The following is a 57,671-nucleotide window of genomic DNA, read 5'->3' as shown; positions in this document are numbered from 1 at the left end:
CAATATTTGAAGCACTAAACCTTGATGGACAGTACAGCGCTGAAGATATGCTGACCAGTATCAAATCGCTGAAAGGAACGAGTAATTCGGATGCTGTCACGCGAGCGAAACTCAGGGAAGCCATAAGTTTCAAGGCTTATGAATTTGCTGCTTTGGGTGTGGAAACGAACATTCACTATCATTCGACGGCGATTAGTGGTAATGAAATCCAACAAACTAATCACGATTGCGACGAAGACCTATACTATTTCCCTTCATGTATTCCTGGCCACAAGTTGCCTCATGCCTGGCTAGTTCGCGAGGGTATCAAAGTTTCAACCTTGGATTTAGTAGGTAGCGGTCATTTTACTCTGCTTTGTTGGCTTCAAGGTAAAGATTGGGTCAACGCAGCTAGCAAGCTAGTAGCTGATACTGGTATCGAAATCAATGTTGTGCAGATTGGTCCAGGATTGAGCGTGCAGGACCCTTATGGCGACTTAGCACGGCTTTGGGGTGGCGACGAGCATGAATGTCTTTTGATTCGACCAGATGGATATATTGCTTGGACGGGTAATAACACGGCTCTTGCAGACGATGTTTTACGTGAGCACGTCCAGCGCGTTTTAAGTCTCGGTTCTGTTGTAAAGTCAGAAACAATATAGAGAGGTCTACAGATTGAACATAAGCTTTAAGCTATCGCTACTAATTGCTGTAATTTTTTGTACGCTGAAAAAACGACGTCTGATTCAAGAATTCGTCTCTATTTATATGATTCAAAGTATATATCGACCTCTATCAATTGCACGATAAAGATAGTACCAATCCCGGTTATTGAGTGAAGTTGAAGTACATATATTAAGAAATTTAAGATTAAAGGATTATTAGAGAACATTTACTTAATACCTTAATCAATCTTTTTTATAAATTAAACTCCACTCCAAAAACAAACCCATGCATTTTAATCACTATTTATTCAAAATGCATGGGTTTCTTCTCATTATTAATATTTGTATAGAAAGTTATCACTTCTACAGAAGTATGGCCAAGTGGGTCGCATAGCAATACTAGGTTCCTGCTTTCCTTATACTGATTGATAGAGTATGTATGTGGCAGTTTATGAAGATTACCTTTCCCGCCAAATGTACTTGTATATTTATCGATTAAATTCTATATAGCTCTAACGATTAGCTACGTATATTTTCCTTTACAATTTGTGACGAAAAGTAAGTCCACATCTTGAAGACAGTTATATTTTCTAGGACGAATATTTAAAACCTACACTTATATTCCTATTCTTGAGAATACTACGAAATTTAACTAATATACAACAGAATAATGCTATTTTATTATGAAAATTTTACTCAATAAAATAATTTTTTTTGATGATTATTTTCCGTGATTTTCATTACCTATTCTCCCCCTCATTTTAGTATATCCGCAAAGGAAGTACCCACATTATTCTTCCGTTTCATATGCTTCTCTAAATAGATTTTTGTTGTTTGAATATTCTCATGCCCCAGCGTTTGCATTAAATGATACAAATCAGCATTTCCCTGTTCAACTGCCATAATTGCAAAGGCATGTCGAAATGTATGCGCGGTTACTGGATTTTCACGGTATTGTAAAAACGCTAAGTTTGTCTTTTTTATCATATCCGTTACCTGGTTCGATAACGTTTTTGAATTATAAAAGTTTCCTCTTTGATTTACAAATACAGGACCTTCATCTCCTCGATCCAAAACAGTTTGGAATCCTCTTCTCCGTCTCATTTCACAAATACAGAGGATATTGAACGTTTAAAAAATAAAAATGAGGTTAAAGGCCTTAGCACGAAAGAAGTAGCTGAAATTCTTAATGTTGCACCATCTACTATCTTTACATACATCAAATCTGGAAAATTACCCGCAACAATGGTAGAAAAACGAGGAAAACAAGTATATATTATTGATGAGGAAGAGCTAGAGATTTTTATGCTTGATTATGAAAAAACTAAAACAAAAGAGTGAAAAACATTTATTACTAAGATTCAAGATGAAGATATATATTTATATCAATTGTTAACACATAAACATACCGGAAAAACAGCTAGGGTAATAGAGATTAATGGAGAAGACGGCAAGATTCTTACAGAGGACGAAGAAATTTTCCCTCTATCCACTTATAAGGAACATAATTACACCTTTGAACCTTTCATTAAAAAAGCGGTAATTACAAAGCGCGGGTATTTATCTTTTTCATTTAAAAAACCTCAACTATTTAATTCCATTACTTATAATCTAATAAACTTATTTTATAAGGAGCTAGGTGTCACAAATATGCGATTGAGTATTTCATTAGATACTATCAGCTTAGAAATTAAACCTTTCGTATTACAAGTAGATCCATTGCAGTTTCAAGAGGAGATTAAGTACTTACATTCTCATATGAAATCCGGTACAATACTCCCACATATAGAAGGAGTTTACTTTAAAAGTAATGTAGAGCCATTAACTTTTCATACAGATCATGAATTTAAGCAAAAAGTAGTGCAAATGGCAGCGGATGCGGGAATTGGCCAAGAAGAGTTCTTGTTACAAGCTGTAAGATTATATATAACGAATTTAGAAAAACAAAAAATATAGTTTTAAAGGGATACACATAGAGTCTTATCGTTTCCGTACCCCAATGGTGCATTCTTACTTATTAATTAGCATTTAAATCGGAATATAATTTACTATTTTTCGATGAATTTATAGTTGTAATGAAATATAATTTTCCAATTAATCTCAAACTAGAAAAGTGTACCTTTTGGGAGTGTACAAACTCACAACATGGGATAGAAAATTTTTAGTATAAAAATATCTAGAAAAAGAAAGGAGGTACTTATGGAGGAATATTCAAAATTTATTTTCCATGCAATTAAATCGTTGCTGCTTCTCATGTTAACTGTTGTACTGATTGGAGTGGTAAGATTAATAGATAATCATTTGAAGTGGGGAATTTTCGGGGTAGATGGATTTCAGGTATCATCGGTTGTTATGTTTTTGATAGCAGTTTTGATCGTGTTTAAATTGGTGAGGGATTATTTTTTTCAACATTTCGTTAAGATACGAAAGAAACACCTTGTTATGGCAATAGGTAGATCTATATTTCTTGATTCTAATCAATACTTTTCTCAACATATATATGTATTGACTATGTTAAACTTATAGCAAGACGCCTTAATTCCCCTGAAAGGATAGGTGATGAATTTGGACAAAAAATACTTATGGATAGCATTAATTTTAAGTTTTTTAGTTATTGCACCATTTAGTTGGTATTTCGGCACCACATCCTTATTAACAGTAGTTATTAGGATGATAACCGAATTTTCTCTTTACTTTATAGGGATACTAACAGCGCTTCATTTTATACAATATTTGAGGGGAAAATCAGAACACGACAAGCAAATAATTGAACTTTTAAAAGAGATTTCTGAGAAGCAAAAAAAAAATAATTTATAGTTCCAAACAAAAAAGAGAACATTTTAATGTTCTCTTTTTATACTAAATTATATTATAGATTTGAAGCTTCTTGAATCAGTTCACTTTTTACCCATTTATATTTGAATCTTCCCAAGCTCTATCATTTCCTACACGTATATATAACCACTGATGAGAATCTCCACCATTTTTATCGGTATATTTAAATGACAGTCCACCATACGCAGAATATTGTGCTGTTTCCCATTGTCTAAATACTCCCCAATCCTCTTTAGTATATCCACCAGAAGTTTGTATATCCCATCCATAAACTCTATCAAGTTTATCGTATGCTCCCTGATGATTACAATAATCCGCGTAATAATAAGCAGTAAATGAAGAGAAAGGCTTTCTATATACTTTAGCCCCTTGCACACAAGAATAACCTGATCCGTTTGTCCAAGTTCCACCAGTAATGCTATCTTGCGGTCCCTTTATTCCTTTTATTGGCTGTACTTTATTAGGTTGCACTTCATTTCCTTTTTCATCAAAAAACTTCGCTTCACTATAATCAATTCCCGCCTCTTCTTTTGAACCATCTGGAAAAGTTGTTAAAGTAGCTGTTTCACTTAATCTTTCTTTTTTTCCAAGCGATTTCTTTTCAGGATTAACATTATCTAAAGTTTCCCCGTTATTTACTTTTTCTATTAAATTTTTTTGAACCCTAGTATCGCCATAACTTTCTTTAATAGATTTGATTTGTTCTTCTTTATTTTCTTTTTTAACCTCTGTTGTACTCGCAAAAGATGAAGGTGCAAATGAACCAATAGCTAAAGACAACGTAAATAAACCTACTGTAATTTTATTCCCCAGTTTCATATTTCTTCCTCCCTAACTTTTTTAAAATCCAAATACTTCCATAAATATACAACTTTTATCCAAAAAATGGAACCTTTTCGAAATTGAGAAAATATTATCTTAATATTTTGACTTTATTCGAGAAATACGAATCCGAATATTTTTTATAAAAAGTTGTGTTATCGTTAAAGTGTTAAATGTATGAATTTTCCAGACGTTCAAAAACAGGTTCTGGTGCAAAAATAGAATAAAAGATAATAAAGCGCATAGATTCCTAACGGAATCGTATCTTATGCCGCAAGCCCAAACAATTGATGGATGAATTCTTTCTGATTTTGGACAGACAGGTTCCGTAAATCAATTTGTTCTTTTTTTATCATATGCATGACTTCTACTCCAGAAAGAATGGATGTAGCTGTGTCAAAATATTTGAACCCTAGCATAGAACGAATTCGCTTCTTTATAAAACGATGATCTTGTTCTACTATGTTATTCAAGTACTTTTGTTGTCTAAGTCGCATATCACGAGGTATGCTTTTTTCTTTTTTAACTGTTCAATTACTATAGGATAAGCTGGATTTTTATCGACTGTTATAACACGAGGTGTTGAAACATGAAAAGACTGCAAGGCCTTCTTGCAAAAACACTTTGCAGCTTTATGGTCTCTTGTTTTGCTTAGGTAAAAATCGATTGTATTTCCTTTTCCATACCAATCACGCACCTTCTTTACATTAGTAGTATCAGTATGTCTAAGATTTGTAGATTTATTGCAATTGTCCTGAAGTTTTTGCACCAGAATCAAAGATACAAAGTTAAATTATTTAGAATACATCGCAAATAACTATAATGAATTCAAAAATAAAATGCAGCAGCGTTATAGCACAAAATCAGCAAAGATTGAAATCCTTTATAAACAATCAATGGATGGCGCATTGCAAGATGTGAAAAAAGTAATCGGAGAAATCGGTTATCCGCAAGGAGCGAACCGTGTTTCTTATAAAGCTGAGCCGTATAATGCGAAAGAAGGGTATTCTTTAGTGACGATTACGTTTATGTAAAAAAATAACCTAGATCCTATGGGATCTAGGTTATTTTTTTATAACTTAATTTGACATATACAGTCTAACTATATAGCTAAACTATATAGTTATCGTTACATTGGAGGTCTTTATGAATAGAGATAAAAATTTACCATTAACGGAAACAACGTATTACGTTCTTTTAGCTTTATTAGAGCCAGCACATGGTTATTTAATTATGCAAAAGGTAGAGGAATTGAGTAATCATCAAGTGAAAATCGCAGCGGGTACATTGTATGGGGCGGTTGAAAATTTATTAAAACAAGGTTTAATAGAATCGGTAAAAAGTGAAGATAAACGAAGAAAAGTGTATGTCATTACGGAACGTGGGAAAGAAGTATTGCATTTAGACTTTATGAGAATGCAGCACATTATTACGGTTACAAAAAGTTTATTACACGTATAGTTAGGGGGAAACGATGATGTGGAAATTGAAATTCTTTTTAGACTTTGAGAAAGAGGAAAAATGGTTAGAAGAGATGGCTTGGAAAGGCTATCAACTAGAGAGCGATACATTTGGTTATACATTTAGATATACAGAACCAGAAGATGCGACGATTAAAATAGACCATAGAGTATTTAGTAGAAAAAGTGATTTTATTAATTACTGCACATTATTTGAAGATAGTGGCTGGGAGCATATAGCTGGTAATTGGTGGTCAGGTACGCACTATTTTAAAAAGGGAAATGAGGAAAGTGAAGATGACATTTTTTCAGATCAAATGTCACGAGCAGGGAAATATAAACGTCTATCTAAAACATTTTTAGAATTAGCTATATGTTCTATTCCGATATTAATTCTATTCATGTTTAATGACACGATTCATTTAGGAGCACTTGCAAATCCGAAAGAACTATATTTTACGCCAGGACTATGGGATAAGCAAGGTGTATCATTTCTATGGTCATTCTTATTTGAAACACCACTTGCATTGATGAGAGGCTTTGCATGGTTGTTTATCCCTGCTGCAATTGTTATGTATTTAGTTTGTTCGTATAAAGCAAATCGATTATATGAAGAGAGAAGATGATAGGATGGGTCCCCTTAAAGCTGATGCTTTGAGGGGATTTGTTGCATTTGAAAATGCAACATCTGGGTTTAATTGTAAAATATTTACTTTATAAGCGTTTGAATGCGATATAATTTTAATAATAATAGTCCTTAGGAGGATGATGGTCATTCATACACTTTTAGGTATTATTGGAGCAATTGTTTTACTCGCTTTTGTTATCCACCCCGGCGTCCCAGACAAAAGTGTCCCTCTAAAAAATATACTTGCAGTAATCCTTCCATTGATTGTTATATCCGGGTTAATTTCATTGTATATACAATTTGAAAATGTACGTAACTTAATTTAATAAAAACCTCATTAGAACTACGACTATGGCTACTTCTTCACGATAATTACGTGCTAATTCCTTTTTCTTCTGGTTCCTACGTCATATATAAGATATACAGTATAAATTTTATTGGTATGTTACATCCGCTTAGCATGTGGTTTTACCTTTAATTAATAGCTTATTCTCTTGTTAATCGCTGCAAGGATTACCAAAATATCTAATACAGAAGACCGGCATACATAAACTATTGTATTTCTCAATAAACAAAAACAACTTAACATGGTAAAATAATAGTTGGATGGGAGTCCAATACATATTATTAAAATTAAGATGGTTCAAGTCGGAGGAAGGCACCTTAGGGTGTCTTTTCTTTATTTTGCTAATGAATAGCATGTCCTCTTCTATATAACTCTTTAAAATATAAAATGTGCCATCTTTGCCCTTCCCTTATGAAGGGAGGGACAGGAATGAAAAAACGTAAAAAAAGGCGACCAAAAAGACAGAATCACAGTCTTTCGTAAGTAATCTAGCATCGTGGACGACAGTACTGAGAAATATTCATTACTTCTTCACGCAAAACCAGTTTGTAAAACATATAATTCAATTCATCAAAGAACAAATTGGAATGTAAAAAAGTGCTGCTATGATTAGCAACACTCAACTCAAAAACTAAAGTAGATCGAACACTGAGCTGAAAGTACTGACCATACTTTCTTCGCACAAGACCAAAGTGATTTAGAAGCGGCAAAGATGTCAGTGTTCTATCTTCTACTAAGATTATATTTTATTTTGTCCATAATAGACCTATATATACGTTAATAAAAAAGAAATACCCTGGCGACCAACCGGGGTATTTCATGACCGATAGGAATGAAAAAACTTGGCGACCAAACCTAGCTTTTGTGTTATTCCCATAAAATTTAAAAACTAAGCAACATCTTGTTGCACTTTTATTTTATCATTATCTTTCTCTGATTGGAATACATTAGATTATTTTTTAGATAAGAGTCCAATACATATTATTAAAATTAAGATGGTTCAAGTCGGAGGAAGGCATCTTAGGGTGTCTTTTTCTTTTTTAAAATGACAGTTTTGACTTAAAGAAGATTCATTTTCAATGGATGATTCCCATGAATATATAAATAAAGTTTATCCATTGATAACTAAGTTGAAAGTGGAAAATATGTTGTAATGACAATTTTACTTCTTCTATTTTCATGAATATGTATAATTACATAAAAATTCAGAGGAAAAGAGAGTATACTTTCTTATTGTGTAATAAAGATAGGGCCTGCCTACGGAAATAGGTGGGCTTTTTTTACATATGAAGAAAAGACACTCACATGAGTGTCTTTTCGATAGTTTTTTAGCAGAAGCAAGCAGCTCCAACGATGATTAATAAAATAAACAATACAACTAATAAAGCAAATCCTCCGGCGAAGCCACAGCCGCCACAACTACCACCAAAGCCCATAACAGTTCCTCCTTTTAATAGGAGGGGAAAAACAAAGGTTCACTCATGTGTTTTAACGGATTCCATTTACTTTATGCTTTTATGAATGAATGGAGCAGGTCCTTTTGAAAATAGATTTATTTATTCTTAGAAAGAGTTCAAGGGCAAAATAAGAGAATCTATATTATTCTTTAAGAAGGAATAAATAAAAAATAAAATATCCAAAAAGACAGATGGAAATCCGCTTTTATACCTTTCATTCAAATAATACTAGCATTATATATTATAAGGAATACTTGTCCTTAATTGTAAATGAAAGGGGGGGAATTGATATGAGTTATGGCTATGGTCATCCTCCTGGAAGATGTCATAAACATCACAATGAAACTTTGTCAACGGGTGTATTACGTAGACATTCCGCTACGTTGTTTCTTACTGTGGAAGCTATGAATGTTGATCCAGATGATACTCATACAGTAACTGTTGAAATGTTTGATTGGTCATCGGGTTCTCCGGTATTGTTACCATTAGTAGACCCTTCAACACAAACATTGGCACCTAATCGATATGTTACTTTTCGTTCAGCAGCTCTTCCTCCAGGAGTTTTTGCTTATGAAGTAAGAATCATTCGTTCGAAACATCGAGATGTTGTTACGAATGTTTTTGGTCTTAGTGCAATAGTATTTAACCCACAAGAAGGAAATAATGTTTTACAACATGATTTAGCAAAATTAGATATTAAATAGATTGTATAAAAGTTTATTTATTGGACAAGATTAAAAAAGAGTAGGATGCACAATCCTACTCTTTTTTAACATCAATTATATTAAAATTTTAAAAGAAATCCTTCATCATTTTCGCATCTTTAATGTTCACTACCACACTTTCAACCTTATCTTTCTTCTCATCTTTAGCAATCGTAATTTGCTCCTTATTATCAACCCATACAAGAAACTCTTCTTTTACGTCATCTTTATATGTAACGGTAATAGTAGAATGTGCAGATTCTCTCTTTTTGTGATCTAGTGTGATTTGCTTAGGAGTGCCTTTTTGAATTGCTGAAACGATAGATTGTATCATTTCTTCGTTGTCGGTTTGAGATTTTGAAACGTTGTTATTTTTTGTGCTAAGTATTTCGATATCTGTAATGTTTGCGGAGTTTAATTGAAAGGCATTTTGTTTCTGTTCTTGCTTAGCTTGTGGAGATTTGTCTGTAGCTGAGGTACTGGCACAGCCTATTAAAGTGAAAGATAGAGCGGTTAGAGTACATATAGATATGATTTTTTTCATAGTATCCCTCCTTACGCTTAATTATAACAATTTTCTGTTAATTTAGGTAGTTATTGTAAGTGGATTTATCCCGCTTTAATGGGCAGTAAGACCCCCACCTCAAAATTCAGCGAAAGAAAAGAAGTTAGGTGGGGGATCAACTGCCCATAAAAGTCCGATTGGTGAGGGCTAATAATCAGTGGGGGATGAAGAAAACCCCCACTGATTAAAGTTTCACTTTATTCTACTAGTTTTAGGATAGAAAAAATTCACATAACTTTTTTCATATTTTATGTTTAACATTTCGAAAATGGGTGTACTACATATAATATAACAAATAATTCATTTTAAAGGAGGAAGTTAAAGATGGAAACGAAGTATAGTAAACCTTTTGTATATGAATTTATTACGGAGAAAGAGGTCATGAATGCGGCGAATGATCTAGTGAAGAAAGGAATAGACCAAAAAGATATTTACGTATTAACACATGAGAAAGACAGGACAAATAGAATCGCAGATAATGCAGACGTGAATACAATTGGGATAAAAGAGGAAGGGCTTGGGACAAGCATTATTAACGTCTTTCAAAACACGGGAGATCAGTTAAGAAATAAGATGCAAGAGTTAGGGCTTAATGAGGAAGAAGCAAACTTCTACGAAGAAAAGCTGGATGAAGGAAAAATCTTGTTATTCGTTAAGGATTTAGAAAGAGTCGGTGAATGGTTACAAGAAAGAAGATGCATGTATTCTATTTAAATTTGTATCCTGTAAATCTATAAATCTATTACGAAAAGGAGATTGTAAATATGAGTGAGAACGGGCTAAAAGAACAAGTTAAAGGCAAAGTTGAAAAGAAAAAAGGACAAGTAAAAGAAGGAATTGGTGAAGTTACAGACGATAGAGAGTTGAAAAATGAAGGAAAGTGGGAAAAGACGAAGGGAACGATAAAAGAAAAAGTCGGAAAAGTGAAACAAAAGATAAGTGATGAATTGGATAATAAAGAATAATATATGTTCATCAAGCTTTGGTTATATACCAAAGCTTGATGAATCCAATATAAAACGAATATAGGGGGGTTAATTGTGGGACTTATTATTACGTGTATCGTAGGTGGACTTATTGGTGCGTTAGCTGGAATGATTACGGGGAAAGACTTTCCTTTAGGTATAGTTGGTAATGTGATTGCTGGATTAATCGGATCTTGGGTAGGTAGTGCGTTATTTGGTCACTGGGGTCCTGAATGGGGAGGCATCTTTATTCTTCCAGCGTTACTAGGTGCAATTGTCTTTATTTTAATCGTTACATTCTTTTCTAGAATGCTACGGAAAGCGTAAGTATGATAATGAATAGTAATCTTAAGTTTGTTATATGTGACTATAAGGTTAGTAAGCTCGTAAAAATACATAAAAAAAGCATCCAAATTAGTTTAATTGGATGCTTTTTTTATGTATTTTACATAGGAATGAGTGGAGGATGAAGAACCTCCACTCATTAAAATTACACTTTCTATTATGTATTAAGCCATCGTTACCTTTTTACAATTATTTATTCTTACGACTTGCCTTGGTTCTATATGAGATAAGTCCTCGTCATTACCTATATCCACTACAATTGTATTCGTTAGTATGTTAATAATGGAACCAACTAATTTTGTAGCATGATCGTGTCGATAAGAAAATTGAACGAAATCTCCCTTTTTTAAATTGTGCTCTTCCATAGATAGATCCCCCTAAAAATAATGTTTATACGTTATACATACACAAATTTATAAGGTTTAAACATTTTGTAGTATTTTTTAAGCATGAAGCTGGGTAAGGTGTAGAAAAATTATTTATCCCGCTTTAATGGGCAGTAAGACCCCCACCTCAAAATTCAGCGAAAGCAAAGAAGTTAGGTGGGGGATCAACTGCCCATAAAAGTCCGATTGGTTCAACTAATAATCAGTGGGGGATGAAGAAAACCCCCACTGATTAAAGTTTCACTTTATAATTAAAATTAAAAAATATGTTTAAAACTAATTTTTATGGGTAATTAATATAGTAGTAGTTTGAGATAAGGGGGCGGAAATGATGAATTTGGCAGTAAATATTTTGCAAAATGATGTAGGTTATACGGTGCAACTTAATGGTGAGATTGATGCGTATACGGCATCAGATTTAAAAAATAAGATGATGCCTATTGCAAGCGAGAAAGAGGTTCATATTGTAGTAGATTTTACTGAGGTAGAGTATATGGATAGTACGGGCTTAGGCGTGTTTATAGCTCTATTAAAAGCGGTTAAGAAAAATGATGGGAAACTAGAATTTATTGGTGTATCTAAAAGACTAAAAAGATTATTTGATATTACAGGGCTAACAGAAATATTAAATTTGAATTCGGATTTTGAAAAAGTAGAAAGAAGGTGACTAGGGATGATGGAGAGATTTGAAAAGATAGAAATGAAAATTCCTGCAAAGGCAGAATATGTGGCTATTATTCGTTTAACAATGGCTGGTGTTGCGAATCGAATGGGCTTTGCTTATGATGATATAGAAGATATGAAAATTGCTATTAGTGAAGCATGTACAAATATTGTACAACATGCATACAAAGAAGACGTTGGAGAAATTGCAATTGTCTTTGGTCTATATGAAGGTCGATTAGAAATTATGGTTGCTGATAATGGGGTTAGCTTTGATTTTAGTACCTTAAAAGAGAAAGTTGGTCCGTATGATATTAGTAAACCAGTAGAACATTTGCCGGAAAATGGTTTAGGTTTATATTTAATCAATACGTTAATGGATGATATACAAATTATGCATGATGAGGGCATGACAGTTTTAATGACAAAATATATACAAAGAGAGCAGGTGGAGAATGATGGAAATCCAATCTCAACCTACAAATCTTGCTAAAGAAGACGTTATTAAACTAATTGCAGACTTTCAACAAAACCAATGTGATGAAGCGCAGGAAAGATTAGTTAATCACTATAAAAACCTCGTACATTCCATTGCATATCGCTATTCAAAAGGTGGACCGATGCATGAGGATATTATACAAGTAGGAATGTTAGGGCTCTTAGGCGCAATAAGAAGGTATGATTATTCGATAGGGAATGCTTTTGAGCCGTTTGCAATACCTACGATAGTAGGGGAAATAAAGAAGTATTTACGTGATAAGACTTGGGGTATTCATGTTCCAAGGCGAATTAAAGATTTAGGCGGGAAGATTAAACTTGCGATAGAGGAGCTAACAGATCATCTGCAACGTTCACCGAAGATTATAGAGATTGCGGATCATTTAGGGCTATCCGAAGAGGAAGTGCTAGAAATTATGGATGCGAAAAATAATTATCGAGTATCTTCCTTAGATGATGTAGTTGAAAATTCATCGGATGGAAGTTCGGTAGCGAGAATTGAATCTGTAGGTGAAGTAGAGCAAGGATATGAAGAGACAGAAAGGCGTCTCGTTTTAAAGGATATTTTTAACGTATTAAATGAAACGGAAAAGAGTGTTATTCATTATATATTTGGAGAAAATTTAAATCAAAAGGATACAGGGGAACGGTTAGGTATTTCACAAATGCACGTTTCCCGTATTAAAAGACAAGCGATAAGTAAATTGAAGCAAGCAGCATTTTTAGATACATAAAAATTTAAAAGAATTATGTTTAAAACATGAGAAAAGGGGTAGTTATTAAGTATAGGAGGAGATATAAAAATGTCACACGATGTGAAAGAACTAATTGAAGGATTGAATGAAGATTTAGCTGGAGAATACGCAGCAATTATTATGTATAACCATAATGCTGCTACAGTTTCTGGTATATATAGACAAGTGTTAAAACCTTTCTTTGAATCTGAAATTAGTGATGAACAAGGACATGCCCTATATTTAGCAGAGAAAATTAAGACGTTAGGTGGTACACCTACTACCATCCCTTTACCAGTGAAACAAGTAGAAGATGTTAGAGAAATGTTAGAATACGCTAGACAATCAGAATATGAAACAATTAAGCGTTATGAAACGAGAAAAGAACAGGCCGCGAAATTAAATATGACAGAGTTAGTTGTAAAGTTAGAAGATATGATCGCAGATGAAACAAATCATATGGAAGAGTTAGATCGTCTTTTAAGTGACAAAGCAATGGTGTTAAATTAATTTATAGAGTGAAAGAACAAACTCTCATTTCTAGGGGGTTTGTTCTTTTGCTGTATAAATATGTTTGAGTAGGAAATTTTCATTTTATAACTGAGTATGCAATACTAGAAAAATAGAAAGTGATAATAGATTTACATTTTAAATAAGAAAAGGGGAAATAACTTGTGTCCATTTTAATTGTCGATGATAATCCGGTTAACATCTTTGTAATTGAAAAAATTTTAAAACAAGCCGGATATCAGGATCTTGTATCGCTTAATTCTGCACAAGAGCTTTTCGAATATATTCAATTTGGAGAAGATTCTTCAAGGCATAATGAAATTGATTTAATACTATTAGATATTATGATGCCTGAAATTGATGGACTTGAAGTTTGTAGGCGATTACAAAACGAGGAGAAGTTTAAAGATATTCCTATTATTTTTGTAACAGCTTTAGAAGATGCGAATAAATTAGCTGAAGCGCTTGATATAGGCGCAATGGATTATATTACGAAACCGATAAATAAAGTTGAATTGTTAGCGCGTATGCGTGTAGCATTACGCTTGAAATCAGAATTAAATTGGCATAAAGAACAAGAAGAAAACCTTCGCAATGAACTAGATTTAGCTACACAAGTACAAAGAAACTTATTAAGTAGCCCATTAAGAGAAGATCATATAAAAATTGAAGCAAGCTATTTACCTTCATTCAAACTAGCTGGAGATATGTATTATTGGTATAAAATCGATGAAAACCGCTACGGTATTATATTATTGGACGTAATGGGACATGGTATATCTGCTTCATTAGTTTGTATGTTTATTTCGTCTGTATTACGTGAAACGATTAAATCTTTAATCGATCCAGAACTCGTCATTAAAGACTTAAATAAATATATGACTCTTTTACATAATGAGAATGACAATATTCCATATTATTTTACAACGATATACTTAGTAGTGGATACAGAAAAGAGAACGATTGAATATGTAAATGCAGGACATCCTTCTGGATACGTTTTAGTTGATGAAACAAATATGGTTGAACTGAATCGCGGGAGTTGTGCGGTAGGATTTTTTGATGAAATAAAAGTTGAAAAGACAGTTATACCTTTTGAGAAGAACGCTCAAATCACATTGTTTACAGATGGTGTTCTTGAAGCAATTGCAAATGATGAATTTGAGGCTGAAGAGAAATTACGTGCTTTTACAGAAAGAAAATGGGGAGATTTAGAAGAAGAGATAGAAGGGTTTTATAAGGAAGAACAGAAGAAAGCGCAATCAGATGATATGTGCCTCATTATGATACAAACGAATGCGAAATAAAAAGCGTATGAAATCCAAACAGAGGATTTCATACGCTTTTACCCCGCATTAACGGGCAGTAAGACTCCCACCAAAAAAATTAGGCTGAAGCAAAGAAGGTAGGTGGGAGATCAACTGCCCGTAAACGCCCGATTGGTTCAACTAATAATCAGTGGGGAATACCCCCCCACTGATTAAAGTTTCACTTTATTGTATTTTTTGATAGATTTGTTCGTTCGGATTAAATTGGATATAATGCGGCATTATATCGGAAAAACGTAGAGTTTCTTTATTTCCTAAACATAGGAATCCGTTGTGACCTAAACTTTCATAAAATAGTTGTTGTACTTGGTTTTGAAGTTTACTCGTAAAGTAAATTAAAACGTTACGGCAAAGTATAATATGAAATTCGTTAAAAGATTGATCAGTTACTAAATTATGTTGCGCAAAAATAATATTTTGTAAAAGAGATGGATTAAAATAAGCAAAACGATTATCTGTTGAATAGTAGTTAGAAAATGCTTGTGTACCGCCAGCTTGTAAATAGTTTTTCGTATAAGTTTGCATTTTATTTAACGGAAGGATGCCTTGTTTTGCTTTTTCTAACACATCTGTATTCATATCTGTTGCGTAAATAACAGCTTTTTCACTTAATCCTTCTTCGTGAAGTAAGATGGACATGGATAATACTTCTTCACCAGTTGCGCACCCAGCGTGCCAAATTCTAATTTCAGGATACTTTTTTAATTCAGGAATGACATGCTCTCTTAGCGCTTTGAAAAAGTTAGGGTTACGGAACATTTCAGTTACGTTAATGGAGAAATCATTTAATAACTGTTCTAAAACCCCTTCCTCATGAATTACTTTTTCAATTAATTTTGAAATGGTTGGGATATTAGAAATCTGCATTCGATTACAAATTCTTCTATAAATAGATGTGCGAGCATATTGGCGAAAATCGAAGCCAGATAGTTTAAATACCGCTTCCAATAGTAATTCAATTTCTAAGTTCGTACGCTTATCCATATCTACAGATGGATCAAAATTATAATACTTATTTTCCACTTAAACTAAACCTCACTTATTTTATTAACCATACACTCATTACCGAATAGAGTTGATGTAAATTTAATGGTTTACTTATATAATCTGAAGCGCCAGCAGATAAACATTTTTCTTTATCATTTGGCATTGCTTTCGCAGTTAATGCGATAATAGGTATTTCATGTAATCCTAAGTTTATTCGGATATGTTCCATCGTTTCATAACCATCCATATTCGGCATCATAATATCCATTAAAATAAGGTCAATATTTGTATTGTTTTTTAGTATCTCTAAACACTCTATGCCGTTCTGTGCAGTAATAATGTTGGCATGTTGTTTTTTTAATGCATTTTGTAATGCAAATATATTTCGGTGATCATCATCGACAATTAAAATGTTTTTCTCTTGGAAGACGTTACTTGTTTCTGGCGTCACGATAGTTTCCTCCACAACTTCAGCAGGAATAACATCTTCTATCGTTGCTGCAACTTCTAAATTAGATACTTGTACATCAGTTAATCCATTTGGAAGGTTAGGGATATATACGGTGAAAGTACTGCCTTCTCCTACATGACTCTCTAACGTAATCCAACCACCTAACAATCTAGCAAACTCTTTACAAATAGATAAACCTAAGCCTGTACCACCGTATTTTCGAATCGTTGCACCATCTGCCTGTTGAAAGGCTTCGAAAATAAGTTGATGCTGTTCTTTAGCGATACCAATACCAGTATCTTTTACCGAAATTTTCATCCAATCATTACTGATAGACTGCATATCAGGACTTAAATTAGTTGTTGCTATTGAATCGAAATGTAAAGAAACGGATCCTGTTTCCGTGAATTTAAATGCATTGGATAATAAGTTTTTAATAATTTGTTCAATCCGTTTTGCATCTGTATAAAATAAATCAGGAATCGTATCACTGTCTTCAACGGTAAATTGGACATTTTTTTGTGCAGCGATATGTAAAAAGTTTTGATGCATACTTGCTGCCATGTCACTTATATTAGTTGCTTCAAAAATCACATCTAGTTTCCCGGCTTCTACTTTCGATAAATCTAGTATGTCATTAATTAAAGTAAGTAAATCTTTCCCTGATGAATGAATGACAGTTGCTAATTCAATTTCATCGTCGGATAAATGATTATCATGATTTTCTTTTAACATTTCAGATAATAGTAAAATACTATTTAACGGTGTGCGTAATTCATGTGACATATTTGCTAGAAATTCAGATTTGTATTTTGAGCTACGTAATAACTCACTTGCTTTTTCTTCTAATTCTGATTTAGTAATTTGTAAGTCAGCTGTCTTTTGCTCCGCCTCTTCTGTTCTAGACTCTAGTTGTTCATTCGTTGTTCGTAATTCTTCGGCTTGCATTTGTAGTTCCTCAGCTTGCGTTTGCAATTCTTCTGATTGAACTTGCAGCTCTTCTGTCATTGCTTGTGATTCATGTAAAAGAGTTTGAATTCGCATACGTCCCATAATGCTATGGATTGTTAAACCTAGATTATCAACGGTTTGTTGAATTAAATCTTGATGTAAGTCTGAAATCTCAGTTACACTTACTAACTCCATTACTGCGATTACTTCATCCTCAAATAAGATAGGGATAACTAGTAGGTTTTTAGGGCGTATTTCTAATAATCCAGTAGTAACGTAACGAAACTCTTCAGGTATGTCCCTGAGAATAAAACTTTTCTTTTCTAAAGCAGACTGTCCAATGAAACCTTCACCCATTTTAATGGATTGTTTTCCAATATCAGCACCTTGATCTGCGAAAGAAGCTTTCTTCACATAGTAAACAGTATCTTCAATTTCTTCACGTACATAAAATGCACCACAAGAAGTTTGCGTTTTTTGTATAACCCCACTAAGAATTTTGTTACCTAACATCTCAATAGAAGATACACCTTGATACATTAAAATTAATTCGGCAAGCTCAGTTTGCAACCACTCTCTTTTCGATATTTCGTCTAGTAGATGGTTCGTTGTATGAGCCAAATCTTTTATTTCATCATGGCTGTTTACATGAATTCTTTCCGTAATTTTTTCTTTAGAAGAAATGGATTTAATAGCTTGAATTACATTTTTAATTGTTTTTGTAATGGAATTCGAAATATAGAGTGAAATGATAATGGAAATACAAGAAAGTAAGAACAATAAGCTGTATAACCAAATCTCTAATTTATTATTTTCCGTATCTAATTGTGCAGCTCTTTTTTTCGTTAGTTGTTCCTCTACACTACGGAAGTTAGTTAGCTGCGATTGTAGTGATTGAATTTGAGTCGTGTCGATTGCTTGTACGTTATTACTATTATGATTTGTAATGAATGGGTGAATCTCTTTATTAATCCAACTAGTAATGTTTTTATTAATCTGTTTTAACTTTTCTTGCTGAGAGGGGTTATCCTCTAATAGAGCTAAAAGATTTTGATAATGTTTTTCGTAATCCTTTTCTGCAGCGTTAAGGGATTGAACGTAATTTACATCATTAGAAGTGATAAATCCTTTCGTTTTATTTTCAATTGTTAGTAAATCTTTCTCCACTTGATTCGTTAAATTAAGAACTTTAAAATCGTGCTCAATAATAAAGTTACGAGATTTTTGTAAACTGGAAATCTCATTGTTTAGCATAATGAAAGAAATAAGTAAGAACAAAATGATAACTAAATAACCAGCCATAATTTTGTAACGAATACTAAATTTTGCTTTCGATTTCATCAAAAATTCCTACCTTCAAGATTATTAAAAGTTTTCAATCGTAAAGAATGAAAACGTAATATATATTATATCAGTTTTCGTAAGGCCAAACTAGAAATCCCCCTATTGTATTAGGGGGTTCGTTTTTCACAGAGGAAATCATTTTGAAATATAAAACTATATATGAAAAGTAAAAATCGAGGGAATAGGGGGATTATAAAACTTTTAAGAAGGAAAAAGTGTTCTTAAAGCTTTTTTTGCATCTATTCCTTCAAAGATAAATAATACAAGTTCTCTCTTTTTGACAGTAAGGAAAAAAGATACTAATGTGCTTAAGTTTTTAATAGAAGTAAGTGTTCCGTGTTTACTTATAAATACATTCGTTTGAAATGTTGTCATTAAAGCATAAAAGTGATGAATCTGCGTTATTGTAGGTGTTTCATTATAAAGAATAGTAGTAGATTGAATGGCATTCATCGTAATATCCCTTTCTGTATAGTAAGCATAACAATATAAACGTACCCGTTTTAAAAAATGTTAAACATATAAAATTTAAAAAATATAATTATAGTTTTTTACGTTTAGAAAGGGTTGGGAAGGGTATACATATACCATGAAGAGATTGACCGAAAATGAATTGTAAGGTTCTATACTTTTACTTTAAATAAAAAGGAGACTGTTACATATGGATAAAATGATAACGGATATTACATTTGATTTCATTTACTTGTTAAGTAGTTCTCTTGTAGTCCTTTTATTATTAGCATTTTTCGTAAATGGTTATGTGAATAAAAAAATTAGTGTATATAAAAACGAAGAGTAATAAAGATAAATGATATAAAAATTTAGGAGGTTACTAGTTATGAATGTAGACAGAAAAATAGTAGGTGTTTTTAGAAAAATTGATGATGCAGCACTCGTTATTAATGAATTAAAAGATAAAGGATATGCGGCTAATAACATTTCAGCTATTGCAAAGGATCAAGATGAAATTGAACACCTGGAAGAAAAATCGGGTGAAAAAGTGAATCATGAAACTGCACATAAAGGGGATATCTTTTCAGCGACGGGACTTGTAGCAGGAGGAGTAGCAGGTGGACTCGGTGGTTTATTAACAGGTCTTGGTGTACTTGCCGTATCTGGACTGGGCCCAATTGTAGCAGCGGGACCTATCGCAGCAGCTATTGGGGGAGCCGGTATTGGCGGAGGAGCTGGAAGTTTAATAGGAGCATTTATCGGATTAGGCATTCCAGAAGAACACGCTAAGAAGTATGAAGAATACATTTACGATGGAAATATATTAATTTTAGTAGATGCAAAATTAGATGATAAGTTAGAAATCTATGAAATATTTGATAAGCACAATGCGTATAACTCTGATTTCTTTAAATAATATGTACGTCACATATTTAAATATAATGAATATCGTTTTTTGATCTTACAACTTTGGCGCGACCGAGGAGTCGTATGACTATAAGAGAGGAAGGGTTTATAGTAAAAGATCAAGTTTAAGAGAGAAGGGGTGTCTTGTCGTGATTGTAAAAATATTAAAGGATAGTAGTAATAGCTTCCTTTGTACAGTGCAAAATAAAAATGGAGAGAAGTATGTAAAGAAATGGTTTCATAAACAGGGAAACAAGGAAGAATTAGGACGACCAACTTTTAAAGAAGTAGAAAAGGACTGGAAAGAAAATAGAGAATCTTTTATGTATCCGAACGTGAAAGCGTTTTATTAAATGGAATAGGCACTTTATTCTTACAAAACTGTCACATTCCTGTAAGGTAATTCAATAGATTCGTTGCTTGTTCCATGTCATAATAAAGACATAAGAAAGCTTATTTAAACTACAATTTATTAGGAGCGTGTCATTCATGATTGTAACAACAACTTCTGGAATTCAAGGTAAAGAAATTATTGAGTATATCGATATTGTAAATGGTGAAGCTATTATGGGTGCAAATATTGTCCGCGATTTATTCGCTTCTGTTCGTGATGTTGTCGGTGGTCGTGCTGGTTCTTACGAAAGCAAGCTAAAAGAAGCTCGTGATATCGCAATGGATGAAATGAAAGAACTTGCAAAACAAAAAGGTGCGAACGCTATCGTTGGTGTTGACGTAGATTACGAAGTTGTTCGTGATGGAATGTTAATGGTTGCTGTAAGTGGTACAGCTGTACGTATATAAGTAAATAAAAAACAGGCTCACCCCTTGGAGTTTATACTCTGAGGGGATTTTTTTGTTCATAACTAAAGGTAAGAAGGAGAAGAGCCGATATACTAGCCTGCTTATTTCAAATGTAGTATATTATTCCTAAAGATAAAAGTAATAATATGGAAAAATGTCAACTTTATGACAAATAATAAAATTGTCATTTGAGGTAAGAAGAAAAATAATGGTATGAATAGCTTTAGAGAGTGTATAGTTGATAGAAATAAACGATTGAGCATGTAAAGAGTTATAGTACATAAAATTTATTATGAATGGAGGCGATTACATTATGTTTTGGTTAGGATGTTTTTTAGGATACATTGTAGGCTCAGTTATTACATGCGCTCTACTTTACTATGGGTATAGATCTAATGAAAACAAAAAAGCGAATATACAAAAGAGGGAGGAGAGGAAAATCAATCAAAAAGGTGTATAGGATGTGGAAGGTACGGTGATAACGTTGATGCAAAAATAAAGGGCAGTACATATTTTGATGACTACTATGTACTGTCCCGTTTATTTTTTGGGGATTAGGAAAAGTTGTTTTCTGCCTTGCTATAAATTTCATAGGCGAAAAACCCCTAATAAATAGCCGATTCCGGATCCTAAACTCGCTGCAAGAAGTGAATAATCCGGGAAAAACATGCCGAAAATCAAACCGATTATACAGCCAATAAGCATTCCTATCGGTATGAAACTGTCTAATAAAATTTGAGCCTCATTTGATTTTTTCTTACCCAAATTGCCGTGATTATATTTATGTTCCAATCTTTTTATTACAAATACTACAATTCCCCCGACTATTAGAACAGGCCAAATTGCCGTGATTAGCCACATGTTTGAATCTTCTTACCCTTTTTAATTAAATAATACCATATATTAATATATCCTGTTTGAGTGGAGATAATTTTAACATGTAAAAATTTTTAGGCTGTGTGTTGGAGTGAATTTTGATATTCTTGAGTGATACCAAGAATATCAAATGGTGAATATTTGGTATAATTTTTATTAATACAAAGTACAGAAAAATATATTGATTATACAAAATATTTTGATTGTGGTACATTTACAGAATCTCTTGTTTTACAATTTATATCTTAGTATTCTTTGGAGGGCATTCGATGAAAAAGTTTGTTTTGATATTTGGGCCATAAGCAGTTGGGAAAATGACAGTTGGACAAGAACTAGCAAAGATGACTGATTTAAAATTATTTCATAACCATATGACAATTGATTTATTGGAGCCGCTGTATGGATTCTCTCCGGAAATGTGGCGATTAACACATCTCTTTCGAAAAGAAATATTTCAATCATTTTCAAAAAGTGAACATTATGGAATGATTTTTACATACGTATGGGCGTTTAATGAAAAGAAAGATTGGGATGATGTTGAAAGTATATGTAATATTTTTCGTTCCCAAGGAATTGATATTTATTTTGTTGAACTAGAAGCTGATGTAGAAGAAAGACTTCAACGAAATAAAACACCTAATCGACTTGAACATAAGCCAACGAAAAGAAATATTGAACAATCTGAACAGAACTTATTAAGCACATTTGAAAGTTTTAGATTGAATTCAAGAGAAGGAGAAATTACAGAGAAAAATTATATAAGGATCAATAATACGAATCTAAATGCTGCTGAAGTAGCTCAAATTATAAAGAAAGAATTTCAACTATAGTTTTTTAATCTTAACAAATTGAACAGTTCGGATTTTATGAATATCGCATAAACATAACGTAACATTATCAGTAGCAAGGAAAAGGAGGAATCTTCCCCTTACAAGGGAACCTCCTTTCTTTGTTCTATCGATCTATGCATTATTGTATACATTCCTATCCTGACACGGTTTTAGGGTTCTTTTTTGTGTCAAGAAAATGTTGAATAAATAGTGCTCATCAGAGAACGATAAATAAATTAAAACAAGAAGTTCTAACAAACACTGTTATTTAAACGTAGTTCTTTGTTATACGCTTCATGTGCATTCAATAACTCGTCAAAAACACTTTCCCTTTCGTTTTCTCAGCAGACTGCACAACATCAACGGCCGCTTTCACATCCGCTAAGTCATATGTAGAATGTACTTTCATAAAACGTAATTGCTTATTTTCTACTAAGCGAATTAAGTGACGAAACGTTTCTTGCCATTTATATGGTGACACTTCTTTATTCCAATGTCGTAAATGAAATATGTTCGCGTGCACTTTTGCTTTCGTGACAATCTCTGCCCAATTAACTTGTACACCTGATAGAAGACCGATCGTTAAAAAGTGCCCGTTTGGACGTAAGGAGAAAGCTAATTCATTTCCATCTGGTCCTCCGATAGAATCAATCGCAGCATCCGCACCCACCCCGTTTGTTAATTCCATAACGGTTTCATAAAGCGGGGCAGTGGAAGTATCAATTACATATGCAGCACCAAGGCGCAGTAATTCTTCTGTATGCTTATTATTTCTTGTAACGGCAATTAATCGAAAGTTTAAAATTTGTGATAACTGCGCAAATAGATGTCCAATAGCGGATCCACAAGCATTCACTAATAAAACGTCATTACGTTGTAAGTTTAACGTTTCTGTACAAGTAACCCACGCTGTAAGAGGATTAATATACATTTGTGCCGCGGTGAAATCATCGATGGAATCAGGAATAGGGACTACAAAATCAGCTGATGTCTTCACATACTCCTGCCAAGTACCTTCGCCTCGTAACGGTAAAACACGTTTACCGATAAGGTCGCTAGTAACGCCCGCACCAACATCTTCTACAATACCAACACCTTCATAACCAGGTATGTTAGGTAAAGGAATTCTATGTGCGTACGCTCCGGTAATGGGAATTAAGTCAGATGGATTAATCGGTCTAACTAACATACGGACTAAAACTTCATTATCTGTTAATGGTTCTATATTTTTATATTCAACTTGTAATACATCTTTTGGGTTGCCAAACTTGTGAAATTGAATGTGTTTTCCTTGCAAAGTAATTTTCCCCCTTAGTTTGATTGAGTTTATTATAACACCTGTAGTTCAATTGCTTGTTTCATTTACATGTAGGAGGGGATATGTGCAAAATAAAAAGGAAGCAACCGTAGTTGCTTCCTACAACAATTAAGCCGAGGCTCTCTTCATTCTCTCAAGTAAACTAGATAACACATGCGTACGATACGATTCTAGTTTTTTGCCTTCATAAGTACGAATACCTAATTTTTTAAGTTCTTTTACATACCAACCTTTGCTTCCGAAATACATGTGATCGCTCCCCTTCAATTTTGTTTTTATTTGTTCTGATTGCATATGGAGGTACAGGTAATATAATGAAGGAAATGAATTTCGCGCGAAAATGGTTAACTTTGTTGCAAAAGACATATATACTAAAGGTAGTATATAACGAGGTGGGCAAGACGTGATTATAGAGAAGCACGAAATTCAAATTGACCAAATTACGAGCGGTAAAGTGAATATCTTTACTTTCTATAGAAATAGAAAGCAAATTGATGATCATTTTTTACGATTGCAAGAACCATCGCTTACAGCAAACTACTTCTTCCATTTTCATTTTGATGCAGAGAGCTTGCATCTACTGCAGGAAGAGTTTCCAAGCGTATATCCGTACAACGGTAGTGAAACGATTCACGACTGGACGGAAAAGATGAAAGCAGAATTGCAACATCAGATCCAAACAGGAAAATGGAATAAGCGCGTACGTATCGGTAATCGCATTCTAGATGTGGTGTTTACGTGGTGTGACGAAGATATAGTAGAGTGAAAAAGAAGCGGATGACGCTTCTTTTTTTAGCGCTGGAATAAAACGAGCTTACCTGCAGAAGATGTGCAGCGATGTGTTTTTTCATACAATCCTTTTTCTCGTAAAATAGATTCACCTTTTGCTTTCGCTTCTTTTTCAGTTGCCGCCTCGAATGATTCGTCTAATGCTTTAGAACCATCTTTTTCAAAGACTGTTAGAACGTATACTCCCATGAAAATTCCCTCCAATAATAAAAATCAGAATCTTATAACTATTTTGGCATAAATCGCTAGAATATGCAAAGAAATATATGACATTGCGTGTTACAATAAGGTGAAACTTTTGAAACATAGAAAGGATCGTTATTTGTGAAACAAGTGAAGTTTATACATGCGGCTGATTTGCATTTGGATAGTCCGTTTAAAGGGATGGAGATGAATGTACCGCAGTCTGTTTGGGAGAGAATGAAGCAGAGTACGTTTGAATCGTTCGAGCGTATTGTTGATAAAGCGATTCAAGAGCGCGTTGATTTCGTATTACTAGCCGGGGATTTGTATGATGCGGAGACGAGAAGTTTGAGAGCGCAAGTGTTTGTGCGCGAGCAAATGAAGAGACTATCGCAGTACGATATCCCTGTTTTTATTATTCACGGTAACCACGATCATTTAGGTGGAAGCTGGGCAGCAATTGAGTTTCCAGAAAATGTTCACGTATTTACGGAGCCTTATGTAGAAGAGAAATCATTTTATAAAAATGGTGAGTTGTTAGCTTCTATTTACGGTTTTAGTTATTTGCAGCAAGCGGTAACGGATAATATGACAGCGCAGTATACGAAAATGAGTGATGCACCTTTTCATATTGGCATGCTTCACGGAAGTGTGGAAGGGGATGCAGAGCATAATCGCTATGCGCCGTTTCAAATTCGTGAGTTGAAAGAAAAGCAGTTTGATTATTGGGCTCTTGGCCATATACATAAATGTGAAATTTTATCAGAAGAGCCATACATGATTTATCCAGGTAATATACAAGGACGGCATCGTAAGGAAACGGGTGAGAAGGGTGCGTACTTGATTGAACTTACGAAACAAGGATCACACTGTTCATTTTTCCATACGGCGGATGTTGTGTGGGATGAGATAGAAGTGAGTATCGATGGACTTGAAACTGTTGATGAACTTATGACGAGCGTATCGAGTGCGATGAATGAATGTCGAAGAGAAGAGGAAGGGACGCTTTTAACTGTCGTATTTACAGGTCAGGGGCCACTTTCTCCTTATTTACGTGATGAAAAACGTGTGGAAGAGATTTTTCATATTTTAGCAGCGGGCGAAGAGCGAAAAGATTTCGTATATGCGATGAAGTGGAAGAATGAGACGGTTTCTTTTGCAGAAATCGAACGTTTGAAAGAAGAAAATCATTTCGTCGGTAGTGTGCTAAAAGAGTTAGAAGCTTTCACCAATATGGACGGCGTATTGCGCACAATTTGGACATCTCCTGTAGCGCGCAATAGTATTGAATCTTTTACAGAAGAAGAAAAGAAAGAGATTCAAAAGGAAGCAGAAAATATTATTTTAGAACAATTATTCCAGCAAGAGAGGGATAAGAAATGAGAATTGAAAAACTCCATATTTATGGGTATGGAAAATTAGAAAATGTGGAAATGGATCTGTCAATGCTGACCGTTTTATACGGTGAAAATGAAGCGGGGAAATCGACAATTCGCTCATTTATGAAAAGTATTTTGTTCGGTTTTCCGACGAGAGGTCAGCGCCGTTATGAGCCGAAAGAAGGCGGCAAGTATGGCGGTGCAATGACTGTGGAGACAGAGAAGTACGGCCGTTTGAAAATTGAACGGTTGCCAAAGACGGCAGCTGGTGAGGTGACCGTTTATTTTGAAGACGGGAAAACGGGCGGCGAGGAAATTTTACACGATATATTAAGCGGGATGAATGAAAGTTTATTTGAATCTGTCTTTTCATTTGATATGCACGGTCTTCAAAACATTCATCAGCTTGGTGAAGCGGATATCGGAAATTATTTATTTTCAGCAAGCGCAGTCGGAAGCGATGCGTTATTGCAGCTAGATAAAAAGCTAGAAAAAGAAATGGATCAGCGCTTTAAACCGAACGGGCGTAAACCTGAAATTAATGTGTCACTGCAAGAGATGAAGAAGCTGGAAGAGAAGATGAAAGAGTGGCAAGGGAAAATTGGCACGTATGAAAAGCAAGTGGAGCAGTTAAAAGAAAGTGAAGAGAAACTTGCTTCTGTTCGCGTGGAAAAAGAGAATGCAGAAAAGCGGAAGCAAGATTATGAAATATTAGCAGCGCTTGAGCCTCTCGTTATTGAAAAGCGTGCGCACGAGAAAGTGTTAGAAAACGAGAACGGGCAATTTCCTGTAAACGGAATGGCGCGCTATGAAGCGATTAAGGCGAAGATGGAGCCGCTTCAATTACAAGTTGATTCGCTCTATAAAAAAATTGAGAATGTGCAGTCAGAAATAGAATCAATTCAAATAGATGAAGAGTTTTTGCAAAAAGAAAGTTATGTAGAAGAACTTCGAATGCAGCATATGTCTTACGAAAATGCACGCCAAGAAATGCGTGATCTGACAGGAACAATTACGAATATAAAAGAAGAGCTGGCAGAACTAGAGCAACAAATTGGTGCTACTTTTGAAAAAGAAACAGTCCTGTCGTTTGATATGAGTTTAGCGACGAAAGAGTTAATTACACAAACGGTGCAAAAGGCGCGTGAATTAGAAACGCAAAAAGCACAGCTTGATGATCGTTTTAAAGTAGCGCAGGAGCAATTAGAAGAACAAGAAGAGAATATAAGACAGATTAAGCAACAAATGTTAGCGGATGAAGAGCGAAATGCGTTAGCTGAGAAAGAGAAGTCGTTCCAAGATGCGGCGTTTATCGGTATGGGCGCAGAGAGAATGAAGCGCAAGTACGAGGAAAAAGCAGGAGCGGCTATGCAAAAGAAAAAGCAGTGGCAAAGAGTTTGTCTTCTGTTACTTCTTATTAATACAGGCATTTTATTCACAAGCTTATTTATAGACAATCGTCCGCTTTTATTTATTAGTGTCATCGTATTCGTAGGGATTGTTCTTGCCCTTGTTTTATATAAAGATCCGTCAAGTGGGTTACAAGAAGAGTTTCTTACTCTTCAGCAAAGTGCCGGCGGGAGACAAAGTGAAGAAGCGATGTCTGTACGCTATGAGTTAGAAAAAGATGAAGAGATACGGAAGCTATTTGAGCGTGAGTCATATAAGTTACAGCAAATGGAGCGAGCGTATGATAAAGTCGTTTCATCGTATGAGGAATGGGAGAGGGAAACGTTCCGCACGAGCGAACAAGTAAGTGGGTATAAAAAGCGCTATACGTTCCCTGAGTTTTATACATATGCGCACATATTACCGGCGTTTGAGCGTATGGAAAAAATGCAGCAATTATATCGTGATGTAGAGAAGAAAAGTGAGCGCAAATCTTCATTATATGAAATGATTTCGCATTTTGAACATAAACTAGAAAATGTTATCGGTAGTGCAGAGTATAGTAAGCTGCACGAGGCACAAAGTCGTATGCAAAATGAGAAAGAAAAACGCCAAACTTGTAAGCAGTTAAAAGAGAAGCTAGCGGAATGGCAAGAAGAATATGCGCTTATGCAAGAGCAATTGAAACAACTGTTAGTAGAAAGAGATAGTTTATGGCATATCGCACATTCTACAGATGAAGAGATGTTTTTAGAAGCAGGTAAACTGGCGGAAAAACGTGAAGATGCTGAGAAGCAAGTAGGGCGTTTATTACCGCAAATTGATCTGTTAGAACAACGTTTAACAAGCTTATCATTAGCTGAACATTATGAGGCTGGCGGGTATGATGAAAAATTAAAGCAAGAACTGACAGTCATGCAAAACTGTCTTACAAAGGAAAAAGAACTGACAGAGCGCATTGCGAAACATCGTATGGAAATTGCGAATTTAGAAGAAGGAAGTACGTACGGCGATTTACTACACGAATGGGAAATGAAAAAAGCACAAGTGCGTGAACAAGTGAAGAAGTGGGCTGCGTATGCGGCCGCAAAGACAGTGTTAACGAAAACGAAGCAATATTATCATGAAGTACATCTTCCTCGTATTTTACAAAAATCAGAAGAGTATTTCGTCTATTTAACAGGCGGACGATATAGTAAAATATTTTCTCCATCAGAGGCGGAGCCGTTTATTGTGGAGCGTAATGATGGTATGCGTTTTTATAGTCATGAACTAAGCCAAGCGACAGCGGAGCAGTTATATTTATCGCTGAGATTTGCATTAGCAAAAACATTTGAGCATGATTATCCATTTATTATTGATGATAGTTTCGTACATTTTGACGAGGTAAGGACAAATCGCACAATTGAACTCATAAAGGAAATCGCACAAGATAGACAAGTCATCTTCTTTACATGTCATGCGCATTTATTAACGTATTTTACAGAAAAACAGATTATAAAATTAACGCATAAGCGTAAAGAAAATGAGTTGTAGTGTGCTATACTAAAAGTAACTGATTTGGTGGAGGAATTCGAATGAAAAAGAAAATTGCAGAGTATGAAGTTGGTGAACAAGTCGATATTTTCTTGTTAATTAAAACAGCGACAAAAGGTATCGCAAGCAATGGAAAGCCATTTTTAACAGTAATCTTACAAGATCCAAGTGGAGATATTGAAGCGAAGTTATGGGACGTATCACCAGAAGTTGAGAAACAATATGTAGCGGAAACAATCGTTAAAGTAGCTGGTGATATTTTAAACTACAAAGGACGTATTCAATTACGTGTGAAACAAATCCGAGTTGCGAATGAAAATGAAGTTACGGATATCTCGGACTTCGTAGAAAAAGCACCAGTGAAAAAAGAAGATATGGTTGAGAAAATTACGCAATACATATTTGAAATGAGAAACCCGAACATTCAACGTCTAACAAGACATTTATTAAATAAGCATCAAAACGAATTTTTAGACTATCCAGCAGCGACAAAGAACCATCACGAATTCGTATCTGGATTAGCGTATCACGTCGTATCGATGCTTGATTTAGCAAAAGCTATTTCAAATCTATACCCATCATTAGATAAAGACTTACTGTATGCAGGCGTTATTTTACATGACCTTGGTAAAGTAATCGAACTATCTGGCCCAATTTCTACAACGTATACGTTAGAAGGAAATTTACTAGGTCACATTTCGATTATGGTGAACGAAATTGGGAAAGCAGCAGATGAGCTGCAAATCGATGCAGAAGAAGTATTAATTCTTCAACACATCGTGCTTTCTCACCACGGAAAAGCAGAATGGGGTAGCCCAAAACCACCATTAGTAAAAGAAGCGGAAATTCTGCACTACATCGATAACTTAGATGCAAAAATGAACATGATGGACCGTGCATTAGGACGCACAAAACCAGGCGAATACACAGAGCGTGTCTTTGCTCTTGATAATCGTTCGTTCTATAAACCGTCGTTCCATAATTAATAATGTGAATCAAATGGCCTCATTAAGTGCTAATAAGCTTAGTGGGGCTGTTGTATAATGATAATAAAGTTATTGAATTTTGATTATTAAAAAGCTAAGAGCCTTACTACATTCTACGTAGCAAGGCTCTTTAAAGTTGTTTCAAATTACATCCATCTGTTCGTTCAAGTGTAACTATTCGCAATTATTTGATATTATACAGGTGAATAGAAAGATAAATTAAAATTTAGTTTCGTAGTTGTAAAAGGAGGTTATTTATATTATTCTCTTATAATTTTCCAAAAAGGAGAGTTTATGAAAAAGATTATTGTTTTTGTATTAACGATATTTATATTATTCTCAGGATTTGCAACACAAAGTTATGCGTTGTCAGATTCGCAATCTGCGGCAATACAAGCGTTGCTAGATGATGCCTGTCGTATATCAGGTGTACCGGGAATGTCAATCTCAATACTTGCTGATGATGAAGTGTTCTACTTTTCTTCAGGGTATGCAGACCGTGAAAAGGGGTTGTCTGCAAGTGAAAATACACTCTATGAGTTAGCCTCGGTCAGTAAAGCTTTTACCGGTATGGGTATTATGCTGTTGGAAGAGCAAGGGCTGCTCTCAATGACTGACCCAGTCCAAAAATATTTACCTTGGTTTACGTTAAAGTATCAAGGGAAACCTGTCGATATGCAAAGCCTTACACTAAATAACTTTCTTCACCATACCAGTGGTCTAACAAATATTAGGCATACTCAAAATATTCCACAAGGCAATACACCGGATATGTTGCAAAAGACTGTGGAAATGCTCGTGGATGCTGAATTGGCGTTCCCTCCCGGTGAACAGTATAACTATGGAACCGTTAATTATGACGTATTGGGCTTGGTTATTGAGATTGTGTCGCGACAAAGCTATGAAGACTTTATGAAGGAACAGGTATTTCAACCGTTAGGTCTTCACCAGACGTATGTTTATAAAGAAGCTGCTCAAGCCACTGGACAGTTGGCACAGGGCTACCGTTCTTCCTTTTTTATGACAACTCCATTTAAAGCTCCGGATTATGCTGGGAATAAACCCGCAGGCTACATCATTTCTAATACAAAAGATATGGCGCGTTGGATGGGCATACAGATGGGGATCGTGCAGGACATACCCGAAATATTTCACATGGTTATCGAAAAATCACATAGGGGTGATATGTCTGTTTCGGCTGTCAACGGTATGTATTATGCGGCAGGCTGGTCCGTAAACGCCGAACAAACGATTATAGAACACACTGGGGGCAATCCAAATTTCAGAACCGAAGTAGTCATACTACCAAATGAACGAACAGCCGTCTCCTTGCTGAGCAACGGCACAAATACCAATACAAACATGGTACTAAAAGTTAAAGATATATTAGAAGGCAATCTAACTCAGTCATATGAAATAAGCGGCACACAGCTTTTGGATATCATTTTGTCGTCTATCACAATTATTCTTTGCCTATTGGCCGTTTTGCTATTTCTCTTAGGATTACGCAGAAGGAGAACGAATGAGCGGCAGCCAATGACAAAAAAGAGAATAACCGTAACAGTTATTTTCCTGACCGCTACGATTGCCCTGGGTATACTGTGCTGTGCTTTCGATTGGTCAACAATACTTATGTGGCAAACATATAGTGTTCTTACAGCTTTGATTTCGTCAGCATTATTAACAGCAAGCATTACATGGTTTGTATACACTCACCGATAAAATACCTCGCTCCCAAGATAAGCATAATGTTAAGTAATTAAATTTTAATTTATCGGTATGCTTAATTTGAAAAAAAAAGACACTTCGGTGTCTTTTTTAATATCATCGACAAAATTCCCAGCCAAACCTAATTACCATAGATTCCACGAACCTGCTCCGTTCGTGGAATAAGGATTTTTAAACAACTATATTATTTCTGCACAGCTGTTTTTATAGGAAGTACGTAAGACTTTATAAAAAATATCTCGAATTTGAGATAAATTACTTGCTTTTTAATCACTTGAGTTGTAAAGTGATAGTAACGAAAGCGATTGAGTCATATGAAAAACATACACTCAGTTGTTTTCGATTTACAAAACAAAGAACTTATGCAGTAAAAACTAAGATGAATTTTCAAAAATATAATGAGAATAAATTAAAAAGCTAAGAAGCATATTATTTTTTAGGTATCACTTGACTAGTAAAATGAAACGGAGGAATTATCAATGTATGAAATTAAAGGGCATCATCACATTTCAATGGTTACAAAAAACGCGAGTGAGAATAATCATTTTTATAAAAAAGTACTTGGTTTACGCCGTGTGAAAATGACGGTAAACCAAGATGATCCGTCTATGTATCACTTATTTTATGGAGATAAAACAGGAAGTCCAGGTACGGAATTATCGTTTTTCGAAATTCCTTTAGTAGGAAAAACGTACCGTGGTACGAATGCAATTACGCGAATTGGATTACTCGTGCCTTCAGAGGAAAGCTTACATTATTGGAAAGAACGATTTGAGAAATTTGATGTGAAACATAGTGAAATAACAACATATGCAAATCGCCCTGCTTTGCAATTTGAGGATGCGGAAGGTCTTCGTCTCGTGCTACTCGCTTCAAACGGAGAAAAAGTGGAGCACTGGGAAACTTGGGAGAAATCAGAAGTTCCTGCACAGCATCAAATTCAAGGAATGGGTTCAGTGGAAATGACAGTGCGTAGACTTGATAAACTGGCGAGTACACTTACAGAGATGTTTGGTTATACAGAGGTTAGCCGAAGCGATGAAGAAGCGATTTTCCAGTCTATTAAAGGAGAAGCCTTCGGAGAAATTGTTGTGAAATATTTGGATGGTCCTACTGAAAAGCCAGGCCGCGGTAGCATTCACCACCTAGCAATTCGCGTGAAAAATGATGCAGAGCTTGCTTATTGGGAAGAACAGGTGATACAAAGAGGCTTCCAGTCTTCAGGAATCATCGACCGTTTCTATTTTAAAAGCTTATATTTCCGCGAATCAAATGGAATCCTATTTGAAATTGCAACAGATGGACCAGGATTTACAGTTGATGGAGATGTGGAACATTTAGGAGAAAAACTTGATTTACCACCGTTCCTAGAAGATCAGCGTGCAGAAATTGAAGCGAATTTAGCACCTATTGAAGAGAAGTAATAGAAGAGAAAACATAAAGTTTAAAACCATTGGAGGAATATAAAATGAACCAATTAAAAGGAATTCACCACGTTACAGCAATTACAAGTAGTGCAGAAAAAAACTATGAGTTTTTCACTCACGTTTTAGGAATGCGTTTAGTTAAAAAAACAGTAAACCAAGATGACATTCAAACGTATCATTTATTCTTTGCAGATGATAAAGGTAGTGCAGGAACAGATATGACATTCTTTGACTTCCCAGGTATTCCAAAAGGAGTACACGGTACAAATGAAATTTCAAAAACGTCATTCCGAGTGCCAACTGATGCAGCGTTAGCATATTGGGTAAAACGCTTTGACCGTCTGGAAGTGGAACATACAGGAATTAAAGAACAATTTGGTAAGAAAACTCTTTCTTTCGTTGACTTTGATGACCAACATTATCAATTAATCTCAGATGAACTTGATAAAGGAATCGAATCAGGTACACCATGGCAAAAAGGTCCAGTACCATTAGAATATGCAATTACTGGCTTAGGACCTGTATTTATCCGCATTGCAAACTTTAGTTTCTTCAAAGAAGTGTTAGAAAAAGTTCTATTATTTAAAGAGGTTGCGCAAGAAGGAGAATTCTATTTATTTGAAGTAAACGAAGGTGGAAATGGTGCTTCTGTTATTGTAGAACATAATACGGTTCTTCCAGAAGCACGACAAGGTTTTGGTACAGTGCACCATGCTGCATTCCGCGTAGAAGATCGCGCTGTATTAGAAGAATGGATCGAGAGAATCAGCAGCGTAGGGCTTCCTTCATCTGGTTATGTAGACCGTCACTTCTTCGAATCATTATACGCAAGAGTTGCACCACAAATCCTATTTGAATTTGCAACAGACGGCCCAGGATTTATGGGAGATGAGCCATACGAAACACTTGGCGAAAAATTATCGTTACCTCCATTCCTAGAGCCAAAACGTGAAGAAATTGAAAAGTTAGTTCGTCCAATTGATACAGTGAGAAGTACGAAGGAATTTATTAAAGAGTAAAAGTAGAGATGGTAAGTAGGAGAGCAAGTAGTTTTAGCTGATAGCTGGAACTACTTGCTTTTTTATTTGGGTAATTATTAAAGTGGATAATCTTCATAAAATAATTAATGAATTGTCAGTTAATTATTGAGAAATATTTATTTGTAGGATGATCGGAATCGATATTTGAATTTTCTGTTATTATTTGTAGAAGAGTACATAACAGATGATTAGGAGGGGTTTCATGATTACATCTACTACAAACGAAAAACTGACGCAGCTATTGAATGAATGGTATCTAGAGATTAGATCTAGACGTATAAGTAATGCAGAACGTCTAAAACAAGAAATTGATTTTAAATTTACTAAACTAAAAAAGAGACTGGAGAAGGTTTGCAGGACCAAAATCTATTACTTTATTATTATTTGCTAGAATTTCGATATAACTATTTAATAGATAATCTAGGCTTATCTCAAGAGAGTTTTAACAAGATAGATTCGTTTGATCAACCAACAGATAATTTTTTAACTTATTATTATCACTTTTTTAAAGCAATACATGCTAGTGAGTTAGGAAATTTTCATCTCGCTAAAGAACATTACGAAAAGGCTGAAAGTTTTTTGAAGTATGTTCCTGATCAATTAGAAAAGGCTGAATTTTATTATAAGTTAGCTACATTTCATTATGATACACAACAAGCTTTGGTATCTATTAAACATGCAACGAAGGTAAAGGATATGTATTTAAATCATGATGGATATGAATTAAATGTAGCTTTTTGTGATAATATTTTAGGCTTAGCCTGTATGAACTTAAAGGAATGGGAATTAGCTGAAGAGCATTTCACAGCTGCTATGGATCAATTCCAAAAAATTGGTGAAGAAAAATTTATTATTATGGTTCGTCATAATTTAGGATGGATGTATTCTACGCAAAATTTATCTGCATTGGCAATTCGTTATCTTACTGAAGTAGTAGAAAAATCTCCCCAACATTATAAAGCTCTTTATGTAAAAGCAAAAGAGCATTACAAGTTAAAAGAGCATGAGATTGCAAATAAGCTTATAGAAAAAGGATTGAAGATTTGTAGAGATTCGAAAATTGAAGGATATCAACACCATTATGAAATTTTAAATGCATTAAATCAAGGTGTAAAAGCGGAAGAATTAGAGGACATTATTCTTAGAGGAATTACGTATTTTGAAAGAGAAGAGTTATATGATTATACTCAGGAGTATCAGGAAAAGTTAGCAGTGAAATTTTATGAAGAAAACCTTTGGGAAGAGGCAAGTAAGTATTTTTATTTTAGTAAAAAAGCAAGAGAAAAACTTTTTGATAAGGGGGCTTTAAAATGAAAAAAATGGTAATTAAATTATTAGGGATTGTAACAGTATTTACACTGACTTTAGGGGTGTATAGTTCAACAGATCATCAAAAAAGTCCAACACTAATGAAAGCTGAACATGGTGATTATGGTGGCTAAAAGAGAAAAAGGGATCTCACAATGAGGTCTCTTTTTTCTTTTTAGTTGTAAAACAATTGACTTACTTTAAATATGTAACTATAATGGTTACAAAATAACCATCAGTAATAGAAGTAAGTAATATTTTTTTAATATAATTGTAACCGTTATAGTTACAATTAAAAATAATTATAAAACAACCAAAAAATGTAAAAACTTTAAATAGCAACTTGAGAAAGGAGACGGGAATGTTGAAACGGTTTAAGTTTTATATGATTAGCGGTATTGTGCTCGTTTTGCTTATCGTATGTAACTTCGTTGATAAGCCGATTGCGAAGGTTGGAGAAGTGAAAGATACTGTTATGATGAAGCTGAATACGAAAGAGAGTATGGCGCAAATTGACGGGCAGACGATTTATTTTAAGAAAATTGGTGAGGGGAAACCACCTTTACTTATGCTGCACGGGTTTGGTGGTTCTTCAGATGGATTTAGTGATATTTATCCGGAACTTGCGCGAGATCATACGATTATTGCGGTTGATATTTTAGGGTTTGGACGTTCTTCTAAACCAATTGATTTTGAGTATTCGTTTCCTGCACAAGTGAATTTATATTATAAGTTAATGAAAAAGCTCGGATACGATCAGTTTGCGGTGCTCGGTCATTCAATGGGCGGAGAGATGTCACTGAATTTAGCGTATTTATATCCGGATGCAGTGACGCATCTCATTTTGGCGGATTCTACAGGAATAGAGTCTTTCCAGCAAAAGGAAAGTTATGAAGTGCCGCTACTATCGACAGACTTACAAACTGTAACTGAGATTACGGATTACAATAAAAATGAAGTGAAAAATAGTCGTGACGATAAAGAGCACTATGATCAGCTGACGAAAATGAGAGAGCGCCGCATTGCGATGGAAGCCGATAAAATTAAGGTGCCGACTTTAATTATATGGGGACGACACGATAAGAGTGTTTCTTGGAAAAATGGTGAACTGTATCATGGGCTATTTGCGAATAGTACGTTCCATATCATTGAAAAAGGGTACCATGCACCGTTTCGTCAGGAACCAATCGAGTTTATGGAATATGTACAAGCGTTCTTCGCGAAGAATCCACAATGATAAAATTTTAAGCATAAAACTACTTCTTTCCTCATACAGTGAAACTAATAAGGCTTGTCTAAGGAAAGGAATGAAGTTGAGTGGAAACTTTACCATGGTGGGTGTATCTTGTAATCGTTGGGATCGTATTAAGTGGCTACATGGTTTTATATACTTCGAAAAAAGAGCAAGAGATGGATAATGAGTTTATTGAAAAAGAAGGCGAAGTGTATATGAAGCGTTTAGCAGAAGAGCGTGAGAAACGTAATCAGGATAGTGATAAGGATTCTGTATTGCTTTAATAGAAATGTTCAAAGGCTACCATCTAGTAGAAGGTTACATCTAGGTGGTAGCCTTTTTCTTTTTGGGGGAGCATGTATACGAAATTTATCATGAACTTTTATTGATGGCATTTATATATATGTTTCCTCATAAGAATGGAACTAGCGGGGTATTTTACTGGGGGGGGGATTAAAAATGCATAGGGATGAAACTTCATTACATCCGGATACAGGTGTTACATCTGTAATGTTTGTTGAGCGTTCATTAAATGAAATTCGTTTTTGGTCTAGAATCATGAAGGAACATTCTCTTTTTCTTCGTTTAGGATTTAGATGTGAGGATACTCAATTAATTGAAGAGGCTAATCAATTTTATCGATTGTTTGAACATATTGAACAAATAGCACATTCCTACACAAATGAAACAGATCCTGAGCAAATCAAAAGATTTAATGCAGAAGTACAACAAGCCGCAACTAATATTTGGGGGTTTAAACGAAAAATTTTAGGATTGATTCTCACATGTAAATTACCAGGACAAAATAACTTTCCACTGTTAGTTGACCATACAAGTAGGGAAGCTGATTATTTTAGAAGACGTTTAATGGAATTAAATGAAGGGAAATTAGATGCCCTTCCTGATGCTATTATTAAAGAAAATGTTTTCTTTTTACGGATTATGGCAGACCATGCTAAATTTATTGGTCATCTTCTTGATCCATCGGAAAGAAAGCTTGTAGATACAGCACGGAATTTTAGCAATGATTTTGATGAATTGATGTATCAAGCAATTGACTTAGAATCTATGAAGCCACAATCTCAAACAGTCCCTCTTTTAGATCAATTTTTAGATCAAAATCGTGTGTCGGTTGCATCTCTTCGGGACTTTAAGAAAACAGCGCGTGATTTAATTGAGCAATGTAAAATAAAGAGTATCATTCATCCATTATTAGCAGATCACGTTTTTCGTGAAGCTGATAGGTTTCTTGAAATCATTGATATGTATGATGTTCATCTTACAAATATTCAATCACAACCTAGATATTAGAAGGTAAGGAAAGATACTATTTTGCTTTCAGTTGAGAAGTTAACAATGTATTGTTAGCTTCTTTTTTCGCGTAGAAATGTCTCTTTAAAAACTACATAAATCCCTTTGACCAAATATGTAATTCTTTGTAAAATGATATATATGAAAAGATTGTGAATATACAGGAAATCTATGTGTAGTAGATTCTAATAAATTATTCGGGGGAATTTTATTAGTTAAGTATATTAACTTTTTTAGACTAAATTTTACAAATAGAGGGGTAGTAGTAATCATGAAGGCAAAGAAATTAGTAAGTTTAGCGTTACCAGTTATGTTATTGAGCGGTTGTATTACAATTGAAACTGATGGTAAGAAAGCTGAACCAAAGAAAGAAGAAACGCAAAAGGTAGAGAAAGAGAATAAGGCTTCTGAAAAAGAAAGTAAGTCAACTGATAGCAAGAAAGAGGATAGCTTATCTGTAGCGAAAGGTGAAGGTACAAACAGTAGTTCATCAAGTAGTCAACAAAGTTCCTCTTCTAATTCTTCAACTGGTAAGGTAACTGGTTCAGATGTTGAAAGGTACAAGGCAGATATCATAAACAGTGCTACTCAAATTGAAGATACAATGAAATTAATTGAAGGTATAGCAGATTCAGACGTAAAATCATATAAACAAAAGAAAAGTGAAGTACAACTGAGTTTAGGTGGAGCAAAGGCAACAACGAAGAAACTGAAGAATCTACAAGCGCCTCCTGAGTTACAGGGAGAACAGGCGAAGATAAAGCAATCAATGGAATTGTATGCGGATTGTTTCCAACTTCTCTTTGATGCATTAGATCAAGAAGACGAGAGTAAAATGCATCAATCATTAAGTAAAGCACAAGAAGGTTCAAAACTGTTTGAAGAAGCAGCGAAGAGCATCGGTAGCAAAACCAACTAAGAATAAATGGCTTATAGGGGTATGGGGGATAAATTGCAAAACCCTGATGGAAACACATTACAAATTTATCATATGGACGATAACGTTCGTATTCGTTATGCGAAACAATAAATACTTGGCAAAAAACTCTGTAATAAATTTTACAGGGTTTTTTGTTCTTTTTGATTTTATTTCTTCATTATGTTCCCTTGCGCTATCCATAATAGTATAAGTTGAGAAATTAACAAAACGATTTTCTTTCTGGAGAATGATAAGAAAGAATGGCGTATTTTTTATGCTTAATCTAGTCATCCTTTCATTGTATTATTGTTCTTGAAATTATTATAGAAGAAAAGTATATAAAACCAGCGTGATATAAAGTATGAAATAGCGCCATTACAACCTGTAACGCATAAGTTGCACAACTTACGCAACGACAACTCGCTTTACTCTTCATCCGTTATTTGCCCATACTAGACGTAGAGAAGTGATAAACACAGAAGGATTTTTAGTGAACGTTTAAAAGAAGAACGGGAAAAACGGAAATAGAAGAAAGAATTTCCTCACACTAGCTGTTCTTTCCACTCAAATTGTGTACTATAAAGGATAGATAGGAAGGGGATATAGAATGGAATTTCATGAACAGAAGATTTTGCCGGCAGTGAGGCAAATTAAAGATTTGGAAAAGTTATTACATAGTTCGTATGAGTATATCGTTATTTTAGATATTCATGTCGGTCAATTGAAGAGTGTTATATCACTTGCGAAGCAATATTGTAAAAAGGTATTTTTACATGTGGATTTAATTCATGGTTTGCAGAGTGACGGGCATGCGACGGAGTATTTATGCCAAGAGTTTAGACCGTATGGGTTACTTTCAACAAAGGCGAGCGTCATTATGAAGGCGAAGCAAAAAGGTGTTGTGGCAATTCAGCGTATCTTTTTAATTGATTCTAGCGCAATGGAGAAGAGTTGCAACCTTTTAGAGAAGACGAAGCCAGATTATATAGAGGTGCTTCCGGGAGCAATGACGGACATTATCGCTGAAGTAAAAGAGCGTACTGGTGTACCGATTTTAGCGGGTGGTTTTATTCGTACTGTTGATGATGTGGAGAAAGCGCTACATGCTGGTGCGACAGCAATTACGACATCAAAACGCGAACTATGGAAACATTACCAAAAAAAGTGACGAAAATGTGAATATTTACGTTGACACCGCTTTCATTTACGGTTAACATTATAGACAAGTTAATAAACGTGACGGAGAAAAGTAGAGATCCACATTTCATTGTTTCTATATAAATTTATATAGAAGCGTGCAAAGCTGTGGATCTTTTTCTTTTGAAAAAAACGAATGGCCATTCATTTTACCTCTATCACATTTGAAAGCGTTTAAATTGATTGTGGAGGGATACTATGTCAGCATTTTTAGGAGAGTTAATAGGGACTGCGTTGTTAATCGTTCTTGGTGGCGGCGTTTGTGCTGGTGTAAGTTTAAAGAAGTCGTTTGCGAAAGATTCTGGTTGGATTGTCATTACAATGGGCTGGGGCTTAGCTGTAGCGGTTGCAGCATATGCGGTTGGATCAATTAGTGGGGCACATTTGAATCCAGCTTTAACGATAGGACTAGCGTTTAAGGGAGCGTTCCCATGGAGTGACGTACCTGGTTATATCGCAGCACAAATGATTGGGGCAATTATCGGGGCAGTTATCGTATATTTACATTACTTACCACACTGGAAAGAAACAGAAGATCCAGGAACAAAGTTAGGCGTATTTGCAACAGGTCCAGCAATTCCGAACACATTTGCAAACCTTTTAAGTGAAATGATTGGAACATTCGTTTTAGTATTTGGTATATTAGCAATTGGAGCAAATAAATTTGCAGATGGTTTAAATCCATTTATCGTAGGTTTCTTAATTGTAAGTATTGGTTTATCATTAGGTGGAACAACAGGATACGCGATTAACCCGGCTCGTGATTTAGGTCCGCGTATCGCACACTTCTTCCTTCCGATTGCAGGAAAAGGCGGCTCAAACTGGAAGTATGCATGGATTCCAGTAGTTGGTCCAATTTTAGGTGGATCACTTGCAGGATTATTCCATCAAGTCGTATTTGAAGGAAAACAAAATGCAGCACTTATTTATGTAATTATTGCAACTGTGATTGTACTAGCAATCTCTTATATGACAAGTAAAAAAAGTGAAAGCAACACAAATAGTAGAAAAGTAGCATAGGGGGAAACCGATATGAAAAAATATATTCTTTCTTTAGACCAAGGAACAACTAGCTCACGCGCAATTCTTTTCAATAAAAAAGGTGAAATTGTTCATTCAGCTCAGAAAGAGTTTACACAACATTTTCCAAAGCCAGGTTGGGTAGAGCATAGCGCGCAAGAAATTTGGGGATCTATTTTAGCAGTTATCGCAACTTGCTTAAGTGAAGCGGATGTAAAACCAGAACAAATCGCTGGTATCGGTATTACGAACCAACGTGAAACAGCGGTTGTATGGGATAAAACAACAGGCAAACCAATTTACAACGCAATCGTATGGCAATCTCGTCAAACAGCTGAAATTTGTGATGAGTTAAAAGAAAAAGGATATAGCGAAATGGTTCGCGAAAAAACAGGTCTTTTAATTGACGCATACTTCTCTGGTACGAAAGTAAAATGGATTTTAGATAACGTTGAAGGTGCAAGAGAAAAAGCAGAAAACGGCGATCTATTATTCGGAACAATTGATACGTGGCTTGTATGGAAACTATCTGGTGGTAAAGCGCACGTAACGGATTATTCAAATGCATCACGTACATTAATGTTTAACATTCACGACTTACAATGGGATGATGAGCTTCTAGACATGTTAACAGTACCAAAGAGCATGCTTCCAGAAGTACGTCCATCATCTGAAGTTTACGGAGAAACAATTGACTATCACTTCTTCGGTCAAAATGTACCGATTGCAGGTGTAGCTGGTGACCAGCAAGCAGCATTATTTGGACAAGCTTGCTTCGGTGAAGGTATGGCGAAAAATACTTACGGAACTGGTTGCTTCATGTTAATGAACACTGGTGAAAAAGCAGTAGCTTCTGAGCATGGTCTATTAACAACAATTGCATGGGGAATAGATGGTAAAGTAAACTACGCATTAGAAGGAAGTATTTTCGTAGCAGGTTCTGCAATTCAGTGGTTACGTGACGGAATGCGCATGTTTAAAGATGCGAGTGAGAGTGAAGTATATGCTTCTCGCGTTGAATCAACTGAAGGTGTATACGTTGTACCAGCATTCGTAGGTTTAGGTACACCGTACTGGGATAGTGAAGTACGCGGCGCTATGTTTGGTGTAACGCGCGGTACGACGAAAGAGCATTTCATTCGTGCAACACTAGAATCTTTAGCTTACCAAACGAAAGATGTATTATGCGCAATGGAAGCAGATTCAGGTATTGAACTAAAAACATTACGCGTTGATGGTGGAGCGGTTAAAAATAACTTCTTAATGAAGTTCCAAAGTGATATTTTAGCAGTTCCTGTAGAGCGTCCAGTAATCAACGAAACGACAGCTTTAGGTGCAGCGTACTTAGCAGGTCTTGCGGTTGGATATTGGAAGAACCAAGATGAGATTAAAGAACAGTGGCATATGGACAAACGCTTTGAACCAACGATGGAAGCAGCAACAAGTGAAGAGCTATATGCTGGATGGAAAAAAGCAATTGAAGCAACAAAAGCTTTCAAATAATCATAAACAGTGTTATAATGGTGACAAGTTAATAATTCGGTAGGAGATTTGGAGAGACCACAACACGCTATAGAGGCGAAATCTATAGCGGAGTTTGTGGTCTCTTTTTTCGTTATCAAAGGGAGGAATTACCATGAAATTTTCAAGTAAACAACGTAAAGACGTATTAAACGGAGTAAATAAACAAGAATTAGATGTGATCGTAATTGGTGGAGGTATTACTGGTTCTGGTATTGCATTAGATGGAGCAACACGCGGGTTATCAACAATTGTGTTTGAAATGCAGGACTTTGCAGCAGGTACATCAAGTCGTTCAACGAAACTTGTACACGGTGGTCTACGTTATTTAAAACAACTTGAAGTGAAAATGGTAGCAGAAGTAGGTAAAGAGCGTGCGATCGTATATGAGAACGGTCCCCATGTAACAACACCAGAGTGGATGTTACTTCCATTCCATACAGGCGGTACGTTTGGATCATTTAGTACATCAATTGGTCTTCGTGTATACGACTTCTTAGCAGGTGTAAAACGAAGCGAGCGCAGAAAAATGTTTAACCGTGAAGAAACGCTGAAGAAAGAACCTCTTGTAAAACAAGAAGGATTAAAAGGCGGCGGTTACTACGTAGAATATCGTACAGACGATGCGCGTCTTACAATTGAAGTAATGAAAGAAGCAATTGAACGCGGTGCAAAAGCTGTTAACTACGCAAAAGTAGATGGTTTCTTATATAAAGATGGAAAAGTTTGTGGTGTACGTGTAATCGATTTACTAGACGGTGAAGTATACGAAGTTTACGGTAAGAAAATTGTAAACGCAGCAGGTCCTTGGGTAGATACACTTCGTGAAAAAGATAACTCGAAAAAAGGAAAAGTACTTCAGTTATCAAAAGGTGTTCACTTAGTAATTGATCAAAAACGTTTCCCATTAGGCCAAGCGATTTACTTCGATACACCAGATAAACGTATGGTATTCGCGATTCCTCGCGGCGGAAAAACTTATGTAGGTACAACAGATACGTTCTACGATAAAGACGCAGCTGTACCACAAATGACAACAGAAGATCGCACATACATCATTAATGCGATTAACTACATGTTCCCAAGCGTAAAAATTACGGAAAAAGACATCGAGTCAAGCTGGGCTGGTGTACGTCCGTTAATTTACGAAGAAGGTAAGAGCGCATCTGAAATTTCTCGTAAAGACGAAATTTGGACTTCTGAATCTGGTTTAATTACAATCGCAGGTGGTAAATTAACAGGATACCGCAAAATGGCTGAAATGGTAGTAGACTACGTAACAAACTTACTACAAAAAGAAGGTCATAGTGCATATCCGAAGAGCACAACGAAACATATGCCGATCTCTGGTGGACATGTAGATGGCTCTAAAGGATTACCAGCATTTATTGCGAAAAAAGCAGGCGAAGGTACAAAATACGGTTTAACGACAGCACAAGCAGAAGAATTCGCGAAATTCTACGGCTCTAACGTTGACCTACTATTCGACTTAGCGAAAAAACATAAAGACGAAGCGAAAGAATACAACATGCCGCTAGACGTTCTAATCCCACTTGTATACGCAATGGATTACGAAATGACAGCAAAACCAGTTGACTTCTTCGTACGCCGCAGAGGCGCTGTATTCTTCAACATCCACTGGGTATACGAGTGGAAAGAAGCAGTAATCAGCTACATGGCTGCGAAACTAGGCTGGAGCAAAGAAGAGCAAATGAAATACACAGCAGAACTAGAAAAAGCATTAACAGACGCTGTCGTTCCTGTAGACCAACAAGAACAAGCAGCTGCATTAGCGTAAAATAGAAAAACACCTGAAGAGAACCTTTTCAGGTGTTTTTTATCTTGACTAAAAATAAATAAAATGTGTTACAATGATGATAGAGTATATAGTATGAATTTTGCATAAAATAAAGAAGACAGAAGCCTGAGAAACTTCTGCCTTGTGTAACCTAACTTGCTATTGTGGTGGTAGTAGGTGCGGTTATAAGACAATTACATTAACGTTTTAGCCGAGAACCGCCCTTACCTTTTCCACGAAGCAGGGTGGTTCTCGCTTTTTTGTATACAGAAATTAACCACGGACCGACGTATCTTCTACCGATGACAACGCCAGCTCCGGTTAGGATACCGTACATTAATTTCATTACAAACATCGCGATCATTTTATCACCTCCCCTTTTTTTCAAAATGGAAGAGATGATTGCCACACCTACTAGTTATAGCTTATTAAGTTACATTTCAATTGTATTATGTTTTAAAATAGGGAACAAGACAAATGGATGAAAAGCCCTAGTTTTAAATGGTTGGTTTGTCATATACAACTTTATTTCTTGTTAAATAAACATAACTAAAAAATAAGGATACTGATAACAACATTCAAATGAAATACACGGCAGAACCAGAAAAAGCAATAGATCAACAAGAACAAACAGCTGCGTTATGTATATAACTTCAAATACTACACAATGTATTGGTTTTGATATTATTAAGCCACCTTTGTATGGCCATGAAATATTAGATTCTTTAAGTGAGCGTTAGAAAGCAGGAGGACTCGACTAAATGGGTTCTCTTTTTAATTTAGCGATGAGGAAAACTAACACAAAATCCTTATTGCAAACTTAAAGAGCGCCTTGGGAGAGAGGCGCTCTTTAAGTGAATGTATTGTAACGACTGTTCGGTTTATTATATGTAAGTATCTGGAAAGCGTTGTGTAAAAAACGTTATTGCCATCCGTATTTTTTTATACATTTATAAAACTTTTCCATACAGTGCGTCGTCTAATATATGGGAAGGAGGAAATGATGTGGATGAATTAACGATAGAAGCGTTTGAAATAGAAGATAAGGAACTCCTTATCGATGAAATCATGAACAAGTATGGGCAAGAAGTCTTGCAGCTTGTGTATTCATATGTAAACAATAAAGAGGTTGCTGAGGATGTAACGCAAGATATATTTGTGAAATGTTATAAATCTCTTCATACATACAAAGGGAAGTCGAATGTGAAAACGTGGTTATGGAGAATTGCGATTAATCAATGTAAGGACTATATAAAAAGTTGGTATAACAAAAAAGTGATCGTGACAGAGGATGAATCTGCTTATATGGGGGTTCAAAATGATAGTGTCGAACAAACTGTCATGCAAAATGCGGAGGACCGTGAACTGGCTTCTGCGGTAATGAATTTACCGATAAAATATCGAGAAGTCATTTATCTATTTTATTATGAAGAATTATCAATTAGAGAGATTGCTACAGTAATAGAAGTGAAGGAAAATACGATAAAAACGAGACTGAAAAAAGCGAAGGAGCTTTTGAAGAAAGGATTGGAGGAATAATCAAATGGAAGATCGATTAAAAGGCTTGCGGAAATCAATGGAGAATACAACGTTTAAACATTTGAGTTTTTCTGATCAATATCGAAAGCAGGTGCGCGAAAAAATCAATGCTTCAAACGAGAAGGAAGAGGACATCTCTTTAGCGATTTTACAACTCCTCAGTAATGAAAAAACAGGATACGAATTGTCACAGCTGCTACGAGGAAGAGGGATTCGAAAATTCGAAGGAAATGAAGGGTTTTTATATACCGTATTACATCGCCTGGAACAGAATCGTTTTATCCAATCAAGCTGGGATCATTCTGGAGCTAAATATTATCAATTAAATGATAAAGGAAATAAGATGCTGCGAAAGGCAGAGAAAAATGCTACGAAGGCACGATTTATATTAAAAGGATTAGTACAGGAGTGAGGCGAAATTGAATAAAAAAGGGGATCGTTTTGTAAGCGAAGTTACGAATCATATTAAATCAAAAGAAGCAAAGAGCTTCGTAGCAACTGAACTAGATTTTCACTTAAAACAGGCGAAGAACACATGGATAGAAAAGGGATTAAGTGAGGAAGTTGCTGAAAATAAAGCTGTGGAACAAATGGGAAGTCCGATTAAACTGGGGCAAGAACTTAATAAACTTCATAAGCCAAAGGTGGATTGGTTTTTACTTATTTTATTAGTGGCTGCTATGGGGATAGGGTTTTTGCCGGTTATAGCTTTTGGATATATGAATGATTTACTAATGGATAAGGTGATATCTGTTGTTCTTGGTATTGCAACAGCGTTAGGGATGATGCTGATTGATTATCGGAAGTTAGAGAGATTAGGATGGTTGTTTTATACAATTGGTGCGCTTATCTTGTTAATATTAAATTGTTTTCCGAGTGCTTACGTGAATGGAGAACCGTTAATAAAAATTGGTCCAGTTGCAATTGGTCGTTTAATGGTATTGCCATTCTTTTTTCTAGCTTGGGCTTCTTTTTTCAATAATAGTAGGTTGAAAGTTAGATACTTTGTGGTTTTATATTTATTTTCTTTGTACTTATTTTTATTTGGATCAGATATTTCAACAATTTTTATTTATATCACGATGGTATTCGTTATGCTTTGGTGGAGTAAGTTAGGAAAGAAAAAGGCATTGATTATTACGGTTGTACCAATTTGTTTATTTATTATTAAGGTATCCTTTTCTATGGCCTCAGCAAAAAGATACTACTTGGAGAGATTTTTAGGGTATATAAATCCAGAGCGTGATGCACGTGGCGCAGGGTTTATGTATATACGTTTAAAAGAGGTAATATCGTCAGCAGGTTGGTTTGGTACAGCTGGAGATACAAGGTTCATTCCTGCTGGAGATACTGATTTTGTATTTGCGAGTTTGACTTACTATTATGGGTATTGGCTTGCGCTAGTTCTTATCTTCGTTCTTTCTCTTTTTGCAGCAAGATTAATAGTCATATCTTATATAATAAATGATCGGTACGGTAAATTGCTGCTCGTTGGTGGAGTGACTCTTTTTGTATTCCAGTTCATTTATAATGTTGGAATGATACTAGGATTATTGCCTCATGCTGCTATATCCTTACCTTTTATTAGCTACGGATTAACGCCGACTGTATTTCATGCGCTTATAATGGGGATCGTGCTGAGTGTATATCGGCGTAAAGATATGTCGTCTAGAAGGGAAGAAACACCTTGATAATTATCAAGGTGTTTTTTGTAATATGCAAAAAGAATTCACTATTATAACCAACTACGGCATACTAAAAGAACAACAAAAGTTACAGGGAGGACAAATAAATTGAGTAACCTCACGCGTTTACGTACACAAATTTTAATAACGAACACTTTCATAGAACTATTAAAAGAAAAACCATTTTCAGCCATTACGATTAATCATATTTGCGAAAAAGCAATGATTCATAGAAGTACGTTTTACCGTTATTACGTTGATAAGTATGAGCTCTTTAGTGCCACGATAAATGCTATCGCCATAGAGCTATTTGAACAAACGAAGCAAGGTTTGAATTTGGAACGTACATTTTTTGAAGAAGTAATTGACTACATAGATGTGAATCGTGCGTTGTTTTTTAACGTTACGAGTAAAAATAATAGCCGTGAATTATATGATAAGTTGATTCAACTTGGTGGGGAGGCTTTACATGAAAATGCAACGCAATATAACGACCCTCTTTCAAGACAAATCCAAAATTCAGATTATCCAAATGTGTTGTGTGATTTTTATTGTAGTGGATTTTTTGAGATCGTAAAAAAATGGGTAAATAATGAATATCCGTATTCAAAAGAAGAACTCATCCATATCGTTAACAATTTTCTCATAAATGAACCAAAATAAGACATATGTCTTATTTCGAGACATATATTCATTTTTATTCATCGTTTTCCTCTAAAGCCTATGATAAATTATTGAGCATAGCAAAGGAGGAAAGAAAAATATGAATAAGGTTTTTGATGCAATTGGACGGTTTATCATCAAGTACGCAAAGATGAATATTGCACTTATATTATGTTTAACGATATTTTTCGTATTTGGTATAACGAAAATTGAGATGAAGATGGGGAATGATGTATTTCTAAGTAATACATCTGATGTTTATAAGGATACAGAAACGTACCAAAAACATTTTGGCGGGGATGGTATATACGTATTGCTTAGTGGAGAGAGCGATACATTGCTTTCACAAGAAACAAATAAAGCAATTGTAGAATTCACTAAAAAAGCAGAAGGTATAAAAGATATTACCGGATCAACGCATTATGTTGGCTTATTAAATGAAATGTTATCCGCTCCTGCTCCTTCTTTTTCAGCATTTGATACAGGAGTAACAAATGAAAAACTAGAAATAGCTTTGAAAAACTCTATTTCAAGCGAAAAAATGAATGAAATTAATAATAACGTCAAAAGCAGCTTAACGAATGAGCAACGTGAAAAAATGGGAGTATTTATTCAGCAACAACTTGTAGCTGAACAAATGCAAGAAATACAAAAACAATTAATCGTGCTCGGACATCCGCCTACAGCTGATGAGCAAGAGAGAATAACAGAATCTGTTTTAACGGAAAAGCAAAATGATGAAGTTGCAAAGTATACGCAAAGCATTTTAACAGAACAGCAAAAAGATCATATGCAACGAGATATTTTGAAAGCTCTACCGAATGTTCAACATATGAACAATGATTTACTTCATGAAATCGTCTTTTCAAATAAAGGAAAAGTACCAGACCAATTGAAACAACTCATTCCTGAGAATGGAAAACATGTTGTGATTCAACTTCATACATCAAATAATACAGAGATGACGACGTATGTACGTATGAATAAGGAGCTAAACGAACTTATTAAAAATACGAACTTCAGTCAAGGTGTAACAGTGAAAGTAGCTGGAATGCCTGCGATTTTAGGGGATATTCAAGAAGAGGTTATAACGACATTAGGAATCATGCTCGGCTTAGCGGTTCTATTAATGATTGTTGTACTATTCTTCGTCTTCCCGGTAAGACGTCGTATTATTTCATTAGCCTTTGTGTTAATCGGATTAATATGGACATTTGGTTTCATGGGATGGGCCGGAATCCCGATTACACTCGCAACAATGGCGACACTACCAATCATTATAGGGCTCGGTACTGACTTCGGTATTCAATTCCATAATAGATATGAAGAGGAATATAAAACGAGTGGATGTAATGCGAAACTTGCAACATTACATGCCGTTCGTCATATTGGACCTGGCGTAGGGATTGCAGTTGTCATTATGAGTTTAAGCTTCCTGACGATGTATGTATCGAAAGCGCCGATGATGCAACAATTTGGATTAACGTTAGCGATTGGTGTATTATTCTGTTACGTTATTGAACTATTATTGATGTTCTCAACATTCTACTTATTAGATCGCAAAAAAGTAGCACCAACATTAAAAAGTGATGCAGATAAAAATACAATGCTATCACGTTTCTTAGATCAATATGCGAATCTAGCTATGAAACTCGCAATTCCTATTTTAATTGTTTCCGTTATTTTATCTGGTCTTGGATTTATAGCAGAAAAGTCTATACCAACTGAAACAGACTTAACAAAAATGATTCCGCAAAATATGGAGACATTAAAAAATACGAAACAATTACAAAAGATAGTTGGCTCTACAACATATATTACGTATTTAGTAGAAGCAGAGGATGTCACGGAACCGAAAGTAATGTCTCGGATGCATAATGAAAGTGAAAAGATTGAAAACAAATATAAAGATGTGAGTGATGTTATATCACTGCCTAAAGTTATTTTGCAAATCAATGGGAAAAGTGCGTTGCCAAAATCTACTGCACAAGTAGCAAATGAACTTGAAAACGTGCCAAACTCTTTGAAAGAAACTGTTATAAGTAAGAATAAAAAATACGCAACAGTTCAGTTCCAAGTGAATCCAGATCTTTCTTCTGCTGAGCAATTGAAATTGATGCATAACATATCAAAGGATATGAAACCGATAGATGGTGTGAAAATGAAGCCAGCGGGCGCGCAAGTTATGATGCTGTATGGTATTGATAACATTGGTGCAAATAGTGAATTAATGATTGGTGCGGGGCTGCTCATTATTTTCTTATCTTTACTCCTTGTGTATCGCCGCGTAAAACATGCATTATATCCATTAATACCAATTGTTTTAGTATTAGGATTTTCGCCTGGTGCTTTAAAACTACTCGATATTTCATATAATCCGCTAACAACAGCGCTAAGCTGCCTTGTACTTGGAATTGGAACAGAGTTTACGATTCTTATTATGGAAAGATATCGTGAAGAAGAGGCGAAGGGACTGTCTCCCAAAGAAGCAATTCGCGTCTCTCTTTCAAAAGTGGGGCAAGCTATTACCGCTTCCGGATTAACTGTAATTGTTGGGTTTTCAACGTTAATTTTTGTTAACTTCCCAGTCTTACGTGAATTTGGTATTACAACTGTTATCGATACAACACTTTCTTTATTCTGCGCTTTAACCATATTACCGGTCTTAATTGTGTTGTTTCAAAAGCGTAAATAGATAGTAGGGAAGAGGGTTATGATAAATAACCCTCTTTTTAATGTTTAAATAATTGAACTCGCTTTAATAGATATACATAATTCAGAACGAGAAATTGATTCAGCTAGCTGTTGTAAATAAGAGTATTCTTCCGCATCTTTTTCAGAAGTTTTAGGATCCAATAAAGGTGAAGAAAGAAGTACATCAATCGTAAGTATGTCTGCATCATGAGAGACGATGTTATAACCTGCAAATACAGGTCGTTTTAAGAAATTTAAGTAAGTGTTTGTTTGCATGCGTATCACTATTTTATGTACAATAAAAGAAAAGCCTCTTATGAGATGGGGAGAGAAAAACTCATGTCCAGCCAACAATTAGTGAATTTACGTATTGATTTTGCGTTTAAACAACTATTTGGCACAAGTGGAAATGAAGATATTTTAAGTGCTTTTTTAAATGCGATGTTACAGGATTCTTTAGAATCGCCCATTGTTTCATTACAATTAGCAGATCCACATTTACACAGGGAACATGAAGAAGATAAGTTATCTATTTTAGATATTTCAGCTACATTAGACACAGGAACAAAAGTCAACGTAGAAATACAACTCAATAATAATCATGATATGATTAAACGCAATTTATATTATTGGGGAAGGTTATACACATCTCAGCTTCAAAAAGGAATGCCATACAGCTCTCTTCATAAAACAATTACAATCAATTTGTTAAATTTCGTTATGTTTCCTGAATACGAGGCATTCTATACAACAGGAGTCTTATGGAATTGACAACAATATAAAATATTGAGTAGTGATATCGAAGTTCATATCGTAGAGATTACGAAACTTATGCAACAGTGGCGGAATGAACAAGTAAATCCCTGGGAAGATTTGTTTGTTCGTTGGTTATTATTACTTCCGGCAAACGAGGATGAACAACTAACCCAAACATTGGAGGACATTGCGATGAACCAAGACCCGATTTTACAAAAAGCGATGAATAAATGGGAGCGTATGAGTCAAGATTCTTCTTTTCGACAAGCATATGAAGCAAGAGAGAAAGCTTTGATGGATGAAGCCGCAAAGTTTGCTCATGCTCGTAATGAAGGAAAGAAAGAGGGGATTGAAGAAGGTAATATTCAATTAATTCGTGGAATGCATAAAAATGGAATGCCAATCGAAGATATTGCAAAGTTTACAAATTTACATTTAGAAGAAATAGAAAGCATTTTACAAGTATAAATGATAGAAAAACACCTCCACTGAATTTGCATACTTAGTATACGGATCCAGGAGGTGTTTTTTCATGTGCCACTCTTTAAGTTCATTTCAAATTATCAAGGTGTAATAAGTTCAAAACTCTCCGAATCAGCCCCGAGTATAAAAGGACTAACCTCACCAACGCTATAAAGTTGCAATTCATGCATTGCGCGCGTGCAAGCAGTGTAGAACAATCTACGAACGCTCTCATCGCTGTATACATCTTTAGAAGCATCGTAAATAATAACAGCATCAAATTCGATACCTTTCGCTAAGTAAGCAGGGATTACGACAATGCCTTGCTCATACTCGGCTGAGTTACTTTTCACAAGTTTAATATTGTCGATATGACGAAGTGCTTCGTAGGCAGCGGCGCTTTCAGCGGCGGATTTACATATAATTGCAATCGTATTGTGCTGCTCTTTTTGTAGTGCAGCAACTTTGGCAGTAATATGTTCGTGCAGTTCGCTGATATTCGATACTTTCGTCACTGTAGGTTTTTCGCCGTCACGTTCAAAAGCGTGAATGTTCTCTCCTTCTGGTACGAGAGCGCGTGTAAATTCAATAATTGGTTTTGTTGAGCGATAGCTACGAGTTAAGTTGATGCCGTTCGTTTCGTCTGGTCCGTATAAGCTAGTAAGTGTGTTGAAATTCACTGTCTCACTCGCATGGGCAAATATTGCTTGGTTAAAGTCTCCGAGTACAGTCATTCTTGCAGCAGGGAAGAGACGTTTTAAGAACTCAAACTGAAACGGTGAATAATCTTGCGCTTCATCTACGAGTACGTGTTTAATCGATCTATTCGTTTGGAAGCCTTCAATTAACTCTTTTAAAAGTAAAAATGGCGTCGCATCCTCGTAATATAGTTTTCCTTCATCAAGCATGTTTACTGTTAAGGAGCAAATATCATCCCAATCTTTCGGTTTTTCCCCAGTAACCCATGATGCATCTGTGAAGAGTTGTTTATATATGCCTGTGAAATTGATGAAACGCAATGTTTGAACACCTTTACGAAGGGGCTTTAATTTTTTACGGACAATCATACGTCCAAGTACTTTCGTTTCTTTCTCGAAATCATGAAAGGAATTGTCGTCAAACTCGCCTTTTTTCTGTAAATATTTATAAGCCTTTTGATATTCATCTTTACTCAGTAATTCAATTTCTTCTTCTACCCAAGGCTTTTTCAGTTCTGTTTTTTCAATTTCATCTATTTGTTTATTGAGCCAATCTGTTAACTTTTCAATTCGATTATGGAAGCGGAGGGAGGAGTCAGTGTTGTAAAATTGTTCTGTAATTTCTTTAGCAGAAACAATTAACTTTCCTCTAAACTTCATTCCTCTAAATAGCATGCCTGAAGATTCAAGAGATTGTCTGTACGCTCGAATCATTTCAAAAAATTGAGTAGATGCCTTAAATCGAATGCTCGCATTTCTCGTTTTATAGATAGGGCTATCTGTTTCAGTTAACATATATTCTAATTGTTCATAGGGATCTTCAACGTCAAATGCTTTACTTAGTCTATGGTTTAAATATTCTTGGAATGTCACTTGCTGCATATTTTCTTCGCCAAGTTCAGGTAGTACGTTAGAAACGTAGCTATTGAACATAGAGTTAGGGGAGAAGAGAATAATTTGATCCGCTTTTAGCCATTCGCGATATTTATATAGTAAGTAGGCGATTCGTTGCAGGGCAGCTGACGTTTTACCACTACCAGCAGCACCTTGCACGATAAGGAGTCGGCCTTCATCGTGACGGATAATTTCATTTTGCTCGCGCTGAATCGTAGCAACGATGCTTTGCATATGTTTGTTTGTACCTTTTCCGAGCGCTTGTTGCAAGATTTCATCACCAATTGTAAGGCTCGTATCGAACATAGAATCAATCTCGCCATTTTGAATAATGTATTGTAATTTTTTCTCCACATTACCGTGGATTACGCCGCCTGGTGTACTGTATTCAGCCGGTCCTGGTGGATAATCGTAGTACACACTCGAAATAGGTGCGCGCCAGTCATATATAAGGAAGTTTTCTCCGCTTGCATCAGTAAGTGTAGCGACGCCGATATAAATTTGATCCGCGGCAGATTCTCCTTCTTCTTTGAAATCAATTCGTCCGAAATAAGGTGCTTTATGCATGCGTCTTAATGCGGCAAGTCGATTAAAGGTGTGCTTATGGGTAATTTGTGTGACAGCTAGTGACTGAGCTTGTTGTCTCAAGTTGATAACTGTTTCAAGATAATCATCGAAAGTATCAGTATTCACTTTCACGTCATCCCAAAAGTGTTTACGAATATTGATTACTTCTGCCCGGCGTCTGCCAGTTTCGTTTTCCAGTTTATCAATTTGCTCCGTAATCGTTTCAATTACGGTATCCAATCGTTTTTGCTCTAAATCAAGTTTTTTGTTCATACGTAAGCACTCCTTTAAAAGTGAAAAATAGAGGTTGACTGAAGATGTTTTTTGGTGTACAATTAAGATACGGATAAATACGTTCTTTGTATTTTGTAAAACGTGTTTCTGTACTAATTTAACATAGTTTTTGAATTTAATCAATGATAATAAGATAAACCTTGGTTCCGTGTGGCGTGAATCGAGGTTTATTGTGTTTTTCTTTAAGGGAGAATTGTAATTTTATTGAGAAGAATGTAAGTAAACCAAAGAAGAAAATCAGGAATAGGGGGATACTGATGGAAAAATATTTTGAGGAAGCACATCGTTTTTGTTCTCGTAATAGAAAGCACTTAGAAAAGGATGTTATATGTGGTTGTTTCTATTGTTTAGAAATTTTCCATCCAAACAAAATTACAGAGTGGTGGGATGATGATAACACAGCAGTTTGTCCACATTGCGGGATTGATTCTATTATCGGAGAAAGTTCTGGATGTAAAATAACAGAAACGTTTTTAAGTGAAATGCATAAAAGATGGTTTTAGTTAAATGAATGACAAAATAAACTTTCGTTAATGAAGAGGATACATAAAAAAGCTCGGGCTAATCCCGAGCTTTTCATTATTTCTTTTCGTCTTTCTTAGCGTCAGCTTTTTTCTCTTCGAAAAGATCTTTTAAATCTTTATCGTCAACTTTTACGTCAGCTTTTTTGATTTCTTTCATCATAAGATCATTCATGAATGCAGCATCTTGTGCTTTCTTCTGAACTAGATCTTTTTTGATGTCGCCTTTTACTTCATCAAATGGTTTTTGTTCTTTAATGTCTGTTACTTTAATGATGTGGTAACCGAATTGTGATTTCACAGGTTCGCTTACTTCATCTTTTTTCAGCTTGTAAGCAGCATCTTCGAATTCTTTAACCATTTTACCAGCAGTAAAGTAGCCAAGGTCTCCGCCTTTTTCTTTTGAACCAGTATCTTCAGAGTATTGTTTCGCTAACTCTTCGAAAGATTTACCTTGTCCAAGTTCTTCTTTTACCTTTTTCGCAGTAGCTTCATCTTTTACAAGGATGTGGCTTGCTTTAATTTCAGGCTTGTAGTTTTCTTTTAATTCTTTATCAGTGATTGTTTTCTCGATAGCTTTTTCTTGAGCTAATTGAGCACGCACACCATTTTTTATCGTTTCTTCTTTAATACCTTGTTGTTTTAATAGTGTATCGAATTGATCACCGTATTGTTTTTTCATTTCATCGAACTTTTTGTCTACATCTTTGTCTTCAACTTTGTAGTTTTTAATAAGTACTTTTTCCATAACCATGTTGTTTAGTACTTGTTTACCATATTGTTGTTTCATTTGCGTGTAGAAATCTTCTTTTGTAATGTCACCAGCTTTAGAAGTAACAACTTTGTCTGATGATGATCCTGTTCCACATGCTGATAATGCGATTACACTTGTTGCGGCTAAGGCAAGCATAGCTTTCTTCATTCGATAAACACTCCTACTATTATGTATTTTTAATTTATCCTACACCAATGAATTTTAGTTCATAAGAGCCCGATCAAGTCTCACTGATACTTTTGCTTTGTATATTGGTAAAGCGCGCTTAACAGGGCTTACCGAGGCTTGAGGATAAAGTTAAGATGCGTGTCATTTATTTCATAGTATAAGCAATATGTACAAAATTTAATATATCATATTTCGACTCGATTTCATATTGATAAAGAAAAATTAACCAGTGCGTGTCAGATTTTGAAGGTGTTCCATATTGGGCGCATGCCGCATATACAGAAAAGAGGAGGGGATGGGGATGAATTCTCAACTTATTTTATTACTTGTACTGTTTATTTTATTGGTTATAGTAGGTATAATTTGCTTATAGAGGAAAAAAGTGAGGAAGGGGCTTTCCTTCCTCACTTTCCATGAAATATAATTTCTATATAACTAGAAATTAATAAAATTGTTATACATACATTAATAACCCGAAAGACACCGGGTTGGCGGCTCGCAGATATTTGTTTTCGTTCACACAGTGTATGTGTCATGAAATTCGTGTAAAATATAACAAGAAGTGCGAATGCGACAAAAACAACTGTTATAAGTGTCATGAGGCGAGACCTCCTTTTGGCTAAAATACATATACTTTATATATTGTATCATACGATATTTTGTTCGTGTTATAAAATTCAGAAATAGAAGACTTTGTGTTAGAAAGTGAGGGAGAAAATGGACGTTGTTAGAAGATTAGAACAAGCTGAATACTACGTAGACCTACTATTTAAAATGATTGATGAAGAAAAGTGTCCATTTTATTCTTTGATCATAAAGAAAAAAGCTCGTAAAAAAGATATTGAACGTATACTAAATCTTTGTGAAATACTGAACGAGCAATATGTAGTGGAGAAGGCAGAAGGGCTTCTTTTGTTCGATGCGCTGTTAGATCAATTTGAAAAAGCGCTTCCACATCAGCTCGAAGTACACGAAACTGCGGAAGCGCTAGCAAAACAAGGTTTATTTAAGCCGCTTATGAATGAATTCTTAAGCATGATTGCGAAAAAATAAATAGATTACTTCTTAACTAACTTCTGATCGGATTCCGTAAAGTTCTCCTCAATATTCTCTAATGATTTCTCAAAAATATCGATGAAGTCTTGTCCGTAAATATTACGCAAGATAGCGATAAGTTCGATATTTTCTGGGAACTTACCGTAAAAATTACGAAGTGCAAGAGCCCCATTAAATACAGAGTTATTTTCAGGATCATACTCCTCCATTAAGCGAAGTAGTAATTCTTCCCCTTTGTCTGTAATCTCAATGTACGTATTTCGTTTATCATCTTCTTTTTTTGAGAATACAAGATAGCCGCGTTCTTCCAGCTTCTTCGAGAAGTTA

56 protein-coding genes and 9 pseudogenes (2 of these 65 cut by a window edge) are annotated in these 57,671 nt (G+C 35.1%); 46 read left to right on the top strand and 19 right to left on the bottom strand.

What is annotated here, in order from left to right; translation table 11 throughout:
• Nucleotides 1-641 carry the end of an FAD-dependent oxidoreductase gene (locus tag Q9B79_RS20555; protein WP_306187142.1) on the top strand. 1,123 nt of this gene lie to the left of the window's left edge, so 641 of the gene's 1,764 nt are visible here — the last part of the coding sequence; its start codon lies off the left edge, out of view; its stop codon occupies nucleotides 639-641.
• 307 nt (nucleotides 642-948) lie between these two features.
• Here Q9B79_RS20555 and Q9B79_RS20550 read toward each other — a convergent pair.
• Nucleotides 949-1,251 (bottom strand): annotated as a pseudogene (locus Q9B79_RS20550) (tyrosine recombinase XerS); the annotation flags it as partial.
• A gap of 149 nt (nucleotides 1,252-1,400) precedes the next feature.
• Nucleotides 1,401-1,760, bottom strand: a pseudogene (locus Q9B79_RS20545) (tyrosine-type recombinase/integrase); the annotation flags it as partial.
• On the opposite strand from Q9B79_RS20545, the pseudogene Q9B79_RS20540 reads away from it, so the two are divergent.
• A pseudogene (locus Q9B79_RS20540) lies at nucleotides 1,761-2,600 on the top strand (helix-turn-helix domain-containing protein); the annotation flags it as partial.
• A gap of 948 nt (nucleotides 2,601-3,548) precedes the next feature.
• Here Q9B79_RS20540 and Q9B79_RS20535 read toward each other — a convergent pair.
• A complete protein-coding gene (locus Q9B79_RS20535; RefSeq protein WP_306187140.1) occupies nucleotides 3,549-4,298 on the bottom strand; it encodes a hypothetical protein in 750 nt (249 codons plus the stop codon).
• 269 nt (nucleotides 4,299-4,567) lie between these two features.
• Nucleotides 4,568-4,983 (bottom strand): annotated as a pseudogene (locus Q9B79_RS20530) (DDE-type integrase/transposase/recombinase); the annotation flags it as partial.
• A 91-nt stretch (nucleotides 4,984-5,074) separates the two neighbouring features.
• Here Q9B79_RS20530 and Q9B79_RS20525 point away from each other — a divergent pair.
• From Q9B79_RS20525 to Q9B79_RS20510, 4 genes and pseudogenes are all read left to right on the top strand, one after another.
• Nucleotides 5,075-5,335 (top strand): annotated as a pseudogene (locus Q9B79_RS20525) (S-layer homology domain-containing protein); the annotation flags it as partial.
• 112 nt (nucleotides 5,336-5,447) lie between these two features.
• On the top strand, nucleotides 5,448-5,762 hold the full coding sequence (locus tag Q9B79_RS20520; RefSeq protein WP_001078069.1) for a PadR family transcriptional regulator: 315 nt from the start codon (nucleotides 5,448-5,450) through the stop codon (nucleotides 5,760-5,762).
• Nucleotides 5,763-5,775: 13 nt separating this feature from the next.
• A complete protein-coding gene (locus Q9B79_RS20515) occupies nucleotides 5,776-6,387 on the top strand; it encodes a DUF2812 domain-containing protein (protein ID WP_306187138.1) in 612 nt (203 codons plus the stop codon).
• 139 nt (nucleotides 6,388-6,526) lie between these two features.
• On the top strand, nucleotides 6,527-6,715 hold the full coding sequence (locus tag Q9B79_RS20510; protein WP_306187136.1) for a hypothetical protein: 189 nt from the start codon (nucleotides 6,527-6,529) through the stop codon (nucleotides 6,713-6,715).
• 1,348 nt (nucleotides 6,716-8,063) lie between these two features.
• Here the strand turns inward: Q9B79_RS20510 and Q9B79_RS20505 are convergent.
• Nucleotides 8,064-8,171, bottom strand: a complete 108-nt coding sequence (locus tag Q9B79_RS20505; RefSeq protein ID WP_000505670.1) for a YjcZ family sporulation protein — start codon at nucleotides 8,169-8,171, stop codon at nucleotides 8,064-8,066.
• Between the two features lie 311 nt (nucleotides 8,172-8,482).
• Between Q9B79_RS20505 and Q9B79_RS20500 the strand changes: the two genes are divergently transcribed.
• Nucleotides 8,483-8,896 carry a hypothetical protein gene (locus tag Q9B79_RS20500; protein WP_306187132.1) on the top strand — a complete coding sequence of 138 codons (414 nt, stop codon included), beginning with the start codon at nucleotides 8,483-8,485 and terminating at the stop codon, nucleotides 8,894-8,896.
• An 88-nt stretch (nucleotides 8,897-8,984) separates the two neighbouring features.
• Here the strand turns inward: Q9B79_RS20500 and Q9B79_RS20495 are convergent, their stop codons facing one another.
• Nucleotides 8,985-9,440: an LptM family lipoprotein gene (locus Q9B79_RS20495; protein WP_306187130.1), complete on the bottom strand. Its 456-nt coding sequence runs from the start codon at nucleotides 9,438-9,440 to the stop codon at nucleotides 8,985-8,987.
• A 345-nt stretch (nucleotides 9,441-9,785) separates the two neighbouring features.
• Between Q9B79_RS20495 and Q9B79_RS20490 the strand changes: the two genes are divergently transcribed.
• The 3 genes from Q9B79_RS20490 to Q9B79_RS20480 all read left to right on the top strand — a co-directional run bounded on the left by Q9B79_RS20490 (nucleotide 9,786) and on the right by Q9B79_RS20480 (nucleotide 10,753).
• Nucleotides 9,786-10,175 (top strand): YflT domain-containing protein, encoded by a 390-nt coding sequence (locus Q9B79_RS20490; protein WP_001970546.1) that lies wholly within the window; start codon nucleotides 9,786-9,788, stop codon nucleotides 10,173-10,175.
• Between the two features lie 50 nt (nucleotides 10,176-10,225).
• Nucleotides 10,226-10,426: a CsbD family protein gene (locus Q9B79_RS20485; RefSeq protein ID WP_097890582.1), complete on the top strand. Its 201-nt coding sequence runs from the start codon at nucleotides 10,226-10,228 to the stop codon at nucleotides 10,424-10,426.
• Between the two features lie 75 nt (nucleotides 10,427-10,501).
• Complete coding sequence (locus Q9B79_RS20480) at nucleotides 10,502-10,753, top strand: GlsB/YeaQ/YmgE family stress response membrane protein (RefSeq protein ID WP_000522902.1); 252 nt, start codon at nucleotides 10,502-10,504, stop codon at nucleotides 10,751-10,753.
• Nucleotides 10,754-10,935: 182 nt separating this feature from the next.
• On the opposite strand, the gene Q9B79_RS20475 is transcribed toward Q9B79_RS20480, so the two are convergent.
• The gene (locus Q9B79_RS20475; protein ID WP_306187128.1) at nucleotides 10,936-11,136 is read right to left on the bottom strand and encodes a methyltransferase; all 201 of its coding nucleotides are present in this window, start codon (nucleotides 11,134-11,136) and stop codon (nucleotides 10,936-10,938) included.
• Between the two features lie 349 nt (nucleotides 11,137-11,485).
• Between Q9B79_RS20475 and Q9B79_RS20470 the strand changes: the two genes are divergently transcribed.
• The 5 genes from Q9B79_RS20470 (at nucleotide 11,486) to Q9B79_RS20450 (ending at nucleotide 14,869) form a co-directional block, all read left to right on the top strand.
• The gene (locus Q9B79_RS20470) at nucleotides 11,486-11,824 is read left to right on the top strand and encodes an STAS domain-containing protein (RefSeq protein WP_048526513.1); all 339 of its coding nucleotides are present in this window, start codon (nucleotides 11,486-11,488) and stop codon (nucleotides 11,822-11,824) included.
• A 6-nt stretch (nucleotides 11,825-11,830) separates the two neighbouring features.
• Nucleotides 11,831-12,313, top strand: a complete 483-nt coding sequence (rsbW, locus tag Q9B79_RS20465) for an anti-sigma B factor RsbW (protein WP_306187127.1) — start codon at nucleotides 11,831-11,833, stop codon at nucleotides 12,311-12,313.
• Nucleotides 12,276-13,052 carry an RNA polymerase sigma factor SigB gene (gene sigB / locus Q9B79_RS20460; RefSeq protein ID WP_098669112.1) on the top strand — a complete coding sequence of 259 codons (777 nt, stop codon included), beginning with the start codon at nucleotides 12,276-12,278 and terminating at the stop codon, nucleotides 13,050-13,052. Before rsbW ends, sigB begins: the two co-directional genes overlap by 38 nt.
• Nucleotides 13,053-13,121: 69 nt before the next feature.
• Nucleotides 13,122-13,562, top strand: coding sequence for a ferritin-like domain-containing protein (locus Q9B79_RS20455; protein ID WP_306187123.1), 441 nt, complete (start codon nucleotides 13,122-13,124; stop codon nucleotides 13,560-13,562).
• Nucleotides 13,563-13,726: 164 nt separating this feature from the next.
• A complete protein-coding gene (locus Q9B79_RS20450; protein ID WP_306187121.1) occupies nucleotides 13,727-14,869 on the top strand; it encodes a fused response regulator/phosphatase in 1,143 nt (380 codons plus the stop codon).
• 186 nt (nucleotides 14,870-15,055) lie between these two features.
• Here Q9B79_RS20450 and Q9B79_RS20445 read toward each other — a convergent pair whose 3' ends face one another.
• From Q9B79_RS20445 to Q9B79_RS20435, 3 genes are all read right to left on the bottom strand, one after another.
• A complete protein-coding gene (locus tag Q9B79_RS20445; protein WP_306187118.1) occupies nucleotides 15,056-15,913 on the bottom strand; it encodes a CheR family methyltransferase in 858 nt (285 codons plus the stop codon).
• Nucleotides 15,914-15,929: 16 nt separating this feature from the next.
• Nucleotides 15,930-18,620 carry an ATP-binding protein gene (locus Q9B79_RS20440; RefSeq protein ID WP_306187116.1) on the bottom strand — a complete coding sequence of 897 codons (2,691 nt, stop codon included), beginning with the start codon at nucleotides 18,618-18,620 and terminating at the stop codon, nucleotides 15,930-15,932.
• 204 nt (nucleotides 18,621-18,824) lie between these two features.
• The gene (locus Q9B79_RS20435) at nucleotides 18,825-19,076 is read right to left on the bottom strand and encodes a hypothetical protein (protein ID WP_000991708.1); all 252 of its coding nucleotides are present in this window, start codon (nucleotides 19,074-19,076) and stop codon (nucleotides 18,825-18,827) included.
• Between the two features lie 208 nt (nucleotides 19,077-19,284).
• On the opposite strand from Q9B79_RS20435, the gene Q9B79_RS20430 reads away from it, so the two are divergent.
• The 4 genes from Q9B79_RS20430 to Q9B79_RS20415 all read left to right on the top strand — a co-directional run bounded on the left by Q9B79_RS20430 (nucleotide 19,285) and on the right by Q9B79_RS20415 (nucleotide 20,783).
• Nucleotides 19,285-19,422, top strand: a complete 138-nt coding sequence (locus Q9B79_RS20430; protein ID WP_000359816.1) for a hypothetical protein — start codon at nucleotides 19,285-19,287, stop codon at nucleotides 19,420-19,422.
• A gap of 39 nt (nucleotides 19,423-19,461) precedes the next feature.
• Entirely contained in the window at nucleotides 19,462-19,992 is a 531-nt protein-coding gene (locus Q9B79_RS20425) for a general stress protein (RefSeq protein ID WP_306187113.1), read from the top strand.
• Between the two features lie 139 nt (nucleotides 19,993-20,131).
• Nucleotides 20,132-20,335 carry a DUF4028 family protein gene (locus Q9B79_RS20420; RefSeq protein WP_306187110.1) on the top strand — a complete coding sequence of 68 codons (204 nt, stop codon included), beginning with the start codon at nucleotides 20,132-20,134 and terminating at the stop codon, nucleotides 20,333-20,335.
• A 136-nt stretch (nucleotides 20,336-20,471) separates the two neighbouring features.
• A complete protein-coding gene (locus Q9B79_RS20415) occupies nucleotides 20,472-20,783 on the top strand; it encodes a YbjQ family protein (protein ID WP_000637511.1) in 312 nt (103 codons plus the stop codon).
• A 554-nt stretch (nucleotides 20,784-21,337) separates the two neighbouring features.
• On the opposite strand, the pseudogene Q9B79_RS20410 reads toward Q9B79_RS20415, so the two are convergent.
• A pseudogene (locus tag Q9B79_RS20410) lies at nucleotides 21,338-21,644 on the bottom strand (hypothetical protein).
• Between the two features lie 329 nt (nucleotides 21,645-21,973).
• Here Q9B79_RS20410 and Q9B79_RS20405 point away from each other — a divergent pair.
• Complete coding sequence (locus Q9B79_RS20405) at nucleotides 21,974-22,489, top strand: shikimate kinase (protein ID WP_306187108.1); 516 nt, start codon at nucleotides 21,974-21,976, stop codon at nucleotides 22,487-22,489.
• Nucleotides 22,490-22,793: 304 nt separating this feature from the next.
• Here the strand turns inward: Q9B79_RS20405 and Q9B79_RS20400 are convergent, their stop codons facing one another.
• Both Q9B79_RS20400 and Q9B79_RS20395 read right to left on the bottom strand, forming a co-directional pair.
• The gene (locus Q9B79_RS20400; RefSeq protein ID WP_306187106.1) at nucleotides 22,794-23,786 is read right to left on the bottom strand and encodes a zinc-dependent alcohol dehydrogenase family protein; all 993 of its coding nucleotides are present in this window, start codon (nucleotides 23,784-23,786) and stop codon (nucleotides 22,794-22,796) included.
• A gap of 129 nt (nucleotides 23,787-23,915) precedes the next feature.
• Entirely contained in the window at nucleotides 23,916-24,056 is a 141-nt protein-coding gene (locus Q9B79_RS20395) for a YflJ family protein (RefSeq protein ID WP_000273537.1), read from the bottom strand.
• A 154-nt stretch (nucleotides 24,057-24,210) separates the two neighbouring features.
• On the opposite strand from Q9B79_RS20395, the gene Q9B79_RS20390 reads away from it, so the two are divergent.
• A complete protein-coding gene (locus Q9B79_RS20390; RefSeq protein ID WP_000582777.1) occupies nucleotides 24,211-24,573 on the top strand; it encodes a hypothetical protein in 363 nt (120 codons plus the stop codon).
• A gap of 26 nt (nucleotides 24,574-24,599) precedes the next feature.
• On the opposite strand, the gene Q9B79_RS20385 is transcribed toward Q9B79_RS20390, so the two are convergent.
• The gene (locus tag Q9B79_RS20385; RefSeq protein ID WP_000539553.1) at nucleotides 24,600-24,785 is read right to left on the bottom strand and encodes a YhzD family protein; all 186 of its coding nucleotides are present in this window, start codon (nucleotides 24,783-24,785) and stop codon (nucleotides 24,600-24,602) included.
• A 135-nt stretch (nucleotides 24,786-24,920) separates the two neighbouring features.
• Between Q9B79_RS20385 and Q9B79_RS20380 the strand changes: the two genes are divergently transcribed.
• The 22 genes and pseudogenes from Q9B79_RS20380 to Q9B79_RS20275 all read left to right on the top strand — a co-directional run bounded on the left by Q9B79_RS20380 (nucleotide 24,921) and on the right by Q9B79_RS20275 (nucleotide 51,154).
• On the top strand, nucleotides 24,921-26,162 hold the full coding sequence (locus tag Q9B79_RS20380; protein WP_306187099.1) for a metallophosphoesterase family protein: 1,242 nt from the start codon (nucleotides 24,921-24,923) through the stop codon (nucleotides 26,160-26,162).
• The gene (locus Q9B79_RS20375) at nucleotides 26,159-29,083 is read left to right on the top strand and encodes an ATP-binding protein (protein ID WP_306187097.1); all 2,925 of its coding nucleotides are present in this window, start codon (nucleotides 26,159-26,161) and stop codon (nucleotides 29,081-29,083) included. Before Q9B79_RS20380 ends, Q9B79_RS20375 begins: the two co-directional genes overlap by 4 nt.
• Nucleotides 29,084-29,124: 41 nt before the next feature.
• Entirely contained in the window at nucleotides 29,125-30,069 is a 945-nt protein-coding gene (yhaM, locus tag Q9B79_RS20370; RefSeq protein WP_000726638.1) for a 3'-5' exoribonuclease YhaM, read from the top strand.
• A gap of 294 nt (nucleotides 30,070-30,363) precedes the next feature.
• Nucleotides 30,364-31,791, top strand: a complete 1,428-nt coding sequence (locus tag Q9B79_RS20365) for a serine hydrolase domain-containing protein (protein ID WP_306187093.1) — start codon at nucleotides 30,364-30,366, stop codon at nucleotides 31,789-31,791.
• Between the two features lie 485 nt (nucleotides 31,792-32,276).
• Nucleotides 32,277-33,221, top strand: a complete 945-nt coding sequence (locus tag Q9B79_RS20360; protein WP_306187092.1) for a ring-cleaving dioxygenase — start codon at nucleotides 32,277-32,279, stop codon at nucleotides 33,219-33,221.
• Between the two features lie 44 nt (nucleotides 33,222-33,265).
• Nucleotides 33,266-34,243, top strand: coding sequence for a ring-cleaving dioxygenase (locus Q9B79_RS20355; RefSeq protein WP_098593723.1), 978 nt, complete (start codon nucleotides 33,266-33,268; stop codon nucleotides 34,241-34,243).
• Between the two features lie 223 nt (nucleotides 34,244-34,466).
• A pseudogene (locus tag Q9B79_RS20350) lies at nucleotides 34,467-35,578 on the top strand (response regulator aspartate phosphatase).
• Nucleotides 35,575-35,706 (top strand): hypothetical protein, encoded by a 132-nt coding sequence (locus tag Q9B79_RS20345; protein WP_000738917.1) that lies wholly within the window; start codon nucleotides 35,575-35,577, stop codon nucleotides 35,704-35,706. The pseudogene Q9B79_RS20350 and the gene Q9B79_RS20345 overlap by 4 nt, the downstream one beginning before the upstream one ends.
• A 230-nt stretch (nucleotides 35,707-35,936) precedes the next feature.
• Entirely contained in the window at nucleotides 35,937-36,809 is an 873-nt protein-coding gene (locus tag Q9B79_RS20340; RefSeq protein WP_116869414.1) for an alpha/beta fold hydrolase, read from the top strand.
• 80 nt (nucleotides 36,810-36,889) lie between these two features.
• Complete coding sequence (locus tag Q9B79_RS20335) at nucleotides 36,890-37,090, top strand: sporulation YhaL family protein (protein WP_000449227.1); 201 nt, start codon at nucleotides 36,890-36,892, stop codon at nucleotides 37,088-37,090.
• A 175-nt stretch (nucleotides 37,091-37,265) separates the two neighbouring features.
• Nucleotides 37,266-38,117 (top strand): DUF2935 domain-containing protein, encoded by an 852-nt coding sequence (locus tag Q9B79_RS20330; protein WP_306187087.1) that lies wholly within the window; start codon nucleotides 37,266-37,268, stop codon nucleotides 38,115-38,117.
• Between the two features lie 271 nt (nucleotides 38,118-38,388).
• Nucleotides 38,389-39,036, top strand: coding sequence for a DUF7018 domain-containing (lipo)protein (locus Q9B79_RS20325; RefSeq protein WP_306187085.1), 648 nt, complete (start codon nucleotides 38,389-38,391; stop codon nucleotides 39,034-39,036).
• 607 nt (nucleotides 39,037-39,643) lie between these two features.
• Nucleotides 39,644-40,204, top strand: coding sequence for a glycerol uptake operon antiterminator GlpP (glpP, locus tag Q9B79_RS20320; protein ID WP_029437738.1), 561 nt, complete (start codon nucleotides 39,644-39,646; stop codon nucleotides 40,202-40,204).
• A 227-nt stretch (nucleotides 40,205-40,431) separates the two neighbouring features.
• Nucleotides 40,432-41,253 (top strand): glycerol uptake facilitator protein GlpF, encoded by an 822-nt coding sequence (gene glpF / locus Q9B79_RS20315; RefSeq protein WP_048545386.1) that lies wholly within the window; start codon nucleotides 40,432-40,434, stop codon nucleotides 41,251-41,253.
• A gap of 12 nt (nucleotides 41,254-41,265) precedes the next feature.
• On the top strand, nucleotides 41,266-42,756 hold the full coding sequence (gene glpK, locus Q9B79_RS20310) for a glycerol kinase GlpK (protein WP_306187080.1): 1,491 nt from the start codon (nucleotides 41,266-41,268) through the stop codon (nucleotides 42,754-42,756).
• Between the two features lie 133 nt (nucleotides 42,757-42,889).
• Nucleotides 42,890-44,572: an aerobic glycerol-3-phosphate dehydrogenase gene (gene glpD, locus Q9B79_RS20305; protein WP_306187077.1), complete on the top strand. Its 1,683-nt coding sequence runs from the start codon at nucleotides 42,890-42,892 to the stop codon at nucleotides 44,570-44,572.
• Between the two features lie 260 nt (nucleotides 44,573-44,832).
• On the top strand, nucleotides 44,833-45,057 hold the full coding sequence (locus Q9B79_RS20300; RefSeq protein ID WP_306187468.1) for a hypothetical protein: 225 nt from the start codon (nucleotides 44,833-44,835) through the stop codon (nucleotides 45,055-45,057).
• Nucleotides 45,058-45,577: 520 nt separating this feature from the next.
• Nucleotides 45,578-46,111: a sigma-70 family RNA polymerase sigma factor gene (locus Q9B79_RS20295; RefSeq protein ID WP_306187075.1), complete on the top strand. Its 534-nt coding sequence runs from the start codon at nucleotides 45,578-45,580 to the stop codon at nucleotides 46,109-46,111.
• A gap of 4 nt (nucleotides 46,112-46,115) precedes the next feature.
• Nucleotides 46,116-46,523, top strand: coding sequence for a PadR family transcriptional regulator (locus Q9B79_RS20290; RefSeq protein WP_306187073.1), 408 nt, complete (start codon nucleotides 46,116-46,118; stop codon nucleotides 46,521-46,523).
• A gap of 7 nt (nucleotides 46,524-46,530) precedes the next feature.
• Complete coding sequence (locus Q9B79_RS20285; RefSeq protein WP_306187070.1) at nucleotides 46,531-47,802, top strand: FtsW/RodA/SpoVE family cell cycle protein; 1,272 nt, start codon at nucleotides 46,531-46,533, stop codon at nucleotides 47,800-47,802.
• A gap of 102 nt (nucleotides 47,803-47,904) precedes the next feature.
• Nucleotides 47,905-48,459 (top strand): TetR/AcrR family transcriptional regulator, encoded by a 555-nt coding sequence (locus Q9B79_RS20280; protein ID WP_306187068.1) that lies wholly within the window; start codon nucleotides 47,905-47,907, stop codon nucleotides 48,457-48,459.
• 100 nt (nucleotides 48,460-48,559) lie between these two features.
• The gene (locus tag Q9B79_RS20275; protein ID WP_306187066.1) at nucleotides 48,560-51,154 is read left to right on the top strand and encodes an efflux RND transporter permease subunit; all 2,595 of its coding nucleotides are present in this window, start codon (nucleotides 48,560-48,562) and stop codon (nucleotides 51,152-51,154) included.
• A gap of 44 nt (nucleotides 51,155-51,198) precedes the next feature.
• On the opposite strand, the pseudogene Q9B79_RS20270 reads toward Q9B79_RS20275, so the two are convergent.
• Nucleotides 51,199-51,402 (bottom strand): annotated as a pseudogene (locus Q9B79_RS20270) (hypothetical protein); the annotation flags it as partial.
• Nucleotides 51,403-51,492: 90 nt separating this feature from the next.
• Here Q9B79_RS20270 and Q9B79_RS20265 point away from each other — a divergent pair.
• A pseudogene (locus Q9B79_RS20265) lies at nucleotides 51,493-52,377 on the top strand (Rpn family recombination-promoting nuclease/putative transposase).
• A 95-nt stretch (nucleotides 52,378-52,472) separates the two neighbouring features.
• On the opposite strand, the gene helD reads toward Q9B79_RS20265, so the two are convergent.
• A complete protein-coding gene (gene helD / locus Q9B79_RS20260; RefSeq protein ID WP_306187065.1) occupies nucleotides 52,473-54,803 on the bottom strand; it encodes an RNA polymerase recycling motor HelD in 2,331 nt (776 codons plus the stop codon).
• Nucleotides 54,804-55,081: 278 nt separating this feature from the next.
• Here helD and Q9B79_RS20255 point away from each other — a divergent pair, with 278 nt between their 5' ends.
• Nucleotides 55,082-55,327 (top strand): cytoplasmic protein, encoded by a 246-nt coding sequence (locus Q9B79_RS20255; protein ID WP_306187063.1) that lies wholly within the window; start codon nucleotides 55,082-55,084, stop codon nucleotides 55,325-55,327.
• A gap of 76 nt (nucleotides 55,328-55,403) precedes the next feature.
• Here the strand turns inward: Q9B79_RS20255 and prsA are convergent, their stop codons facing one another.
• Entirely contained in the window at nucleotides 55,404-56,267 is an 864-nt protein-coding gene (gene prsA, locus Q9B79_RS20250; protein WP_306187061.1) for a peptidylprolyl isomerase PrsA, read from the bottom strand.
• Nucleotides 56,268-56,692: 425 nt separating this feature from the next.
• Nucleotides 56,693-56,887, bottom strand: coding sequence for a hypothetical protein (locus Q9B79_RS20245; protein WP_000172692.1), 195 nt, complete (start codon nucleotides 56,885-56,887; stop codon nucleotides 56,693-56,695).
• Between the two features lie 118 nt (nucleotides 56,888-57,005).
• Here Q9B79_RS20245 and Q9B79_RS20240 point away from each other — a divergent pair, with 118 nt between their 5' ends.
• Nucleotides 57,006-57,341, top strand: a complete 336-nt coding sequence (locus Q9B79_RS20240; RefSeq protein ID WP_000383651.1) for a DUF1878 family protein — start codon at nucleotides 57,006-57,008, stop codon at nucleotides 57,339-57,341.
• 5 nt (nucleotides 57,342-57,346) lie between these two features.
• Here Q9B79_RS20240 and Q9B79_RS20235 read toward each other — a convergent pair whose 3' ends face one another.
• Nucleotides 57,347-57,671: the 3' portion of an HTH-type transcriptional regulator Hpr gene (locus Q9B79_RS20235; RefSeq protein WP_000834920.1), read on the bottom strand. 233 nt of this gene lie beyond the right edge of the window; 325 of the gene's 558 nt are visible here — the last part of the coding sequence; its start codon lies beyond the right edge, outside the window — the gene reads right to left on this strand; the stop codon is at nucleotides 57,347-57,349.

It is taken from the genome of Bacillus sp. MHSD_36 (assembly GCF_030757775.1).
In the GTDB taxonomy this organism is placed as follows: Bacteria; Bacillota; Bacilli; order Bacillales; family Bacillaceae_G; genus Bacillus_A.
Note: the sequence above shows the minus strand (reverse complement) of the source record. Positions and strands in the feature narration are given on the sequence as shown.

Coding starts and splice junctions, on each gene's coding strand:
- Q9B79_RS20535 (WP_306187140.1), bottom strand. CDS start 4,298: ATGAAACTGGGGAATAAAATTACAGTAGGTTTATTTACGTTGTCTTTA.
- Q9B79_RS20520 (WP_001078069.1), top strand. CDS start 5,448: ATGAATAGAGATAAAAATTTACCATTAACGGAAACAACGTATTACGTT.
- Q9B79_RS20515 (WP_306187138.1), top strand. CDS start 5,776: ATGATGTGGAAATTGAAATTCTTTTTAGACTTTGAGAAAGAGGAAAAA.
- Q9B79_RS20510 (WP_306187136.1), top strand. CDS start 6,527: ATGATGGTCATTCATACACTTTTAGGTATTATTGGAGCAATTGTTTTA.
- Q9B79_RS20505 (WP_000505670.1), bottom strand. CDS start 8,171: ATGGGCTTTGGTGGTAGTTGTGGCGGCTGTGGCTTCGCCGGAGGATTT.
- Q9B79_RS20500 (WP_306187132.1), top strand. CDS start 8,483: ATGAGTTATGGCTATGGTCATCCTCCTGGAAGATGTCATAAACATCAC.
- Q9B79_RS20495 (WP_306187130.1), bottom strand. CDS start 9,440: ATGAAAAAAATCATATCTATATGTACTCTAACCGCTCTATCTTTCACT.
- Q9B79_RS20490 (WP_001970546.1), top strand. CDS start 9,786: ATGGAAACGAAGTATAGTAAACCTTTTGTATATGAATTTATTACGGAG.
- Q9B79_RS20485 (WP_097890582.1), top strand. CDS start 10,226: ATGAGTGAGAACGGGCTAAAAGAACAAGTTAAAGGCAAAGTTGAAAAG.
- Q9B79_RS20475 (WP_306187128.1), bottom strand. CDS start 11,136: ATGGAAGAGCACAATTTAAAAAAGGGAGATTTCGTTCAATTTTCTTAT.
- Q9B79_RS20470 (WP_048526513.1), top strand. CDS start 11,486: ATGATGAATTTGGCAGTAAATATTTTGCAAAATGATGTAGGTTATACG.
- rsbW (WP_306187127.1), top strand. CDS start 11,831: ATGATGGAGAGATTTGAAAAGATAGAAATGAAAATTCCTGCAAAGGCA.
- sigB (WP_098669112.1), top strand. CDS start 12,276: ATGATGGAAATCCAATCTCAACCTACAAATCTTGCTAAAGAAGACGTT.
- Q9B79_RS20455 (WP_306187123.1), top strand. CDS start 13,122: ATGTCACACGATGTGAAAGAACTAATTGAAGGATTGAATGAAGATTTA.
- Q9B79_RS20440 (WP_306187116.1), bottom strand. CDS start 18,620: ATGAAATCGAAAGCAAAATTTAGTATTCGTTACAAAATTATGGCTGGT.
- Q9B79_RS20435 (WP_000991708.1), bottom strand. CDS start 19,076: ATGAATGCCATTCAATCTACTACTATTCTTTATAATGAAACACCTACA.
- Q9B79_RS20430 (WP_000359816.1), top strand. CDS start 19,285: ATGGATAAAATGATAACGGATATTACATTTGATTTCATTTACTTGTTA.
- Q9B79_RS20425 (WP_306187113.1), top strand. CDS start 19,462: ATGAATGTAGACAGAAAAATAGTAGGTGTTTTTAGAAAAATTGATGAT.
- Q9B79_RS20415 (WP_000637511.1), top strand. CDS start 20,472: ATGATTGTAACAACAACTTCTGGAATTCAAGGTAAAGAAATTATTGAG.
- Q9B79_RS20405 (WP_306187108.1), top strand. CDS start 21,974: ATGACAGTTGGACAAGAACTAGCAAAGATGACTGATTTAAAATTATTT.
- Q9B79_RS20395 (WP_000273537.1), bottom strand. CDS start 24,056: ATGTATTTCGGAAGCAAAGGTTGGTATGTAAAAGAACTTAAAAAATTA.
- Q9B79_RS20385 (WP_000539553.1), bottom strand. CDS start 24,785: ATGGGAGTATACGTTCTAACAGTCTTTGAAAAAGATGGTTCTAAAGCA.
- Q9B79_RS20375 (WP_306187097.1), top strand. CDS start 26,159: ATGAGAATTGAAAAACTCCATATTTATGGGTATGGAAAATTAGAAAAT.
- yhaM (WP_000726638.1), top strand. CDS start 29,125: ATGAAAAAGAAAATTGCAGAGTATGAAGTTGGTGAACAAGTCGATATT.
- Q9B79_RS20365 (WP_306187093.1), top strand. CDS start 30,364: ATGAAAAAGATTATTGTTTTTGTATTAACGATATTTATATTATTCTCA.
- Q9B79_RS20360 (WP_306187092.1), top strand. CDS start 32,277: ATGTATGAAATTAAAGGGCATCATCACATTTCAATGGTTACAAAAAAC.
- Q9B79_RS20355 (WP_098593723.1), top strand. CDS start 33,266: ATGAACCAATTAAAAGGAATTCACCACGTTACAGCAATTACAAGTAGT.
- Q9B79_RS20345 (WP_000738917.1), top strand. CDS start 35,575: ATGAAAAAAATGGTAATTAAATTATTAGGGATTGTAACAGTATTTACA.
- Q9B79_RS20330 (WP_306187087.1), top strand. CDS start 37,266: ATGCATAGGGATGAAACTTCATTACATCCGGATACAGGTGTTACATCT.
- Q9B79_RS20325 (WP_306187085.1), top strand. CDS start 38,389: ATGAAGGCAAAGAAATTAGTAAGTTTAGCGTTACCAGTTATGTTATTG.
- glpP (WP_029437738.1), top strand. CDS start 39,644: ATGGAATTTCATGAACAGAAGATTTTGCCGGCAGTGAGGCAAATTAAA.
- glpF (WP_048545386.1), top strand. CDS start 40,432: ATGTCAGCATTTTTAGGAGAGTTAATAGGGACTGCGTTGTTAATCGTT.
- glpK (WP_306187080.1), top strand. CDS start 41,266: ATGAAAAAATATATTCTTTCTTTAGACCAAGGAACAACTAGCTCACGC.
- glpD (WP_306187077.1), top strand. CDS start 42,890: ATGAAATTTTCAAGTAAACAACGTAAAGACGTATTAAACGGAGTAAAT.
- Q9B79_RS20290 (WP_306187073.1), top strand. CDS start 46,116: ATGGAAGATCGATTAAAAGGCTTGCGGAAATCAATGGAGAATACAACG.
- Q9B79_RS20275 (WP_306187066.1), top strand. CDS start 48,560: ATGAATAAGGTTTTTGATGCAATTGGACGGTTTATCATCAAGTACGCA.
- helD (WP_306187065.1), bottom strand. CDS start 54,803: ATGAACAAAAAACTTGATTTAGAGCAAAAACGATTGGATACCGTAATT.
- Q9B79_RS20255 (WP_306187063.1), top strand. CDS start 55,082: ATGGAAAAATATTTTGAGGAAGCACATCGTTTTTGTTCTCGTAATAGA.
- prsA (WP_306187061.1), bottom strand. CDS start 56,267: ATGAAGAAAGCTATGCTTGCCTTAGCCGCAACAAGTGTAATCGCATTA.
- Q9B79_RS20245 (WP_000172692.1), bottom strand. CDS start 56,887: ATGACACTTATAACAGTTGTTTTTGTCGCATTCGCACTTCTTGTTATA.
- Q9B79_RS20240 (WP_000383651.1), top strand. CDS start 57,006: ATGGACGTTGTTAGAAGATTAGAACAAGCTGAATACTACGTAGACCTA.